The following is a 55328-nucleotide window of genomic DNA, read 5'->3' as shown; positions in this document are numbered from 1 at the left end:
GCTTCACCGAGGAGGAGCTCAGCGTCCTGCTCAAGCCGATGGCGGTGACCGGGGCCGAGCCGATCGGCTCGATGGGCAACGACGCGCCGATCGCCGCGGTCGCCGAGCGGCCCCGCCAGCTGTTCGACTACTTCATCCAGCTGTTCGCCCAGGTCACCAACCCGCCGCTGGACGCGATCCGGGAGGAGCTGGTCACCTCCCTGCAGAGCAGGCTCGGTCCGGAGCAGAACCTGCTCGGGGCCGGGGCGGCGAGCTGCCGCACGATCGTGGTGCCGTTCCCGGTGCTCGGCAACGACGACCTGTCCAAGATCGTGCACATCAACGACGACGGCGACTACCCGGGCTTCGCCTCGTTCACCGTGCGCGGCGTGTTCCCGGCCGCCGAGGGCGGCGCGGGCCTGCGCAAGCGGCTCGACGAGATCCGCGCCGAGGTGTCCGCGGCCATCGCCGACGGTGCCCGCCTGATCGTGCTCTCGACGCGCGGCGTCGACGCCCAGCACGCGCCGATCCCGTCGCTGCTGCTCACCGGGGCCGTGCACCACCACCTGGTGCGGGAGAAGACGCGCACCCGGGTCGGGCTGGTCGTCGAGGCGGGCGACGCCCGCGAGGTGCACCACATCGCCCTGCTGATCGGCTACGGCGCCAGCGCGGTCAACCCGTACCTGGCCATGGCCACCGTCGAGGACCTCGCCGAGCGCGGCGACATCGACGTCGACCCGGCCACCGCGGCGACCAACCTGGTCAAGGCGCTGGGCAAGGGCGTGCGCAAGACCATGTCGAAGATCGGCGTGTCGACGGTGGCGTCCTACACCGGGGCGCAGATCTTCGAGGCCATCGGGCTGGGTCGCGAGGTCGTCGACGAGTGCTTCGCCGGCACCGGGTCGCGGCTCGGCGGCGTCGGCTACGACGTGCTGGCCGAGGAGGCGCTGACCCACCACCGCCGCGCGTACCCGGCCGACGAGGTCCGCGCGAACCACCGGTCGCTCGAGGTCGGCGGCGAGTACCAGTGGCGCCGCGAGGGCGAGCTGCACCTGTTCAACCCGCAGACGGTGTTCAAGCTGCAGCACTCCACCCGCCAGGGCCGCTACGACATCTTCAAGCAGTACACGCGGGCCGTCGACGAGCAGGCCAACCGGCTGATGACGCTGCGCGGGCTGTTCAGGTTCAAGACGGGCACCCGCCCGCCGGTGCCGATCGAGGAGGTCGAGCCGGTCGAGGAGATCGTCAAGCGGTTCGGCACCGGGGCCATCTCCTACGGCTCCATCTCCCAGGAGATGCACGAGACGCTGGCCATCGCCATGAACCGGCTCGGCGGCCGGTCCAACACCGGCGAGGGCGGCGAGGACCCCGAGCGCTGGACGCCCGACGCGAACGGCGACTCCCGGCGCAGCGCGGTCAAGCAGGTGGCGTCCGGGCGCTTCGGCGTGACCAGCGAGTACCTGGTCAACGCGGACGACATCCAGATCAAGATCGCGCAGGGCGCCAAGCCCGGCGAGGGCGGCCAGCTGCCGGGCAGCAAGGTCTACCCGTGGATCGCCAAGACCCGGCACTCCACCCCGGGCGTCGGGCTGATCTCCCCGCCGCCGCACCACGACATCTACTCCATCGAGGACATCAAGCAGCTCATCCACGACCTGAAGAACGCCAACCCGCTGGCCCGCGTGCACGTCAAGCTGGTCAGCCAGGTCGGCGTGGGCACGGTCGCGGCGGGCGTGGCCAAGGCGCACTCCGACGTCGTGCTCATCTCCGGGCACGACGGCGGCACCGGCGCCTCGCCGCTCAGTTCGATCAAGCACGCCGGCGGCCCGTGGGAGCTGGGGCTGGCCGAGACCCAGCAGACGCTGCTGGAGAACGGCCTGCGCGACCGGATCGTCGTGCAGACCGACGGCCAGCTCAAGACCGGCCGCGACGTGGTCATCGCGGCGCTGCTGGGGGCCGAGGAGTTCGGCTTCGCCACGGCGCCGCTGGTGGTCTCGGGCTGCATCATGATGCGGGTCTGCCACCTCGACACGTGCCCGGTGGGCGTGGCCACGCAGAACCCGGAGCTGCGCAAGCGGTTCGACGGCCGGCCCGAGTACGTCGTGAACTTCATGCGGTTCATCGCCGAGGAGGTCCGCGAGTACCTGGCCGAGCTGGGCTTCCGGTCGATCGAGGAGGCGGTGGGCCACCCGGAGGTGCTCGACGTCGACGACGCCGTGCGGCACTGGAAGACCCAGGGCCTCGACCTGTCCCCGGTCTTCCACACCCCGCCGCTCAAGCCCGGCGCCGCCCGGCACAACACCAAGGGCCAGGACCACGGCCTGGAGAAGGCGCTGGACAACACGCTGATCCAGCTGTGCGAGGGCGCGCTGCGCTCGGGCGACCGGGTCCGCCTCGACCTGCCGGTGCGCAACGTCAACCGCACGGTCGGCACGATGCTCGGCTACGAGCTGACCAAGGCCTGGGGCGGCGAGGGCCTGCCCGACGACACGATCGACGTCACGCTCACCGGCTCGGCCGGGCAGAGCTTCGGCGCGTTCGTGCCGAAGGGGATCACGCTGCGCCTGGTCGGCGACAGCAACGACTACTTCGGCAAGGGCCTGAGCGGCGGTCGGCTGACGCTGCGGCCCGACCCGACGGCGTCGTTCGCCGCCGAGGACAACGTGATCGCCGGCAACGTGATCCTGTACGGGGCCACGTCCGGCGAGGTGTTCATCCGCGGTGTGGTCGGCGAGCGGTTCTGCGTGCGCAACTCCGGCGCGCTGGCCGTCGTCGAGGGCGTGGGCGACCACGGGCTGGAGTACATGACCGGCGGCCGGGCCGTCGTGCTGGGCCGGATCGGGCGCAACTTCGCGGCCGGCATGTCCGGCGGGCTGGCCTACGTGCTCGACCTGGCCGACCCCGGCAGCGTCACCGCCGCGCGGATCAACCGGGAGATGGTCGACGTCGAGCACCTCGACGACGACGACCGCACCTTCCTGCGCGAGGTGGTCGAGTGCCACTACCGGGAGACCGACTCCGCCGTGGCCCGCGCCCTGCTGACCGACTGGGACGACCAGGTCGCCCGGTTCGGCAAGGTCATCCCCAAGGACTACAAGCGGGTGCTGCAGGCCCGCGAGGCCGCCGAGCGCGACGGCCGCAACGTCGACGAGGCGATCATGGAGGCGGCACATGGCTGACCCCAAGGGCTTCCTCAAGGCCCCCCGGGAGCTGCCGAAGCGGCGCCCGGTCGACCTGCGGCTGCGGGACTGGAAGGAGGTCTACGAGGACTTCCCGGTCCCGGCGCTGGAGCGCCAGGCCAGCCGCTGCATGAGCTGCGGCATCCCGTTCTGCCACCAGGGCTGCCCGCTGGGCAACCTGATCCCGGAGTGGAACGACCTGGTCCACCGCCACGACTGGCGCGAGGCCATCGAGCGGCTGCACGCCACGAACAACTTCCCGGAGTTCACCGGGACGCTGTGCCCCGCCCCGTGCGAGGCGGCGTGCGTGCTGGGCATCAACTCCGACGCGGTGACGATCAAGCAGATCGAGATCGAGATCATCGACCGGGCGTGGGCGGAGGGCTGGGTCCCGCCGCAGCTCCCCGCCACCAGGACCGGCAAGAAGGTCGCCGTCGTCGGGTCCGGCCCGGCCGGGCTGGCCGCCGCCCAGCAGCTCACCCGGGTCGGGCACGACGTCGTCGTGTTCGAGCGGGCCGACCGCATCGGCGGGCTGCTGCGCTACGGCATCCCCGAGTTCAAGATGGAGAAGGCCCGCCTCGACCGCAGGCTGGAGCAGATGCGGGCGGAGGGCACCGAGTTCCGGCCCGGGGTCGACGTCGGCAACGACGTCACCGCCGAGCAGCTGCGCGCCGAGTTCGACGCGGTCGTGCTGGCCGGCGGGGCGACGGCCTGGCGCGACCTGCCCGTCCCCGGCCGCGAGACCGAGGGCGTGTACCAGGCGATGGAGTTCCTGCCGTGGGCCAACCACGTGCAGGAGGGCGACCTGGACGCACCCCCGGTCAGCGCCGAGGGCAAGCACGTGGTGATCATCGGCGGCGGCGACACCGGCGCCGACTGCCTGGGTACCTCCCACCGCCAGGGTGCGGCCTCGGTGACCCAGCTGGAGATCATGCCCACGCCCCCGGAGAAGCGCACCGAGGGCATGCCCTGGCCGACGTACCCGATGGTCTACCGGGTGTCCTCGGCGCACGAGGAGGGCGGCGAGCGGCTCTACTCGGTCAACACCACCGAGTTCGTCTCCGACTCCGAGGGCAAGCTCAGCGCGCTGCGCATCGTCGAGGTGCAGCGCGACGAGAACGGCCGGTTCGTCGCGATCGAGGGCACCGAGAAGGAGCTGCCCGCCCAGCTGGTGCTGCTGGCCATGGGCTTCGTCGGCCCGGAGAAGGGCGCGCTGCTCTCGGACCTCGGCGTCGACCTCGACGAGCGCGGCAACGTCGCCCGCGACCGCGCCTACATGACCAACGTGGACGGCGTGTTCTCGGCGGGCGACATGGGCCGCGGGCAGTCGCTGATCGTCTGGGCGATCGCCGAGGGCCGGGCCGCCGCGGCCGGCGTCGACGAGTTCCTGACCGGCCGCAAGGTCCTCCCGCGCCCCATCGAGCCCACCGACCGCCCCCTGACCTGACCCCGTCAGATGTGCACCAGGCACCTTGCCGTCGCTGCTGAGGTGCCTGGTGCACATCTCGCGCGAGTTGTGCCCGCGCGTTCGGCACGCTGACCCGCGTGCAGGAGGTACCGGGCTGGCCGGAGGCGTTCCGCGGGTCGGCGGCGGTCGCGGCGGGGCTGGTGACCGCCGCGTCCTGCAGGGCCCGCGGTTCCGCCGGCTGTACCCCGACACGTACGTGCCGCGGCAGGCGCGTCCCGACCTCGCCCTGAGGTCGCGGGCCGCCTTCTGCTACGTCGAGGGGCGCGGGGCGCTGTCGGGCTACTCCGCGGCGGAGTTGCTCGGCGCGTCGTGCGGTCCACCGCAGGCGCCGGCCGCGGTCGTCGTCCGGGGTGGACGGCAACGCGCCCACCCGGGGCCGGCCGTGCCGCACCGGGCCGTCGAGCCGGGCGAACTCGTCCGGGTGGACGGCGTCCTGGTGACCTCGCCGCTGCGCACGGCCTTCGGCCTTCGACCTCGCTCGGCGGCGATCCGGTCGAGCGGGTCGTCGCGCTCGACGCGCTGGCCAACGCCCACGACTTCGCCCCCGACCTGCTCCTCAACTTCGGCGCCCGGTGCCGCGGCACCCGCGGCGACCAGGGCCTGGCCGAGGTGCTGACGCTCGCCGACCGCCGTGCGGCCTCCCGATGGAGACCCGCCTGCGACTGGTGCTGGTGCTCGGCGACCCGCCCCGCCCGCAGGCGCAGTGGCCGGTGTGGCTCGACCTGGCGTACCCGGACGAGCGGATCGGCGTGGAGCACGACGGCGCCGCGCACCTCCGGCCGGACGCGGTGCTGCGTGACATCGGCCGGCACACCGCCCCGCTCGACCAGGGCTGGCACGTCTTCCGCTACACCAGGGACGACGTCCGCCACCGGCCCGACCTGGTCGTGGCCCAGGTAGGCCGGGCCCTCGCCCGCGCGAGATGCACCTGACGCACCTCTTCGTACGGCCCCCGGTGCCTGACGCACATCTCGCGCGTCGCGCCCCACCTGAGCACCCGCTCGGGTGCGACGGACCTCACTCGTCGGGCGGCGAACCGTGCAGCCTCCAGTGCAGGTCGCCCCCGCCGTCGGCCTCGATGTCGTAGGTGATGAAGCCGTCGGCGGTGATGGGGCCGCCGCCGACGGGCACGCCCTCCACCGAGCACTGCAGCGAGCCGTTCGGGGTGGCGTTGACCTCGCGGGTCTTCTCGCAGGTGTTGGCCGCGACCTGGATATCGCTGCCCTGCTCGATCCGCACCGTCACCGCGAGGCGGTCGAACTTGCGGCTGCCGTCGCCGCCGTCGGTGTAGAAGCCGGTGACCGTGGCGCGGTACTCGCCGGTCGGTGCCTGCTCGATGCACACCGCCACGTTGTTCAGATCGGTGTTGAAGAACGGCGTGTCGATCTCCCGGCCCCCGTTGTCGCGGCAGCCCGCCGGCGCCGCGGCGGCCGCCACCGCGGGAGCCGGCGCGGCGGCGGTCGGCGCCGCGGTGACCATCGTCGCGAGCACGGCGCCCGTCCCCAGCAGCAGCTCCGTCGTTCGTCCCACATTCCCTCCTCCGGTCTGCGTTGCGCGCGGCGGACGCCGGCGCTCAGTACCGGACGGAGCCGGGCCGGTCATCGGTTGGGCGGCTGTCGAGTCGGATCGCCCCGCCCGGTCTACGTCCGCGTCAGATCGAGGCGGTACGCCAGCGCGCGCAACGGCGGATGGACCGCCAGCCCGTAGTGCGCGGCGGAGTCGGTGTCGCGCTCGGGGGTCCGCCGGTACCCCAGCCCCTCGTAGAGCCGGATCGCCCGGGTCATGAACGGTGCGGTGTGCAGGTGCAGGCCGGTGGCCCCGGCGGCACGGGCGCGGTGGGCGCAGTCCGCCATGAGCGCCCTGGCGATGCCGCCGCCCGCCCGACCGGGGTGCACGGCCACTCCGCGGACGTACGCCGCACCGGCCGGCAGGTCGACGTCCGCGCCGCGCAGGTGCAGGCGGGCCGTGCCGACGACCTCGCCGTCCTCGACCGCGACCAGCACCGTGGCGCCCTCGGCGGCGAAGTCGAGTACGTCGGCGAGGTAGGTGGGGAACACCTCGGCCGCGACCACGGGCGCGTAGCCGGCGTAGGCCGCCCGCAGCAACCGCTCGATCTCGGGGTGCTGCGCGGCGTCGGCTTCGCGGACCGTCGGCGCCGACGCCGGCGACCTGCCATAATCGACAGGCTTCCTGTCCATGTCGCCGACGGTAGACAAGGTGCCTGTCCATGTCAACGCGGATCCCGACCAGCCGCGGTCAGCAGCGCCCGGTCACGCTCGCGGTGCTGATGCGCGAGGCCTTCGTGGCGCTGAACGGCATCGTCATGGCCCGGTTGGCCGAGCGCGGGCACTCCGCGGTGCGCTCGGCGCACAGCGCTGTCTTCCAGTACCTGGACGACACCGGGACCACGGTCAGCTTGCTCGCCGAACGCGCGCAGATGACCAAGCAGGCGATGGCCGAGCTCGTGCGCCACCTCGAAGGGCACGGCTACCTCGTCCGGGTGCCCGACCCCGCGGACCGCAGGGCCAAGCTCGTGGTGCCCACCGACCGCGGGCACGAGGTGCTCGCGATCGCCGGGGAACTGGTGCCCGAGATCGACGAGTGGGCCGGGCGCGTCCTGGGCCCCGACCGGGTGCGCGACCTCAAGGCCGACCTCGACGCGATCCGGCACGCCGCCACCGGAGGTCGTGAGCGGGTGTCACGGCCGGAGCCGTGACACCCCTACCCGGTGTCGTCCTCCCCGTTCACAGCTCGCCTCCCGAAATGTGTGTCCGCGACACACAGTCGGGACGGCCCCGCTCGCCTACCGTCACCGCATGAGCACCCTGGACGGCAGGACGGCCCTGGTCACCGGGGCGGCCTCGGGGATCGGCGCGGCGATCACCCGCCGCCTCGTCGCCGACGGCGCGAAGGTGCACGCCGTCGACCGCGACGAGGCCGGGCTGCGCGAGCTGGCCGACGCCCTGCCCGGGGTCGACCCGGTGGTCTGCGACCTGTCCGACCTCGCCGCCGTCGACCGGCTGCCCGCCGAGGTCGACGTGCTGGTGAACAACGCCGGCACCCAGCACGTCGCGGCGGTCCACGAGTTCGACCCCGAGCGCTTCTCGCTGATCCTGCGGGTGATGCTGGAGGCCCCGTTCCGGCTGGCCAGACGGGCGCTGCCGCACATGTACGCCCGCGGCTGGGGCCGGGTCGTCAACGTCTCCAGCGCGCACGGCCTGCGCGCCAGCCCGTTCAAGGCCGCCTACGTCAGCGCCAAGCACGGCCTGGAGGGGCTGTCCAAGGTGATCGCACTGGAGGGCGCCGAGCACGGCGTCACCTGCAACTGCCTCAACCCCGGCTACGTGCGCACGCCGCTGGTGGAGGGCCAGATCGCCGACCAGGCCCGCACCCGCGGCATCGACCCCGACCAGGTCGTCGCGCAGGTGATGCTGGCCCCGGCCGCGGTGAAGCGCCTGGTCGAGCCGGACGAGGTCGCCGAGCTCGCCGCGCTGCTCTACGGCCCGGCCTCGGCCTCGATCACCGGCGCGTCGCTGCCCGTCGACGGCGGCTGGACCGCCCGCTGAACTCCGCACCGTCCCCGATCCCTACCCGCATCTCGACGAGGAGAGCACCACGATGACGTCCGAACGACCGACCGAGCACCCGCCCCGATCGAGCATCGTGAAGGTGGTGGCGTCGAGCATGGTCGGCACCACCGTCGAGTGGTACGACTTCTTCCTCTACGGCGTGGCCGCGGCCGCGGTGTTCCCCGCCGTGTTCTTCCCGAGCGACGACCCGACCGTCGGCACCCTGCTCGCGCTGGGCACGTTCGCGATCGGGTTCGTCGCCCGGCCGATCGGCGGGCTGGTGTTCGGCCACTTCGGCGACCGGATCGGCCGCAAGAAGCTGCTGGTCCTGAGCCTGCTGATGATGGGGGTGGCGACCTTCGCGATCGGGCTGCTGCCCGGCTACGCCAGCATCGGCGTCGCCGCGCCCGCGCTGCTGGTCCTGCTGCGGCTGGTCCAGGGCTTCGCGCTGGGCGGTGAGTGGGGCGGCGCGGTGCTGCTGGTCTCCGAGCACGGCGACCCGGCCCGGCGCGGCTACTGGGCGAGCTGGCCGCAGGCCGGCGTCCCGGTCGGGCAGTTGCTGGCCAACGGCCTGCTCGCGCTGCTGGCGGTGTTCCAGCCCGAGGAGGACTTCCTGTCCTGGGGCTGGCGGGTGCCGTTCCTGCTCTCGGCGGTCCTGGTGCTGGTCGGGCTCTACATCCGGCTCGCGGTCGAGGAGTCGCCGGTGTTCAAGGCCGCCCAGCAGAAGGCCGAGGCGGCGGCCGCGGCGGGTGAGAAGGAGAGCATGCCGATCGTGCAGGTGCTGCGGCAGTACCCGCGGGAGGTGCTGACCGCCATGGGCGCCCGCTTCGCCGAGAACGTCTCGTACTACATCTTCACCATCGTCGTGGTCACCTACGTGAACACCCGCTTCGACGTGCCCAGCTCGTTCGTGCTGAACGCGGTGCTGATCGGCGCAGCGGTGCACTTCGTGTCCATCCCGCTGTGGGGTGCGCTGTCCGACCGGATGGGGCGAAGGCCGGTCTACCTGATCGGCGCGGTCGGGGTCGGGGTGTGGGCGTTCGTGTTCTTCGCCCTGATCGACACGCAGAGCTTCGCGCTCACCGCGCTGGCCGTGTCGGTCGGCCTGGTGCTGCACGGGGCCATGTACGGCCCGCAGGCGGCGTTCCTGTCCGAGCTGTTCGGCACGAAGGTGCGCTACTCCGGGGTCTCGATCGGCTACCAGCTCGCGTCGATCGTGGCCGGCGGGCTGGCCCCGCTGATCGCCGTCGCGCTGCTGGCCCGCTTCGACAGCGGCTACGCGATCGCCGTCTACGTCGCCGCCTGCTCGGTGATCTCGATCGTCGCCGTGGCCACCTACGCCGAGACCCGCCACCGCGACCTCGCCGAGGACCCCGCCGTCTCCCAGCCCACCCGCCCCTGACCCGTCGAGAACGAAGCTGTTGTCGGGTGGACCGGTCCAAGACGACGACAGGTTCGTTCTGGACGGGGACGGGGCAGGATCAGGGGGTGCCGCAGATCGCGCTCGAGCTGCTCCGCCTGCTGGCCCAGGACGCCCCGGCGGAGCAGCTCGACGCGTCCGCCCGCGAGCTCGCCGCCGACGACCCGGCGACGGCGGCGGCGGCGCGCGAGCTGGCCATGCGCGTGCGGGCGGGCGTCGACGCGTCGCGGCGGCGGGAGGCCGAGCTGTCGGCGCTGGTGGAGACGGCCAGGGAGCTGGCGTCGCGGTCGGACCCCGGCGCCGTGCTGGAGGCCATCGTGCAGCGCGCCCGGGCGCTCGTCGGCGCCGACGTCTCCTACCTGGCCCTGCACGACCCCGACCGCGGCGACACCTACATGCGCGCCACCGCGGGCTCGGTCTCGGCCCGGTTCCAGGCGCTGCGGCTGCCGCTGGGCGCCGGCCTCGGTGGGCTGGTCGCGCAGACCGAGCGGCCGTACTGGACGCCCGACTACCCCACCGACGACCGCTACCGGCACACCACCGAGATCGACGCGGCGGTCGCCGAGGAGGGCCTGATCGCCATCTGCGGCGTGCCGCTGCTGGTCGACGGCGCGTTCGTCGGGGTGCTGTTCGCGGCCAACCGCTCCTACCGCCCGTTCCGCCGCGACGAGGTGGCGCTGCTCGGCTCGCTCGGCGCGCTGGCCGCCGTCTCGCTGGTGCAGTCACGGCGCGCGGCGGAGGCCGCGGCCGCGCTCGACGCACTGTCCGCGGCGCACGGGGGCATCGAGCAGGCCGCCGCCGCGCACGACCGGTTCACCGCGCTGGTGCTGGCCGGCGGCGACGTGGCCGACATCGCGGCGGCGCTGGGCGAGGTGCTGGGCTGCTGGGTGGTGGTGCTCGACGACGAGGGGGTCCGGCTGGCCGGGCACGGCGCCGCGCCCGCCCCCGGCGAGGGGGTCGACCCGCTGGCGGAGGCCCCCGCCGTGCGGGAGTCGGAGGGCACCGGCCGCCTGGCCGCGGCGGACGGGCTGTGGGCGGTGTCGGTGACCGCGGCCGGGCAGCGGCTGGGCACCGTCGCGCTCGGCGGGCGGGACGCGCTGGACGCCGGGCAGGGCCGCACGGTCGAGCGGGCGGCGATGGTGACCGCGCTGCTGCTGAACCTGCGGATGCGCGCCGCAGAGGCCGAACGGCGCACCCGCACGGAACTGCTGGGCGACCTGGTGGCCAGGCCCGCGGGCGCGACGGCCGACCGCGACCTCGTCCAGCGCGGCAAGCTGGTCGGGGCGCGGCTCACCGCGCCGCACGTGGTCGCCGTCGTGCACTGCGCCCCCGAGCGCAGGCGCGCCGTGGCGTTCGCGGCCGCGAGCGGCGCGGCGCTGGCCGCCGAGCAGGGTGACGCGGTGGTCGTGCTGGTCCCCGGCGAGGACGCCTCGGCGGTCGCGGACGACCTGGCGCGCAGGCTCGGTGGCGTCGAGCCGGCGACGGTGGGCGCGGCGGGCCCGGTCGTGCCGGCCCGCGGGCTCGCCGGGGCGCACGCCGAGGCGCGCCGCACCGCGGACGCGCTGCTCGCGCTCGGCCTGCCCGGCCGCGGTGCCGCCGCGGCCGACCTCGGGTTCGCCGGGCTGGTCATCGGCGGCGAGCGCGCCGACGTGGACGGCTACCTGGACCGGGTGCTCGGCCCGCTGGCCGACTACGACGACCGGCGCGGCAGCGACCTCGTCGGCACCCTCGCGGCCTGGTTCGCCACCGGGGGCGGCCACCGGGCGGCGGCCGCGGAACTGCACGTGCACCCGAACACGGTGGCGCAGCGGCTGGGGCGCATCGGGGCGCTGTTGGGGCCGGATTGGCAGGAACCCGAGCGCGCGTTGGAGCTGCAACTCGCGCTGCGGTTGCGTCGATTGCGCGTGAACGGCTGACCGTCCGGCCCGAATCTGATACGAAGAAAGGCTCCGACATTCACAAGAATGCCGGAGCCTTTCGCGCAGTATCGATTCTACCGGAGGAATCGCGAATTGTCCACTCCGCTTCTCGACCTGGAGAGCGACCGCCGCGACGTCGCCCGCTTCTACCGCGAACTGGACTCCCAGCGCGCGGCCGTGCAGGCGGAGCTGACCGACCGCCTGCGCGGCGGCACCGGCAGCTCCCCCGGTGAGCGCGCCACCCACGAGACCGCCGTGCGCAGCCTGCGCACCCGGATCACCCGGCTCGGCGCCGGGCGCGACGGGCTGTGCCTGGGCTGGATCGAGGACACCGCGGGCGAGCGCACCCACATCGGTCGGATCGGGCTGCTGGACGCGGAGTTCGAACCGCTGGTGGTCGACTGGCGGGCGCCGGCGGCCCGGCCGTTCTACACCGCGACCCCGGCCCACCCGGAGGGCCTGGCCCACCGCAGGCACCTGCGCACCCGCGGCCGGGAGGTGCTCGACGCCTACGACGACCTCGCCGGCGGCCGGGGCGCCGACCTGGCGCTGCTCGACGCCGTCGACGCGCCGCGCACCGGCGCCATGCGCGACATCGTGGCCACCATCCAGCGCGAGCAGGACGAGATCATCCGGCTCGAGGTCCCGGGCACCCTGGTCGTGGAGGGCGGCCCGGGCACCGGGAAGACGGCGGTCGCGCTGCACCGCGTCGCCTACCTGCTCTACACGCGGCCGGTGCTGGCCCGCCGCGGTGTGTTGGTGGTCGGCCCGCACCCGCGCCTGCTCGACCACATCGACCAGGTGCTGCCCGCGCTCGGCGAGTCCGACGTCGTGTTCGCCACCGTCGGCACGCTGCTGCCGGGGCTGTCCACCACCGCGCAGGACCCGCCGCGGACGGCCCGGGTGAAGGGCTCCGCGGCGATGGTCGACGTGCTCGCGGCCGCCGTCGCCGACCGCCAGGAGCTGCCGGACGAGCCCATGCCGGTCGAGCTGGAGGACGTGACCGTCGAGCTCGACCGCGGCATCGCCGAGCGGGCCCGCGCGCGGGCCCGGGCCACCGGCGCACTGCACAACGAGGCCCGGCCGGTGTTCCGGGCCGCGGTCCTCGACGCGCTCGCCGAGCAGGCCGTCGACCGGATCGGCACCGGCTGGCTGGCCCCGCGGGAGTCCCCCGAGCTGGCCGCCGACCTGCGGGCCGACGCGCGCGCCGAGCTGCGGGCCACCCCGGCCCTGCACGCCGCCGTCGACGCGCTGTGGCCTGCCCTCACCCCGGCCCGGCTGCTGGCCGAGCTGTGGGCGTCGCCGGAGCGCATCGCGGTCGCGGCGGCCGCGCTGCCCGAGGCCGACCGGGCGGCGCTGCACCGGCCCGACGGCGCCGCCTGGACCGCCTCGGACGTGCCGCTGCTGGACGAGGCGTTCGAGCTGCTCGGCCGCGAACCGGACCGGCGCCCGGCCGACCGCGAGCGGGCCCGCGCCGCCGAGGTCCAGGCGTTCGCCGAGGGCGTCCGGACCATGCTGGACGACGACGGCTGGGCCGACGAGGACGAGATCCTGGCCGCCGACCTCGTCGCGGCCGACGTGCTGGCCGACCGGCAGCGCGAGCTGGACGTCCGCAGCACCGCCGAGCGCGCCGCGGCCGACCGGGAGTGGGTCTACGGGCACGTGGTGGTCGACGAGGCGCAGGAGCTGTCCGAGATGGACTGGCGGACGCTGGCCCGTCGCTGCCCGACCCGGTCGTTCACGATCGTCGGCGACCTGGCCCAGCGCCGGGCCGCGGGCGGGGTCCGGGCGTGGGAGCAGGTGGCCGCGGGCGCCGTGCCCGGCCGGTGGGCGCTGCGCCGGCTCACCGTGGACTACCGGACGCCGGCCGAGATCGCCGCCGTGGCCGCCGACGTGCTGGCCGAGCACCTGCCCGGGCACAGCGCGCCGCGCCCGGTCCGCGCGACCGGCACGGTGCCGTGGGCCCGTCGGGTGGACCCGGACGAGCTGGAGGGCGCGGTCCGGGCGGCCGTGGCCGACGTCGAGGGGCCCGGCACGACGACCGTCATCACCCCGGTCCCGCTGCCCGAACTCCCGGGGGCGACGGTGCTGGCCCCGCACGAGGCGAAGGGTCTGGAGTTCGACGTGGTCCTGCTCGTCGAGCCCGACGAGATCCTGGCCGCCTCCCCCGCCGACCTCTACGTGGCGCTCACCCGCGCCACCCAGCACCTCGGCGTCCTGCACACCCGCGACCTCCCCACCGCCCTCCGCCGCCTGGCCCCCCGCTGACCCGCTCCCCCTCCGGAGTTCAGGAAAGCCACGATGCCGCCCTCTGCGGGCAGCATCGTGGCTTCCTGAACCAGGGTCAGGAGTCGCGGCGGGTGTCCCGGCCGAGGCCGGGGCGCTCAGGAGCTCTCCAGCTCGTAGGCGTCATCGCCGATCCAGACGCGCAGGCCCTCGGCGTCGTCGGTGAGGTAGCCGTCCTCCTCCTCGCCGAGCTCGCGGGCGGCGTCGAGGGCCCGGTAGCCGTACTCGACGCGGCCGTCGCCGAGGTCGCGCGGGCGGTACTCGGAGGCGAGCCGGGCCGTGCGGCTCTCGGTGGCCAGCCAGCGGGCGTTGTCCTCGCCGACCTCGCCCACCCATCGCTCGTCGCGCACGAGCCGAGTGTGCGGTGGCGGGGCGCCGGGCACCAGTCCTGATCTTTTCCGATCGAACCCGTAACCCGCGCTGCGGTGCGCCGTTGAAGACCGTGACCGGGGCCGGCGGGACTGGGGAGCCCCCGCCGGCGCCGGTTGATCCTCGTGCCGGTCACCGCTCGACCAGGCGGAACACCGGGAAGCCGGGCGCGATCCCGAGCAGCGCCGCGTCCGACGAGTTCTTGTCGACGCCCTCGAAGAAGCGCCCGACCTCCCAGGCCCACTTGCGCAGGTACTCCCGCAGGATCGCCGGCTTGGCCGCGTCGGGCAGCTCCTCGACGGCGATGGCCTCGACCGTGCGGCCCAGCCGCAGCTCGCCGCCCCCGGCGGCGCGCATGTTGCGCACCCACTGGGTGTGGCCGCGCGGGGCGACCAGGTAGCGCTCGCCGTCGATGACGAGCAGGTTGACCGGGACGGTCCGCCACTGCCCGCTGGAGCGGCCGCGGACGGCGAGCACGCGCGAGCCCATCACGCTGACGCCGCGGCGGGTCAGCCACTGGACGACCGAGTTGAAGACACGGTCGGCGCGGCCGGGGCGGAGGTTGCGCTGGGTGTCGGTCATGGTGTTCCTCCTCGGTTCGAGAGCGGTGCTCTCTGTTAGGAACAGTGAACCGCACGTCGTGCTCCACGTCAAGAGCACTGCTCTCGTAACCGTCGCTACGGATCCCCCAGCCCCGCCCGGTAGCCCGCGATGACCAGCTGCGCCCGGTCGCGGGCGCCGAGCTTGCTCATCAGCCGGCCGATGTGGGTCTTCACCGTGCCCCGGCTCAGCCGCAGGCGCTGCTGGATCTCGGCGTTGGACAGCCCTTCGGTGATCAGCACGAGCACGTCCCGCTCGCGCGGGGTCACGCCGGCCAGCGCGGCCCGGTCCGCACCGCGGGTGAACCGGGCGATCAGCCGCCGGGTCACGGTGGGCGCCAGCAGCGCCTCGCCCGCCGCCACCACGCGGACGGCATCGAGCAGCCGGGCCGGGGGCGCGTCCTTGAGCAGGAAGCCGGCCGCCCCGGCGCGCAGCGCGGCGTGCACGTGCTCGTCCAGGTCGAACGTGGTCAGCACGAGCACCCGCGCGGCCGCGCCGGAGCCCACGATCCGCCGCGTCGCCTCGACGCCGTCCAGCCGCGGCATCCGCACGTCCATCAGCACGACGTCCGGCGCGAGCGCCGCGACCAGCTCGACGGCCTCCCGCCCGTCGCCCGCCTCCCCCACCACCGCCATGCCGGGGGTGGCCTCCAGCAGCAGCCGCAGCGTCGCGCGCAGGGCGGGGTCGTCGTCGGCCAGCAGCACCCGCACCCGCTCAGCCACGGCCCGCTCCGGTGAACGGCAACCGGGCCCGGACACCGAACCCGCCGCCCGGCTCCGGGCCCGCGGTGAGCGTGCCGCCGTGCCGGGCCGCGCGCTCGCGCATGCCGAGCAGGCCGTGCCCCTCGGCCGGCCGTTCGCCGGGCCGCGGGCCGTCGTCGACGATCGTGAGGGTGAGCCCGTCCGGGTCGGCGTCGAGCTCGAGCCGGCAGCGGGTCGGCCCGGCGTGGCGGCGCACGTTGGTCAACGCCTCCCGCACGATCCGCAGCGCCGACGTCCGCACGTCGGCGGGCACACCGTCCAGCTCGGTCGACCCGACCTCCACGACGACCCCGGCGGCGCGGGCCTGCTCGACGAGGTGGGCGAGCGGATCGGGCGCGGACGGGCCGTCGCGCAGGGCGCCGAGCACCGCGCGGACCTCCGCCAGCGACTCCCGCCCGGTCCGCTCGATCTCCTCCAGCGCGACCCGGCCCTGCTCGGGGTGGCTGTCGGCGAGGTGGCGGGCCACCGCGGCGCGCATGGTGATCAGGCCGAGGCTGTGCCCGACGGCGTCGTGCACGTCGCGAGCGATGCGCAGCCGCTCCTCGGCCACCGCCTGGCGGGCCCGCAGCGCGGCCAGCTCCGCGCGGGCCGCCCGGCGGGCCCGCAGCGCCCGACCCAGCGCCCATGCCCCGGTGATCACCACGACGGCGTAGGCCGCCGCCGAGCCGGGCGTGGTCGCGAAGGACTCCCACCCGGCCGGGACGGCGACCCGGCGCAGCCCGGGCACCGCGGCGCCGACCAGGCCCGCACCGGGCACCGCCACCAGCGCCGCCACCACGGCGACCGACGCGGCGCGGCGCCCGGCGCTCAGCGCGATCGGGTACAGGGCGAACCCGACCGCCGGCACCGCGGCGTCCTCCGCGGCGCCGGTGCCGACGGCGACCGCGGCCACCACCGCGACGACCGCGAAGACGGCGGCCGGCCGGAGCCTGCGCACGGTCAGCGGTGCGGCCAGCGCGGCGGCGACCAGCCAGTTCCACGGCTCGGGCACGGGGGTGCGGAACGCGGCGAACAGCCCGAGCGCGAGCGCGGCCGCCGCGTCCGCCGCCAGCAGCGGGCCCGACCGCCCGTCCCAGGTGGAGCGCACCGCCCGACGGTAACGGGGAACCGCGCGTCCGGGATCGGACCGCGGTCCGATGCGCCGGCGCCCTCCGCGCCCGGACACTGCGCCACGTGCTCGTCCACCTGCTTCTCGCCGCCGCCCTGGCCACCGTCCCCACCGCCGCACCGACGGCCCCGGTCGACGGGGTCGCCGTGGCGGCGCTGGTCGAGCGCTACCTGGACGAGACCGGGCTACCGGGTGTCGCCGTCGCCGTCACCCGCGGCCGCCACGTCGTGCACGCGGGCGGGCACGGCCGCACCGCTACCGGCGAGCCGGTCACCGAGCGCACCGCCATGCCGATCGCCTCGCTGAGCAAGTCGGTCACCGCGCTGGCCGTGCTGCAGCTCGTGGAGGACGGCGCCGTCGCGCTCGACGACCCGGTGCGCGAGCACCTGCCGGAGTTCGCCCCGGACGACCCGCGGGCCGACGCCGTCACCGTGCGGCAGCTGCTCGACCAGACCTCCGGACTGTCCGACCGCGCGTTCCCGTCGGCGAGCCGGGAGCAACCCGGCACCCTGCGCGAGTCGGTGGCGCAGCTGCGCACCGCCGGACTGGTGGCCGAGCCCGGCACGCACTGGGAGTACCACAACCCGAACTACCAGGTCGCCGCCCGGCTGGTGGAGGTGGTCAGCGGCCGACCGTTCGCCACCCACCTGCGTGAGCAGATCTTCGCGCCGCTCGGCATGCGCGACAGTCGCGGCATCGACACCGACCGCGACCTGCCGCCCGGCCCCACCGGGCACGTCCGGGTGCTCGGTGCGGCGGTCCCGGTCCGCGAGCCGGCCGCGTTCGGCGCGGGCTCGGGGGGCGTGCTCAGCTCCGCGCGCGACATGGCCGCCTGGCTCATCGCGCAGACCGACGGCACCGGCCCCGACGGGCGGTCGGTCGCGACCCCCGCGACGGTCGCGACGCTGCACACCCCGTCCTCGCCCGCGTCCAGGTCGTACGCGCTGGGCTGGTCGGTCGGCACCACCGCCGCCGGGGCGCCGGTCGTCGAGCACGGCGGCGACCTGTTCACCTGCACCGCCCACCAGGCGCTGCTGCCCGCCTCCGGGTACGGGATCGCGGTGCTGGCCAACACCGGGCCGGTGGACGGCGACGCCGGCGCGCTCGCCGAGCAGCTCGTCGCGCTGGTGGAAGGCACCGCGCCGCCGCCGGCCGGGTCGTCGCGCGCGGTCGTCGACGCCGCGCTGCTCGCGTTGGCGGCCGGTACGGCGTGGCTGGCCGTGCGCGGGGTGCGGCGCGCGGACCGGTGGGCGGCCCGCCGGCGCTCGGTGGCGACGGCGCTGCTGCGCACGCTGCCGCTGCTCGCCCCGACCGCGCTGCTGCTGGGCGTGCACCGGGTGTTCGGAGTGCTCTACCGCGGCCGCGACCTGGCCTGGGTGCAGGTGCTGTACCTGTACCCGCTGCTGGTCCTGCTGCTCGTGGTCGCGGCGGGCGGCGGGGCCGGGGTCGCCGTGGCGCGGGTGGCTCAGGCCGCGCGGGGCAGTTCGACGTCCGGCTCCGGGGAGACGGAGATCGGGAGCGGCATCGCGACCGCGCGGCGCGCCGCCCGACGGGCCCGGATGCGCTGACCGATCGCGAACGCGCCCGCGGTGACCGCCGCCATGATCACGCCGGCGATGAGGCACGGCAACGGCCGGCCGCCGGTGACCGGGCCGAGCGCCAGCCCGACCAGCAGCATGTAGCAGCTCCACACCACCGAGCTGGCCAGCGTCCAGGGCAGGAACCGGCGCAGCGGCAGCCCGAACCGGCCGGCCGCGGCCGTGCTGACCAGGCGTCCGCCCGGCACCAGGCGGGCGCCGACCAGCGCGACCCCGGGCTGGGCCAGCAGCCGGGCGCGCACCCAGCCGGAGATGCCGGTGCGCGCGTCGGTCAGCGCGACGATCCGCTGCGACGAGCGCCCGAGGCCGAAGACCAGCAGGTCGCCGATCATCGAGCCGACCACGGCCACCAGGAACAGGGCGAGCACCGCGACCGCGTCGTGGCTGCCGAAGGCCAGCGCACTGGCCGACATCAGGATGGTCTCGCTGGGCAGCACCGGGAACGGGCCGTCCACCGCGATCATCACGGCCAGCAGGGGCAGGAGCCACACGCTGTGCAGCAAGGCACCGAAGCCCGTCAGCACATCGAGCACGCTCAGTCCTCCCGGTCGGGGATGCACCCCCGGCGCGGGAGCCCGTCCCAGCGTGACAGACGCCGCCGCGGTTGATCGGTAGGGGTGGCCCCCCGGTCCCGGTGAGGCTGCCCCACCGGCGTGGTTCGTGGCCGGTCACGGCCGGAACGTGCCCTCGACGCGCACCGCCACCTCCAGGACCAGCGGCTCCGTCCGCCCGTCCAGCGTCGGGACGACCTCGTCCAGCGCCGCGGCCAGCTCGTCGCCGGTCCGCACCCGTCGCGCCGGGCAGCCCAGGGCCAGGGCCAGGCCCGCCACGCTCACCTCGGGGAACGCCGGCCACGGCGGCTCGTCCGCGCCGTGCTGCTCGGCCAGCCGGTCCATGACGGCGTACCGGCCGTTGGCCAGCACCACGAACAGCACGCCGCAGCCGTAGTGCGCCGCGCTCCACAGCGCCTGGATCGCGTGGAGCGACGACCCGTCGCCGACCACGGCGACCACGGGCCGGCGGGGCTGCGCCATCCGCACGCCGATCGCCGCGGGCAGCGCGAACCCGAGCCCGCCATCGTCGCCGACAGGAACCCAGCGAGGCCCGGGCCGGGACCAGTCGGTGCAGGTCGCGGCGGCTCGACGGGGTCTCCTCGACGACCACGGTGTCCGGGGTGATCCGCGCCGCGAGCGCGGAGAGCACCTGCGCGGCGCGCAGCGGCTCCGGCCCCGACGGCAGCGCCACCGGCTCCGCGGCAGCCCGCCGGAAGCCGCCCGACCGGGCCGGGACGGCCTCGGCCGGCGCCCGGCACACCGGTCCCGGCGGCGCGAGCATGGCCAGGTCGACGGGGCTGTGGTGGGCGTCGTCGGGGTCGTCGGTGACCAGCGCGATCGTCGTCCCCCTGGCGACCAGCGGCCCCGCCTCGAACGGGTACTGGCGGAACACCGGCGCCCCGACGACCAGCAGCACGTCGTGCCCGGCGACGGCGTCGCGCAGCCGGGCGCGCCCGGCCGGCAGGTGCCCGGCGAACTGCGGGTGGTCCTGCGGGAAGCCGGCCCGGGCGGAGAAGACCTCCTGCCACACCGGGCAGCCCAGCCTTTCGGCCAGGGCGACCAGCGCGGCCCAGGTGTCGTCGCGGTCGGCGTCGGCGCCCACGACGATCGCCGGGTAGAGGTGGCTGACGAACGCGTAGACGAGGACCTGCGAGCTGAACACGAACACGCCGGCCAGCAGCACCAGGACGTACACGCCGATCCCCGGCAGCCGCACGCTGACCAGCGCCGGCGGCGCGTGCGCCAGCAGGACCTTGCCCGGTCCGCTGGCGTGCAGCGGCAACAGCCGCCCCACCCGCGAGCGCACCCGCACCTCCGCCCGCCCCGCACCGCCCCGTCGAGAACGAACTTGTCGCCGTTTTGACCGGTCCAAAACGACAACAGGTTCGTTCTCGACGGGGTGGAGGGCGGGTCAGGGGGCGCGGAAGGCGTCGACGTTGTCCCGCGCCCACTGGGCGAACGTCGTGGCGGGACGGCCGAGGATCCGCTCGACGGAGGGGTCCGCCTGCTGCGGGTGCTCGACGAGCAGGGCCATCCCCTCCACGTACCACCGCGCCACCTCCTCGCCCATACCGCGCGCGGCCTTGCGGGCGATGGCCTCCTCGTGGGTGAGCTCGACGTAGGGCACCTCGCGCCCGAGCGCGGCGCCGATGGTCGCCACCATCTCCGCGCGGGTCAGCGACTGCGGGCCGGTCAGCGGGTAGCGCCTGCCCGCGTGGTCGTCCCGCAGCAGGGTGGCGGCCGCGACCGCGGCGATGTCGCGCATGTCGATCGGGGCGTTGGCCGAGGTCGGGTGCGCGTCGCGGACGGCGCCCTCGGTGCGGATCTCGTCGGCCCAGTCCAGGGCGTTGGACATGAACTCGCCGGGTTCGAGGTGGGTCCAGGCCACCCCGGAGGCCTCTACGTCGCCCTCGATGGCGTGCCAGGAGCCGCCCTCCCCGCCGGCCAGGTCGACGATCCGGCGCACGCCGGCCGCGGCGGCCAGCGCGGCGACCTCCCGCGCGGTCGACGGGCTCGGCGCCAGGTACATCCGGTCGACGCCCTCCAGGGCGGGGCGCACCGTCTCCGGCCGCCCGACCTGGCCGACGACGACGTCCACACCGGACGGCAGGGCGGCCCGTCGCGGCGAGACCGTCAGCGCCCGGACGTCGGTCTCCCCGGCCGCGAGCAGTGCGTCGACCAGCATCCGGCCGACGTTGGCGGTCGCGCCCGTCACCAGGATCGTCATGGCTCCCCCTTTTGTCGTGCGTGGTACGGAAAACTATAGGCGTATGGTCTACGGGATTTGCGAGGAGGACCGTGCCCACGGACAAGCCTGGCGACCCCGACCGCGTGCTCGCCCTGCTGTGGCGCCGCCACCGCCCGCTCCCCGACCGCCCCACCGGCCCCGGCCGCCCACCCCGGCTCTCGGTCGACGAGCTGGTGCGGGCCGCGGTCGAGCTGGCCGACGCCGACGGGCTGGCGAAGCTGACGATGGGCCGGGTCGCGACCGCGCTCGGCGTCGGCACCATGACGCTCTACAGCTATGTGCGCGCGAAGGCCGAGCTCGTCGAGCTGATGGTCGACGAGGTCCTCACCGACCGCGCCCTCCCCGGCCCCGGCGAGCCGCGCCCCGGCCCGTGGCGCGAGCAGGTCGACCTCTACGCCGAGCGCACCCTGGCCATGTACCGGCGGCACCCGTGGATGCGCCACGTCTCGGCGGCCCGACCGCCCGCCGGGCCCGGGACGATGGCCGAGCGGGAGTACGTCCTGTCCACCCTGACCGGCCTCGACCTCCCCCCGACGCAGCGCAACCTGGCCGCGCTGGCGATCGCCACGTTCGTCCGGTCGGCGGCGATGGTCGAGGTCGAGGACGAGGAGCTGGAGCGCGCGTCCGGGCAGTCCGGCGACGCGTGGTGGGCCGCGCGCGGCTCGCTCTGGGAGGACTACTTCGACGTCGAGCGCCACCCGTCGATGACCGCGGTGTGGAACGCGGGCGGCTTCGAGCAGAGCACCTGCGAGCAGGCCGCCGGGTCGCGCGCCTACGGCCTCGACCGCCTCCTCGACGGCATCGAGTCGCCGTCGCGGTAGGCGTCGGCGGCGCGTATCCGGGTGGCGTGCGCGCGCTGCAGCGCGACGCCCTCGGTCAGGAAGCGCTCGACGACGGCCAGCTCCGCGGGGGTGTAGTCGTCCAGCGCCCGCCGCCCCTCGGCCGCCACCGGCCCGTACGCGCGCTCGATCTGCGCGGCCGCCCCGGGCGTGAGGGCCAGGACCGTGCGGCGGCGGTCGGCCGGGTCGACCTCGCGGGTCAGGTGGCCTGCGGCGATCAGGCGCTGGACCGCCGTCGTCGTCGCGGCCGGGCTCAGCGCCACGGCCCGGGCCAGCGCCCCGGCCGACAGCTCCCCGGCCAACGCCACCGCCCCGACGATCCGCAGGTCGGTGCGGTTGACCCCGAGCACGTCGGCGACCGCCCCGTCGACCTCGTCGGCGGCGGCCCCGAAGTCGGCCGCGGCCCGGGCGACGCGGTCGTGCAGGTCCGATTGCTTCGACACTCGAAGTAATCTACCGTGGCCACGATCGTTCGACTATCGAAGGGATTTTGATGCCTCCGCCGATCGCCGCCCTGCCCGGCTGGTTGAAGCCGGCCAACCGCGTCGTCCGCGCCCTGCACCGGATCGGCCTCCCGGTCGGCACCATCCGCGTCCTGACCGTCCCCGGCCGCACCACCGGTGCCCCCCGCTCGACGCCCGTCTCCCCGCTGCGCGTCGACGGCCGGGAGTTCGTGATCGCCGCCCTCCCGAACTGCGACTGGGCCCGCAACGCCCGGGCCGCGGGGCGGGGGCAGCTGCGCCGGGGACGGCGGGTGCGGTCCATCGCCCTGACCGAGGTGCGCGACGCCGACCTGCGGCGCGAGGTGATGCGGGCGTTCCCGCGGGAGGTGCCGCACGGGGTGGCGTTCTTCGTGCGGATCGGGCTGGTGGAGGGGGCCGACCCCGACCGGTTCGGGGCGGTCGCGGACCGGGTCGCGGTCTTCGAGATCACCGACGCCCGCTGAGGCTCACCCGGCGTCCTCCTGGTGACCTCGCCGCCGGACCCGGCGGCCCACGAGGGCACCGCGACCTAACCCCTGTCGCTGCGCGCCGCCGACTCCCGCTGCTCCTCCACCTCGTCCAACCGCCCGCGCAGCGCCTCGCGCACCAACCGGTAGGCGTCGGACCCCAGCAGCAGCCGCCGCGGCGGGTCCGCCGCCTCCCCGGCCGCGATCATCGCCACGACCACCTTCGCCTGGTCGCCGGGCATGTCCTCGACCGGCAGCGTTCCCCGGTGCACGGCGGGGCTGTCGACGTAGGGGGCGAGCACGGGCGCCCGGACGCTCGACGCGTAGAACGTCGTCCCGACCATGCCGGGCTCGATCAGCGTGGTGCGGATGCCGAAGGGCTCGACCTCGGGGGCGAATGCCTCGAAGAAGCCCTCGATCCCCCACTTGCCCGCGTGGTAGAGCGCCATGCCGGGGAACGCGATGTGCCCGCCCATGCTGGAGACCTGCAGGATCCGCCCGCCGCCCTGGGCCCGCAGGTGCGGGGTGACGGCGCGGGCCAGCTGCACGGAGGCGGTCAGGTTGGTGGCCAGCACGTCCTCGACCTGGGCGTCGGTGAGCTCCTCGGCGGCGCCGAAGACGCCGTAGCCGGCGTTGGAGACGACGACGTCGATGCGGCCGACCTCGGCGAAGGCGGTGTCGACGACCGCGCGCAGGCGGGCGGTGTCGGTGACGTCGAGGGTGTGGCGGTGGAGGCGGTCGCCGTGGGCGGTGGCCAGGTCGTCGAGCCGGTCGGGCTCGCGCAGGGTCGCGACGACGCGGTCGCCGCGGGCCAGCAGCTGCTCGGTGAGTTCGCGGCCGAGGCCGCGGGACGCGCCGGTGAGGAACCAGGTGCTCATGAACCCATCGGACGACGGGACGGCGCGTTCATCAACGACCAGGATGGGTAGGTGCAACAGGCACTGCCTGTCGATGGGGGGCCACGTGGAGCTTCGCCAGCTGGAGTACGCGCTCGCGGTGGCCGACGAGCTGCACTTCGGGCGCGCCGCCGAGCGCATGCACGTGACCCAGCAGTCGGTCAGCGAGCAGATCCGCCGCCTCGAGCGGGAGCTGGGTGCGCCGCTGTTCACCCGGACCAGCCGCCGGGTGGCGGTGACGACGGTCGGCGAGGCGTTCCTCCCCGCGGCGCGGCGGGTGGTGGCGGCCAGCGCGCACGCGCGCGACGTCGGGCGCCGGGCGGCCAGGGGGTTGGCCGGCGAGGTCCGGGTCGGCTACGCCGAGGACGTCGACCCGCGGCTGATCCGGCTGGTCGCCCCGCACCTGGTGGCCCGCACGCCGCCGGTCCAGGTGGTCCCCCGCCCGATGACCACGCCCGACCAGATCACCGCGCTGCTCGAGCGCCGGATCGACGCGGGCTTCGGCTGGAACCCCGACCTGCCCGCCCCGCTCACCGGGCTGCTGGTCGAGCGGGCCGCGCTGGTCGTCGCGGTGGCCGCCGACCACCCGCTGGCCGCGGAGCCGGCCGTCGATCCCGCGCGGCTCTCCCAGCAGCCGCTGGTCCTGGTGCCGCGGTCGGTCAACGCGCTGCTGCACGACCGGATCGTCGGCCAGCTGGCCGCCCGCGGCGCCGCCGTGCGCATCCACCAGGAGGTCTCCAGCCTCGACCGGATGCTGCCGCTTGTGCTGGCCGGCTCCGCCGTCGGCATCTCCTCGCCGGCCGCGGCGGCGCTGCACGCGGTGCCCGGCGTCACCTACCTGCCGTTCACCGACCCGAGCCCGGTCATCGACTGCCACCTGCTCTGGCGCCGCGACTCCACCGACTCGGCCGTCGCCCAGCTCGTCGAGGTGGTCCGGGCGCTGCGCGACTCCGGCACGTTCCGGTAGCGCCTCACGCCAGCGCCGACACGGCCAGCAGCCAGGCCGGGCCGGTGGCCGCGAACGCCAGGGTCGAGGCCATCAGCGCGGCCGTCGTCTCGACCTCGCGCGCTTCGTAGCGCTGGGCGAACAGCTGCGCGTTCGACCCGGTCGGCAGGGCCGCGCACAGCACGACGACGGTCAGCGCGAGCCCGCGCAGCCCGGCCGCGTACCCGACGCCCAGCACGAGCGCCGGGTGGACCACCAGCTTCCCCACCGACAGCCACACCACTGGACCCGCCACCCCGCGCACGCCGTAGTGGGCCAGCGACAGCCCGATCAGCACCAGGCACAGCGGCACGACGGCCTGCCCCAGCAGCCCGAGCACCTCGTCGACGGGGCCGGGGATGGGCAGCCCGACCACGTTCACGACCAGCCCGAGCAGCACCGGCAGCACCACCGGGTGCACGACGGTCCGCCGGGCGGTCAGCAGCGCGGTCCCGACCACGCCCGGGCGGTCGGCGCCGCCCCGCTGCGAGAGGTCCGTCTCGACCAGCACCGTCAGCACGGTCAGCAGGATGACGGCGTGCAGGCTGGTGATCGGGACGTGCACGGCCAACCCGGGGTCGCCGAAGAGCCCGAGCACGATCGGGATGCCCAGCTGCACGGTGTTGCCGAACGTCGCCGTGATGGCCCGCACGGACGGGCCCGCGGCCTCGGCGCGCACCCGGACCCGCTGCACGGCGTAGACGGCCAGCAGCAGCGCCACCGTCGGTCCGAAGTAGACGCCGATCACGACCCAGGGCAGCGCGGTCAGGTCGATCGAGGCGGTCAGCCGGAACAGCAGCGCCGGGGTGAACACGAAGAACGCCAGGTCGGTGAGCAGCCGCAGCGACCGCTCCCCGGCGAACATCCGGGTGCGCCCGCAGCCGTAGCCGACCGCCACCACCGCGAAGATCGCCGCCAGCCGCGCGATGATCACCGTCGACACGGGGCGAGTATGCGCTACCGCACCCCGGCCCCGGCGCCGTCGGCCGGAACCGCGGGCGCGTGGCGGCGATCCGGAGGACAGCAACCACCACCGGCCCACCACGGCGTCGGTGCGCTCGGTCGCGGCCTTCAGGCCCGCCCGGCGGTGATGATCCACATGGCCGACGGGAAGGTGACGCCGTCCGGTCCGGAGTGCTCGCGCAGCGTCCGCCGCAGTGCGGCCACGGCACCGGCCCTGGCCGGCTCGTCGAGCTCGTCGAGCAGGTCCCGCATCAGCTCGGGGACCACCGCCTCCGCGACGGCGAGCTCGCCGTAGCGCCGCGGTGCGCGCGCGTCGGCGAAGCGCGGCTCGGCGAACCCGGCGGCCGTCAGGATCCGCCGCACGCGTTCGGGGTCGCCGAAGGAGAACGGGCCCGGTCCGTCGGTGGCCGGTGGCGGGAGCTCCCGGCCCCCGGCGGCGGCCCGGCGGATGTCGAGGAACCACGCGTTCTCCGCCACCGGCTGCCAGACCGCCAGCGCCATCAGGCCGTCGGGGCGCAGCGCGCGGGCCAGGTTGGTGAAGGCGGCGACCGGGTCGTCGAAGAACATCACCCCGTTCCGGCTGACGATCCGGTCGTAGCGGTCGGTGCCCAGGTCGGTGACCTGGACGTCGGCCCGCTCGAACCGGACGTGCCCCACGCCGGCGGCCGCGGCCCGCGCGCGGGCGACGTCGAGCAGCCGGGCCGACAGGTCGACGCCGGTGACGCTGCCGCCCGCAGCCAGCCCGGCCAGCTCGAAGGTCGCGCGGCCGGCGCCGCACCCCACGTCGAGCACCGCCGCGCCGGGCTCGACGGCCGCGGCCGCGAGCAGCGCCGGGAGGTGGTCGGCGGTCTGGAGGTCGAAGTGGTCGGCGTGCTCGGCCCACAGGTCGCCGGTGGGGCCATCCCAACCGCCGATGGTGCCACCGGGCGCCGTCATGCCGTGCGGGCCTGCGCGAGCGTGTGGGCGACCACCGCGTTGGCGTGGCCGTGGCCCATGCCGTGCTCGGTCTTGAGCAGTGCCACCAGCTCCATGTGCTTGGCGGCCGGGTCGGCCGCGACGGCGGCGCGCACGACGTCCATCCACTCCTCGACGGGGCGGCCGTACTTCTTCTCGATCATCGGGAAGTAGGTGGTGGGGCCGGGGGCCTTCTGGTCTGCCATGTGCCTGCACCTCTCGTTCGGGGGGGAGCCGTCACAGCCACGACCGGCACCCGCCGCGGAACTCATCGCCCGCACCGCGATCAGACCACGCAGAACCCCGCGGGCAGCGGCCGCCGCCCGGTCAGCGCCAGCAGCACCGCCTCGCCCTCGCCCAGCCGCACGGCCACCTCGGCGCTCATCCCGAGGGCCTCCGACAGCACCCCGGGCGCGAACACGACCTCGCCGCCGGTGGCCGCGGCGATGTCCAGACCGTGCACGACCAGCTCGAACGTCCTGGTCGTGAGGTAGCGGTCCACCCGCATGCCCCCGGCGATTGTCTCCACCACGGTGTCCGGGCCGACCTCGGCTACCTTCGCCGTCGCTGGCCCGATCAGCGCCCGGAACGCCGCCGCCGGGTCGTCGCCGAGCTGCGCCCCTGCCCGCCTGCCGCGCTCGACGATCGCCTCCGGGTCGGCGGTGCCGGGGATCGTCCCGGTCTTGATCAGCGCGTAGTACTCGGCGGCGCTGCCCACGCGTTCCTCCACGGCGGGGCCGTCGAGGTAGGTGATGACGGTGACCAGCGACCGGCTGGTGTGCCCGACGAGCGCCCGCAGGTCCCACGCGCCGAGCCCGGGCCCGTCCCAGGCGTCGGGGGCGACCCGGTCGAGGAGGTCGGCGACGGTGGCGGCGGCATCGGCGAACAGAGCGGCGGGATCCGGCACGCGCCGCACTATATTTCCGGCGGTGCCGGGGCCTTCGTGCGCTACCGGAGCCCCACCGCACCGGCGGGCGGGGTGCCATACTTCCGCCGGGGGGGTCGGATGACTGTCGCGTTCGGACGCCTCGGCCGGGCGTTCCTGCTGGCTGCGGCGGTGGCCGCGGTGCTGGCCCTGGCCGCGTACCTCGTGCTGGACGGCACGCCGCGCTGGGTGACGGCGATGGTGCTGGGCATCCTCGCCGTCGTCGCGCTGGTGCAGGGCGTCGTCTGGACGGCGCTGCAGCACCGCATGTTCGGCAGCCCGGCGGCGCTGCGCCGGGTCGCCGAGAGCGGTCACCGGCGCACGGCGGTCGTGGAGTCGGTGGCCGGCACGTCCGGCCGGATCGGCGGCGAGCCCATCGCCCGGGTCGGGCTGCGCATCGACGGCGCGGTCGTCGAACGGCGGGTGCGCGTGCCGTTCGACTACGCCTCGGTGCTGCGCCCGGGCGCGACGCTGCCGGTGCGGGTCGATCCGGCAGGCTCGCGGGCGATGGTCGTCGAGTGGTCGCGGGTCCGGTGAGCGCGGCGGGTCAGCGCGCCGCCCACGGCCCGACGCCGCCGACGCGCTCGACGGCGTACCGGATGACGTAGCCGGATCCCTTCGGCGCCGGGAACCCGGCGTCGGGGGCCATGTAGACGCGGGCGAGCCGGTCGAGCAGGTCCCAGGCGGCCTCGGTCGGCTCGATCGTGGCCCGCGCCCGCAGCACGGCGTGCTCGGCGAGGAAGACCCCGGGCCGGCGCGGAGCGTCGAACGAGAGCACGACGCGCGGGTCGCGCTCGATGTTGCGCAGCTTCGCGTACCAGCCCATGTGGCCGCTGACCAGGTCGTCGCCGTCGAGTCCGACCCAGATCGCGGAGACCTGCGGGCTCCCGTCGGCGTTGGTCGTGCTCAGGTGCACGAGCGGGCCGGACTCGACCAGTTCCCGCAGTCGCGGGTGCAGTGCGCTCACGGGCGGATGGAAGCCGTCACGCTCCGCGGGTGTCAACGGAGATCCACTCCGGCGGCACCCGAGCGGTCAGCCACACGCCGTTGCTCGCCCGGTGGAACACCGACCCGGCGGCGTGCATGCCGGCGGCGTCGACCCGCAGCACGACCGGTCGACCGCGCCGGGCCCCGACCACCCGGGCCGTCGCCACGTCGGCGGAGAGGTGCACGTGCGTGCGCCTGCCCGGTCGCAGCCCCTCGGCGGTGATCGATTCCAGGAACCGCTCCACGGTCCCGTGGAACAGCACGTCGGGCGGCGTCGCGGGCTCCAACTGCAGGTCGACGGGCTGCGAGTGGCCCTGGGCGGCCCGGATGCTGTCGCCGTCGAGCTCGTAGCGGCGCTTGTCGCTGCCGGCCACGACGGCCTCCAGTCGGGCCCGGTCGACCGCCCGGCCGGCGCGGGCCAGCCCGGCCAGCAGGTCGTCGACCGCGACCCACCCGCCCGGCCCCAGCTCGACCCCGGCCGCGGCCGGGTCGTGGCGCAGCACGTAGGCCAGGAACTTGCTCAGCGCGACGTCGTCGGTCATGCCGCCAGCCGTTCCACGAGGTCGGCCACCCGGTCGCGGCGCGCGGGCCGCCACGCCGCCCAGTACCGGACGGTCGGCAGGTCCTCGACCGGCACGGCGACCAACCCCGCGGGCAGCTCGACGCACCCGTTGACGACCGTGGCGCCCAGGCCGAGCCCGGCGAAGTGCACCAGCAGGTCCCACCCGTCGGCCTCGGCGCGGACGCGGACCGCGGCGCCCGCGGCGAGCAGGGCGCGGTCGAGCGCGCGGCGGTGGGGCCGGTCGGCGGGCGGCAGCACCAGGTCGAGACCGTCCACGTCGGACACCGCGACGGCGTCGCGCCCGGCCAGCGGGTGCCCCTCCGCCACCACCAGCACCTGCGGGTAGGCCGCGACCGGGCACACCTCGACCCCGGCGCCGGGCGCGTCGAACCCGACCACGGCCACGTCCGCCGCCCCGGACAGCACCGCGGCCATGGCCGCGTCCCGGTCGGCCGTCACGACGTGCAGCCGGCGCCCGTCGCGCAGCACCTCCCGCAGCGCATCGGCCACGACCCAGCGGAGGGCCCCCCGGCCCGCGGCGACGGTCAGCGCGGGGCGGGTGTCGTGCAGGTCGGCCAGGAAGTCGTCGACGCGGCGGCGGGAGTCGGCGGCGAAGGCGGCCACCCGCCTGCCCTCGACCGTCAGCCGCAGCACCCGCCCGTCGCGCTCGTAGAGCGCCACCCCGAGCGCGGCGGCCAGCTTGGCGATCTTCACGTGCAGCGAGGGCTGGCTGATGCGCAGCTCGGTGGCGGCCCGGGTGAAGTTGAGGTGCTCGGCGAAGACGGCGAACGACCGGACCGCGTCGGCCTCGACCAGGTCCCGCTCGCCCATAGGCCAGAACTATAGAGCACCGGACCATCCATAGTTCCGGATCGGACTCGCGGCCCCCACGCTGACGGCATGGACGACATCCGGTTCGGCGTCGACATCGGCCGCGTGATCATCGCCGGCCCCGACCACCCCGGCGGCGGCGACACCGCCTTCTTCACCGGCGACGAGGCGACCATGCTCGCCACCCCCGAGGTCCCCGGCGCCGTCGACGCGCTCGCGCGGCTCGTCGAGCGGTCGGACGGACGGGTGTGGCTGGTCTCGAAGTGCGGGCCGCGGGTGCAGGACCGCACCCGGCGCTGGCTCGCCGCGCACGACGTCTTCGGCCGCACCGGCATCGACCCCGCGGCGCTGCGGTTCTGCCTGCGCCGACCGCAGAAGCGCGACCACTGCCTGGACCTCGGCCTCACCGACTTCGTCGACGACCGCCCCGACGTGCACGACGCCATCCGCGGCGCGGTGCGGCGCCACTACCTGTTCGGGCCGCAGCGCGGGCCGGCGCCCGACTACGTGGAGGTCACGCAGACGTGGGCCGACGTGCTGGACGCGGTGGAGCGGAGCAGCACCTCCGGGTAGAGCGGGACCGGCACCGCGCACGGCTGGTCGTCATCCGCCCGCGCCGATCAACCGCAGCGCGGAGCTCAGCCGCTGCTCGCCCCGCTCGGCGGCCCGGGCAGCTCCGTCCCTGCGCACCCGGGCCAGCTCGCCCGCGTCCGCGAGCAGCGCGACCGTCCGCTCGCGGACCGGGCGCAGCGTCTCGATCACCGCCTCCGCCACGGCCTCCTTCACCGCGCCGTAGGAGGCGAACTCCGCGGCCAGATCGGCCGGGCGGCCACCGCGGCAGCCGGCCAGGATCTCCAGCAGGTTCGCCACCCCGGGTCGCTCGCCCGGCGCGTAGACGACGTCGGTGGACGCGTCGGTCACGGCGCGCCGCACCTTGCGCCGGATCAGGTCGGGCTCGTCGAGCACGAACACCACCCCGGCCGCGTCCCGCGCCGACTTCGACATCTTCCGCGCGGGATCGGCCAGGTCGCGCACCCGCGCGCCGGTCGGCGGCAGCACCGCCCGGGGCACCGCGAACACCTCGCCGTAGCTGCCGTTGAACCGCCGGGCCAGCGCTCGCGCCAGCTCGACGTGCTGGTTCTGGTCCTCGCCCACCGGGACCTCCGCCGCGCCCTGCAGCAGGATGTCCGCGGCCATCAGCACCGGGTAGGTCAGCAGGCTCAGCCGCACGCCGGCCCGCCCGCTGCCCTTCTCCTTGAACTGGATCATCCGGGCGGCCTCGCCGAAGCTGCAGGTGCACTCCAGGACCCAGGTCAGCGCACCCAGCTGGCGCGCCAGGTCCGACTGCACGAACACCCGCTCGGCCGGGATCCCGGAGGCCACCAGCACGGCCAGCGCCTCGCTGGTGCGCGCCCGCAGCCGGGCCGGGTCGTGGCTCGTCGTCATCGCGTGCAGGTCGGAGACGAAGTACAGGTCGTCCGGTCCGCCGTCGGACGCCCAGCGCCGGATCGCGCCGAGGTGGTTGCCGAGGTGGGGGTGGCCGGACGGGGTGATGCCGGACAGTCGCATCGATGTCCCCTCGGGTCGGTGGCCACCCCGCCACGGCCCGGGAACGCACCGAGGCCGCCCGCGCGGGCGGCCTCGATGGCTTCGCTGATCGTCAGCGCACGTCGGAGGAGCCGCCTGCCTGCGGCCACCAGCTCCTCCCGATCGTGCGCATCGCGGCAGGCTAGCAGCGGAGCTGGGGCGGTTCCGCCGGTTATCGACGCGCCTCGCGCCGGCGTGCGGCGTTGTCGTGCTTGCGCACGGCGAACGCGTGCGCGTCGGCGAGCAGCTGCTGGACCAGGGGCCAGGTGGTGTCGGGGTTGAGCACGGACACCCAGTTCATCGAGCCGTAGACGGGGTGCGGGAACAGCACGTCCAGGGCCGTCGTGTCGTACTCGGCGTCCGGGTCGACCAGCTCGCGGAAGCGGTCGCGCGGGAGCCCGATGTTGAGCCGGAACACCCCGGGCCGGTCGAGGTCGGACGCCGAGTCGTAGGCGTCGGAGGTCATGACGGTGGCCCAGCCCTGGCGGGGGCGCTGCTCGTAGTCGCCGTCCGGGTCGTGGATGGCGTAGATGTCCGCGCCGCCTTCGACGATCAGGGTGTCGGGGAACGCGGCGATGAAGGCACGGAGTGCGTCGAGATCCACGTCAGCAGACGAGCACGTTACGGACGACGGCCGCCCGAGACAAGTGATGAACATCACATCCATTTCTCGGATCAGTAGTCCTGCTGAGGTCCCGACCACGGTGCACAGCCATGATCGACCCGTGCCGACGACGCGGACGGGCCCGCAGAGCCTGCGGCAGCGCTCGGCCGCCAACCCGTGGGTGCGCCACCTCCTGCTCCTGCTCGCCGGGGCCGCACTCGTGCTGCCGGTCGAGTGGGTGGTCCACGCGGCGTCCCCGACCGCGGACACCCGCGCGGTGGTCGTCGAGTCCAGCGTGGAGCGCCGCGGGTCGACCGGTCGCGTCAGCTACATCCACAACGCCGTCGCCGTCACCGCCGACGGCGCCGCGATCGACCTCGACGCCGCCGGCAGCGGGGCCGGCGCCCTCGCCGAACTCGACCTCGGCGCGCCCGTCGTGATCACCCGGTCGGCGGCCGACGGCCGGGTCCTGCTGGTGCGCGCGCCGCAGACCGTGATCGACGTCGAGAACCACTGGGGGGCCGTCGTCCTGCGCGTCGGGTGCCTGCTGGTGGCCGGAGCCGCACTGTGGCTGGGCTGGGTCGCACCGCGCGCGGTGGTCGTCGCGTTCGCGCTGATGCCGCTCGGAGCGGCCCTGGTCCTGGTCGTCCTGCCGCGCCAGCACGACATCGGCGCCTACCCCTACCCGGTCCGCGACGCCATGCAGCACTACCTCGACCCGCCCACCGCCACGCCGTCCGACCCCAACCGCAGCACGTTCCGCGTCGACGCGGTCGTGCCCATCGGGACCGCGGTGCCGACGGACCTCGACACGACCGTCACCGTCACCGGACCACCGCGGACCGGGCTGCCCGCCGGAGCGGACCCCGGGATCGACGAGGTCTTCTCGACGGTCCGGATCCCCGTGCGCGTCGAGCCCGCCCCACCCGCCCGGCGCGCCCGCCTGCCCACCGTCCTGCTCCTGCTCGGGGAGGGCCGCGGGAGCACGGTGCGGCTCGACCAGGAGCCGGCCTGCGCAGGCGCCCCGGACGCCGTCCCGGACCGGCACGACGGACCGCGGGAGGGGTACGTCTGCTACGCCGTGCCCGACGACTTCGAGGCCCGCTACCTGGTCCTGCGCAACGACGACGTGGCCGTCGACCTGCGCTCCGCACCCCCGCCGTGAGCCCCCGCCACCGCCCGACGAGCGTCGGTGCCCGTTCCCGCTCCGGGAGCGTCAGGCGTCGCCGCGCCGCAGCATCACCAACGGCGTGACGTAGTGCTCGGTCACCGTCCCGCCCAGGTCGCGAGCCGCCCGGCCGGCCGCGGCCGCCTCGTCGGCGGTCCAGTCGCTGAAGGTGCGGAACAGCCCGTGGACCTGGTCCGCGCCGAGGTCGATGCGCCACCGGAACTCCTCGACGTGGACGACCGCGAACGCGCCGCTCGCCGACAGGCGTTCGGCCCACCGCGCCGTGTCGAGCTCACCGGGACCCGGCCGGACCGGCTCGTCGCCCCGCCGGGCGACGATCGCGTCCACGCGGTCCCGGAACCGCGTCCGCACCCGGGGATCGCCGAACGCCGTGCGCCACACCGCGAAGTGCCCACCCGGTACGACGGCCCGGTGCAGCGCGGGGAGCACGACGTCCAGGTCGAGCCAGTGCACCGACGTCGCCGCCACGGCCAGGTCGAACCGGGCCCCACCCAGCTCGGCGTCCTCGGCGCGGGCGACCACGACCCGCGCCCCCGGGCACCGCTGCCGGAGGCGGGCGGCGAGGGCGCCACCCGGTTCGACCGCCACGACCTCGGCGCCCGCTCCGAGCAACCGCGCCGTGGCCTGGCCGGAACCGGCGCCCAGTTCGAGCACGCGCACGCCGGGTCGCAGCACCCCGAGCTCCCCGAGGCGGCTCCACAGCGCCTCCGGGTAGGGCGGGCGCGCCTTCTCGTAGGTCTCGGCGAGGGCGTCGAAGTGCAGGGGACCGGCCACACCGCCGACGCTACGAGCTCCCGTCGCCGCGCGGGGGACGGCGCCCGGCGAGGAGCACGACCGCCACCGCCATCAGCACGAACGTGCACTCGCGCACCGCGTCGAAGAACGCGAAGCCGGGCGGGACGAAGCTGAACACCTCCCGGAAGGGCAGTCCCGTCCAGGTGTTCTCCGCGGCGTGCATGAGCGCGACCAGCAGGACGCTGCCCCCGGTGGCGTCGAACAGCCACGCGTAGACCACCGACGCCGCCACGACGCCGACGGTGAACCAGGCGAGCGTCGCCGTCGGTCCTCCGTACTCGACGAGGATCTTCGGGTAGTGCCAGACGGCCCACAGCAGACCGACCACGACGCTCGCCCGCACCGACCCGTGCCGCTCCTGCAGGCGAGGCAGGGCGAACCCGCGCCACCCGAACTCCTCGCCCAACCCGGCCAGCACGAAGATCAGCACGAAGTTGATCGGCGTCGACAGCAGCACCGGCACCGAGGGCGGCGCCAGGTCGGCGGGGAAGAACACGGCGGTGACGGCGTAGGCCACCGCGAGCACGGTGGCGCCGAGCCCGACGAGCGCCACGACGTAGAACCGCACCGGCACCCGCCAGCGCAGCACGCGCCGCCACAGCGCCCGAACCCCCTCCCGCCCCTGCGCGAGGTAGGTGACGACGAACGCGCAGACGCTCGGCCCGACGAGCGTCAGCACCGCAGACCCCGGCATGAACACCTGCACCGGCCAACTGACCACGGCCAGCAGCACGCAGAACACCACGACGGGGTGCCGCCGCACGATCGTGGAGCTCACCGCTCCCGCACCCCGTCCATCCGGATGATCACTCATCTACGACGAGGGCGTAGCGGTACCCCTCGGCCCCCTTCCCGGTGGAACCGGTACGCACGCCCGTCGCCGTGCCGGACGAACGCGAAGCCGTGCACGTCATCCACCGCGCACCCCCTTCACCCCGGCCGCAGGATCGCACGGACCCGCACCTGGACCAGCGTTCCCACTATTGGTAATAATACGGGAAGTGGAAGCGGTCGAGTCGGGAGGCACCATGTCGGCGATCGAGGTGCGACGCCGGGTCCGCCGACGCGTGGGAGTCGCGGTGCTCCTGGTCGTCGCGCTGCTGCTGGGGTACCTGGTCGTGGTCGGGTTCCTGCGCTCCCGACCCCTGGCGCTGCCCACACCCAGCGGCCCGCACCCGGTGGGACGGGTCATCACCACCGTCGACGCGGCCGGCACGACCACAGCCGAGGCGCGCCGCGCCGCCTGGATCTGGTACCCCGCCGACCCCCGAACCGCGGGCACCGCCGCACCCGCCGAGTACGTCCCCGAGGGCTGGTCCGGCCCGGGTTCGCTGCCACCCACGATCGGCCTCGGCTGGTTGCTGCAGGACGTCGACGCCGTGCGGCCGTCCGCGCGCCGCGACGCCGTTCCCGCACCCGGCCCGCACCCGGTCGTCGTGCTCGCCCCCGGCTACGAGAACGCGCCGTGGATGTACAGCGCGCTGGGCGAGGAGCTCGCGAGCCGCGGCCACGTCGTCGCGGTCCTCGTCCCGCCGAGCACCCCGGCCCGGGTCGTCGACGGGCAGCCCCGCACGACCCCGACCGCCTCCGCCCCGCCGGCCCCGGACGAGATCGACGCGCTGCTCCAGCAGGAGGCCACCGACATCGTCGCCCTCCACGCTGCCCTCACCACCGCCCCACTCGTCGCCGGCCTCGACGTGCAGGAGGACCGCACGGTGTTCATCGGGCACTCCCTCGGCGGCGGCGCGGCCGTTCTGGCCTGCGAGCTCACCCCGCGATGCGTCGGGTCGACCAACCTGGACGGCCCGCAACCCGCCCTCCCCACCGGCGCGCCGACCAAGCCCGAACTGCTCCTCGCCGCGGACGCCGGCTGCGCCGCCGTCACCCCATGCGCCGGGGAGGGGCAGCCGGCCGAGTACCTCGACTGGTTGAGCCGGCGACGAGCCGCGACCCCGCCGAGCACGATCGCGACGATCACCGGAGCCGGGCACAACGCCTTCGGCGACCCGGCCCACTACTTCGTCGCCTGGCCCGTTCAGGGCCTCTCCGGCACCGGCCCGATCCCCCCGATGCGGATGCACACCGTCCTGACCACCGTCCTGGGCACCACCATCGACCGGTTGCTCCGCGACGGGCAGCTCGACGGGGTGCTCGTCGAGGACGCCCGTGAGCTCCCCGAGCTCGACGTCATCCCCGCAGGCTGATCGCCGCGGAGCCGGGGCACGGGCCCGACTCGTGCCGGATCGACCCGACCCTGCTCCAGCGCAGCGATCAGAGGCGCTCGGCTCCGGCGAGATGGCGGTTGCGGGCGCGCGGGTCAGCCGGGGCACCCACCCCACGAACACGCACTCACCTCGTCGAAGGAACCGGCCGCCGAGGTGGAGAACAACCGCGCCGCCGTGCTCCCGGCGTTCCGGACACCGTGCGTCACGCCGCCGGGGATGAACACCGCCGACCCGGCGCGCAGCGGGTGCTCCACTCCGTCCAGCGCGAGCACCAGCTCGCCCCGGACCACGTAGTAGATCTCCGCCTGCTCGCCGGCTCCAGGTCCGCGACGCCGGAGGTGAACCGCTCGGTCCGGGAGGCGGGTCCGCCGAGCAGGGTGCGGAGTGCCCCGCCAACCTCCGATCATCGAAGGACTCGTGGCAGGTGACGGCACCGCCACAGGCCGACGACAGCGCACCGGTTGAAGATCGAGCTAAGACAGCGTCGCCAAGACTTCGCGGGCCGCGCGCAGCCCGGACTCGACTGCACCCTCCAGGTACCCGGTCCAGGTCCGGGCCGTCTCCGCGCCCGCCCAGTGGACCCGGCCCGCAGGTGTCGGCGGCGCGGTGAGTGTGGCGAGAGCGCCTACGCGGGGAAGCGCCGAGTAGCCGCCGCGGACGTGCGGGTCCTCCTGCCACGCCTTCTCGTGCCAATCCACCGGGTGGTTGGCGGGGGCGCCCAGCGCGTGGGCGGCGGTGCCCAGCACGGTGTTCCGTCGTTCCTCCGGGATCATCGCGGCGAGGGCGCGGGCGCGGTGGCCGGGGACGAGCGCGGCGAGGTGGCCGGGGCCGTCCGGAGGTGAGACGTCGAAGATCATCGGGACCAGTGCGTTGATGGCGATGACCTCGCCGCTGCGCCCGGTCGCGCGCCAGTACGGGGTGTCGTAGACGGCGACTGCCTTGTAGACGGTGCCCATGATGGTGTTGCGCGCGGCGCGGTCCGCGGGGAGCGGCGGGGCGTGTCGGATGTCTGCGGCGACCGGGGGCGGCACGGCCACGATGGCGTTGTCCGCGCGGATCCGGCCGCTCGGGGTGTCGACCACGACGTGGCCCGGGGTGCGGGTGATCGCGGTCGCCGGCCGGGCCAGGTGGATGTCGAGGTCGGCGGCCATCCGTTCGGCGAGCGCCCCGGCGCCTCCCGTGAGCAGCGACTCCTGCGCGCCGCCTTCGACGCCGAACATCGATCTGAGCCCACCCGAAACCCGGACCGCCGTGGTGAACGCGTGCAGGGACACCTGGTCGGCATCGGCCGCGAGGGCTTCCGCGACGACCACTTCCAATCGGGCACGTGCCGCTCGGTGCGGGACCCTGGCCAGCCAGTCGGCGATCGTCGTGTGGTCGTCCTCGGGCGCCCCTCATGGAGAGGCGCAGCAGGGCAGCGCCGGTGACGAGAGTGGTCAGGAACGACCTGGTGACCCTGCCGCCGTCCAGGAACACGCGCTTGCCCCGTGTGGGCGTGGCGAAGGTGCGCACGTCGTGTTCGAGGGCGAGTTCCGCCATCCGAGCGTGGTCCCGGCCGATCCACACACCGCCCAGGTCCACCGCCGAGCCCATGGCCGATCGGACGGTCTGTGCGCGCCCGCCCACCCGCTGCGCCGCTTCCAACACCGTCACGTCGACGCCCTTGCGGCGCAACTCCCGGGCCGCCGCGAGCCCGGCAAAGCCCGCACCGATGACCACCACGATCATGCAACAACAGTTGCACAACGTCCGTTGCATTACAAGGTACGCTGAGCGCATGCCCCGCCAGGTCGACCACGCAGCCCGACGTGACGCCGTGAGCGACGCGGTGCTCGCCATCGCCGCCGACCGCGGCTTCACCGCCGTGACCATCCGTGCCGTCGCCGAACGGGTCGGCGGGTCCACCTCTGCGGTCACCCACTACATCGCCGGTAGAGACGAGTTGCTCCGCCATGCCGTGCAGCGGGAGATCGCCACGCGCAAGACCGAGGCCGAGGCAGCCGTCACGGGCCTGTCCGGCGCGGCCGGTCTGCAGGCCCTGGTGCGCTGGGCGGCCGCGGACCTGAACGACCAGGTACGCCGCTTCTGGCTGGCCCTGCTGATCGCCGCCCCCGCCGAGCCGGTGCTGCGAGCGGAACTGGATGGGTTCAACAGATGGTGGGACACGCTCATGCGCGGCTTCGTCGCGGAGTCCGGCGTCCCGGATCCCGACGTCGTCACCGACACGTTGGACGTCGTCGTCAACGGCATGATCATCGCGAGGCTCGAGGAATCGGGACCGGTCGACCCGGCCCGACGCGACCGAGTGCTGGATCGCGTCTGGGCGGCACTCGGTCTGCCAGCGTGGCGTCGGGGACGTCGGTGAACAGGGCGGGCCTTGCCCACGAAACCGGGCCGTGGTCCGGATTGGCCGGCCGGTTGCGGTTGCCTGGGTCGCGCAGCTCCCGGTCTCGCGCTGCCCTGGGCCCGGGCGGGATCAGGCCTCGGTGACGACCCGCCACGGCGCGGTCGGCACCGCCGCTGACGATCTTGCCGCGGCATCACCGCTGGTCAGAGTTGGAGCGGGCGACGGGAATCGAACCCGCGTAGCCAGTTTGGAAGCGAGGGGCGGCGGTAGACGAGCCGACCTGCACAGACACAGTGGCGAGTGAGGACGTCTCGCGTCCCTGCGGCTCCCCCCGTACCCCGCCAGCACCCGACCCATCTGGCACACATCTGGCACGTACCCAGGCACCGCCGATGGCGTCGATCGGGCCGTTCGAGTGCCCCGCCTCACGCGAAGCCCGCAGCACACAGGACGTCCCCCGGCGTGAAAAGGTAGCGATCGTGGAGTCGGGATCCGCGAGCGACGAGGCGCGGCTGGCGCAGGCCGAGTCGTTGCTGGGGGGACGACCGGACGCGCAGGCCCGGAAGCGGTTCCGGCGGCGCCTCCTGCTCGCCGTGGGCGCCGTGCTGGTGGCCGGCGCGGCGGGCATCGTGACGGCGCTGGTGTTCCCCGACAGCTCCTCGCCGCGGAGGTCGGGGTCGTCCGCCGCGCAGGAGACCATCGCGATGGTCCTCTCCTTCGCCGGTCTGGCGGTGGTCGTCGTCGCCATGGTGTTCTTGTGGCGCGCCATGCGCCGCGCGGGCGGATGGCGGGCTCCGCACCTGGCGCTGAGCCGCGCGCAGCGCAAGGACCTGCTGGCCCAGGTCCGCGGGCTGCGCCCGGCCGACCCGGCCCGGCTGCCCCTGACCCGCAATCTCGCCCTGCGGGTGGTGGGCCAGCGCTGGCTCGTGCTCATGTCCGTCGGCCTGTGCCTCAACACGGCGGCCCAGTGGATCTCGTCCCCGTCGGCGTGGCGCGGCGCGTTCACGATCGTCTGGGTCGTCTTCCTGGTCGGGGCCGCGCCGTTCATCGAACGCGAAGCGCGGCGCGCGCAGCGCTTCCTGGCCGCGCATCCCCCTACCGACTGACCGCTCCGGAGCGAATCCCGCCCTGCACCTGCACGATCTGCGGCACACGGGCGGCACCCTGGCCGCGCAGACCGGAGCGACGTTGAAGGAGGTCATGTCGCGGATCGGCCACGGCTCAGCCCGCGCAGCGATGATCTACCAGCACGCCACGAGCGAGCGGGACCAGCGGATCGCCGAGGCGCTGAACCTGATGATCGAGGAGGCGCGGGCGGTCGGCGAGGAGGCCGCCGCCGACTGATCTGGCACGAATCTGGCACGAACGACGATGGCCGCCGTCCCGGTGACTGGGTCGGCAGCCGTTGTTGCTGGTCAGAGCTGGAGCGGGCGACGGGAATCGAACCCGCGTAGCCAGTTTGGAAGACTGGGGCTCTACCATTGAGCTACGCCCGCGACGCCCCACGCGTGGAGCCTGGCCGAGTCTACCCGGCGTCCGGCCCACCCCGGCTACCGCCCACCGCCGTCCCGGGCCCGGCGCGAACCGGTCGCGCCGTTCGTCCGTGGACCGTGTCGAGGGACGGGGTGTCGCATGAGTGCCGATGAGCGCAGTGAGCTGGTGGGCGAGTGGGCCCACTCGTTCGAGGAGGACGGCGACCGCACGCTGGTCTACCGCCGCGACGACTACCCGTTCCCCCCGGCGCGGCGGCCCCGGGAGGCGCTGCGCCTGGAGCCGGACGGCGGGGCGCGGGTGGGGCGGGTGGGGCCTGCCGACCGGCGCGAGTGGACGTCGGGGCGGTGGGGGGTCGACGGCGGGCGCCTCGTGCTCGACCACGGCGACGTGTTCGACATCGTCGCGCTGGCCCCGGACCGCCTGGAGCTCGGGCGGCCCGACCAGCCCGGCCAGGGGGACGACCGATGACCCAGGCCGGACCGCCCACCGTGCGCACCTGCGGCACCGCACCCGTGCACGAGCGCCTGCTGCGCAGCGTCCCCGGGTACGTCGCCGCCCGGGCCCGCAGCGAGAACGGGGCGTGGACGGCGCGGCGGCGCGGGCTCGCGCGGCGGGCGGGGGTCGTGCGCATCCCGGTGGTGGTGCACGTGGTGCACCGCACGGCGGAGGAGGACGTCTCCGACGAGCAGGTGCGCTCCCAGATCGAGGTGCTCAACCGCGACTTCCGCCGCCGCAACCCCGACGTCGACCAGGTCCCGGAGGTCTTCGCCGACCTCGTCGCCGACGCGGGCATCGAGTTCGAGCCGGCCACGACCGATCCCGACGGCGGTCCGACCGACGGCATCACCCGCACCCGGACCACGGCGTCCTCCTTCGCCGACGACGACCGCATCAAGTCGGCGGGCACCGGGGGCGCCGACGCGTGGCCGAGCGAGCGCTACCTCAACCTGTGGGTCGGGCGGCTGTCCGGCGGGCTGCTGGGTTACGCGCAGTTCCCCGGGGGTCCGCCGGAGACCGACGGCGTCGTCATCGCCCACACCGCGTTCGGCACGCTCGGGACGGCCGCCGAGCCGTTCGACCTGGGCCGCACGGCCACCCACGAGGTCGGGCACTGGCTCAACCTGCGCCACATCTGGGGCGACGACGGCACCGGCTGCAGCGGGTCCGACTTCGTCGACGACACCCCCAACCAGGCCGGCGAGAACACCGGGCGGCCCCGGTTCCCCAGCGTGAGCTGCGACAACGCCCCCAACGGCGACCTGTTCATGAACTACATGGACTACGTCGACGACGTCGCGATGTTCATGTTCACCAACGGCCAGGCCCAGCGGATGCAGGCCTGCCTGGACAACGATCGCAGGAGCTTCGTCGAGCAGGGCTGAATCCCACCCACGACCACCCCTCCGTGCCGCGCTCGTACCGCACCACCCGCGTCCTCCTCCCCACAATCGCGGCGTGCGGAGCATGTGGGACGAGTTCAAGGTGTTCACGCTGGGCGGCAACGTGCTGGACCTGGCGCTCGGGTTCATCGTCGGGACGGCGTTCGCCGGGTTGGTCGACAGCCCCGCCGGCGACGTGATCATGCGGTTCGTGGCGGCGATCTTCGGCTGGCCCGACTTCTCCGGCCTGGTGTTCACCGTCAACGACGCCGAGATCCGCTACGGCGCGTTCCTCACCGTGCTGGTCAACTTCCTGCTGCCGGCGCTGGTGCTGTTCGGGCTGGTCAAGCTGCTCAAGCGGATCGGGCTGGGCAACTTCACGGCGCAGGGCAGCCAGGAGTGCCCCTTCTGCGAGGAGTTCGTGGCGATCACGCCACCCGCTGCAAGCTCTGCACCGCCGAGATCGAGCCCGGCGTGCTCGGCGACGAGGACGCCCCGCAGATCACGACGCGGACCCGGGTGGCCGGCTGATCCGCGGGACGCTCACCGGGCCGCGGGCAGCGTCGACCAGAAGTCGGTGAGCGTGCGCGCGCCGGCCGCCGGGTCCTGCACCATCCACCAGTGGCCGAGCCCGGGCAGCTCCGCCACGCGCGCGCCGGCGCGGGCGGCCGTCCGCCTGCGCTGCTCGTCGGATCCGCCGACGACGTCCTGCCCGGCCAGCACGGCCAGGCCCGGGCGGCGGGCGGCGCCGCCGAGGTCGCGACCCAGCTCCGCCATCACCGGCTGGACGGCCGACCGGTAGAGCGTCAGGATCGCCCGCCCCAGCTCCGGGCCCTGGCCTGCGGCGATCTCCGCGGCCAGGTCCGCAGGGAAGCCGCGCTCGACGAGCCGTCCGGACCGCGCCGCGCGGGTCCCGAGGTCGGCCTCGACCGCCGCCTCCCCCTCCCCCGGCCGTTGCCAGACCTGCGCCAGCGCGTGCCACTCGTAGTCCGGGTCGAACAACCCGACGGCATCGCTGACCCAGCTGCGGACCAGCTCCGGGCGGGCGGCGACGGCGGCCACCACGTGCCCGCCGCCCCAGTCGTGCCCGACCAGGTCGACCGGCTCCCCGATCGCCGCGAGCTCGTCGACCAGCCAGTCGCGGTAGTCGGTCACCGTCGCGCCGAAGCCCGCCGGGAGCGGCGCGCCGAACCCGGGCGGGGACAGCCGGACCACGTCCTCGCGGCCCAGCTCGGCGAGCAGCGGCCCCCAGACGGCCGCGGTCTCGGGGTTGCCGTGCACGAACACCGCGGGCACGCTCGCACCCCTCTCTCTGTCGTGGGCTCCAGCACCGATCATCGTGTTCCTCCTCGTGGCGATGGTTCGACCGTACATATTTGCTATACAACACGCAAGTTGCTGATACGGTCTCTCCCATGGTCGCCCGCACCTCCCGACGCACCCAGGCCGAACGCCGCGAGCAGACCGGCTCCGCGCTCCTGCGCGCCGCCGCGGAGCTGGTCGTCGAGGGCGGTGTGCAGGCCCTGACCCTGGCCCGGGTCGGGGAACGGGCCGGCTACAGCCGCGGGATCGTCACCCACCACTTCGGGTCGAAGAAGGCGCTGGTCGACGCGCTCGCCAAGGCCAGCCAGTCCGGGTTCGTGCCCGAGGCGCCGCACGAACCCGGTCTCGACCGGCTGCTGCACCTGATCGACGGCTACATCGCCGCGCTGGGCGGCCTCCGGACGATGAGCCGGGCGTTCCTGCTGCTCTGGGCCGAGGCGACGACCTCGCCCGACCTCGCCGAGACCTTCCGCGAGCGCGACGAGCACTTCCGCACCGACCTGCGGGCCGACGTGGCCGCGGGCGTCGCGGCCGGCACGATCCGCGCCGACCTCGACCCGCACGACGTCGCCGTCGCGGTGCTGGGCCAGCTCCGCGGCATCGGCCTGCAGCACCAGCTCGACCCCGCCGCCGTCCCCACCGAACGGCTCCGCCGGGTCGTCGCGGACCAGTGGCGCCGGGCGCTGGTCCCGACGCCCTAACCGGCCGGTTGCGGCAGCGCCGGACGCCCGCGGGCGCTCGTGACGACCGAGCGCGGCAGCTCCACCCGCACGGCCAGCCCGCCGCCCGGGCGGGCGCGGGCGGTCACGGTGCCGCCGTGCGCGCGCACCACCGCCGCGACGATCGAGAGCCCGAGCCCGGAGCCGGACGCTGCGGTGCGGTCGCGCGTGCGGCGGAACGGCTCGAACAGGGCCGGGACCACGTAGTCGGGCACGACCGGGCCGGTGTTCGACACGCTGACCCAGCTGCGGCTGCCCGCCGAGCCCGCGGACACCTCGACGCGCCCGCCCTCGCGGTTGTAGCGCACGGCGTTGTCCACGAGGTTCTCCACGACCCGCTCCAGCAGCACCGGGTCGCCGGTGGTGGGGGCGGGCGTCGCGGAGCGGACCAGGTCGACCCCGGCGGCCGCGGCCGCGGCGGCCGACCGGGCCTCGACGTGCTCGGTGATCTCGTCGAGGTCGACGGGGAGCCGGTCGGGTGGCGCGGCCTCGCTGCGGGCCAGCAGCAGCAGGCCGTCGATCAGCCGCTCGTGGCGGGCGTTGACGGCCAGCAGCGTCTCGCCGAGGTCGCGCAGCTCGCGGGGCGCGCCCGGGCGGGTGCTGGCCACCTCGATCAGGGTGCGGTTGATCGCCAGCGGGGTGCGCAGCTCGTGCGAGGCGTTGGCGACGAACGTGCGCTGGCCGTCGAAGGCCCGGCCCAGCCGTTCCAGCATCGCGTCGAAGGTGTCGGCGAGCTCGCGCAGCTCGTCGGCCGGGCCGCCGAGGGCGATCCGCTCGTGCAGGCCGCGGTCGTCGGCGATCCGCCGGGCGGTCGCGGTGATCTGGTGCAGCGGGCTCAGCGCCCGCCCGGCCATCCACCAGCCCGAGCCGATGGCCAGCGCGCCGACCAGTGCCAGCGCCACCAGCGACTGGGTGAGCAGCGAGCTGAGCGTGTCGTCGCGGAGGATGAGCTGGTCGGCGGTGATGCCGGCCTCCAGCTCGTGGAAGGCCATCCCCGGCGGGATCCCGCTGACCAGCACCTGCGCCGGCCGCTCACCCACCGGGGCGCTGCTCAGCACGCGGGCGGTGCCCGACGGGCCCAGGCGGTCGTTGAGGATGTTGCTGACCAGCAGGTAGCCGGCCAGGATCACGACCGCCCCGGCGGCGAAGAACATGACGCCGTAGAGGGCGGTCAGCCGCACCCGGATCGACAGCCTGCCCATCACGGCACCTGGTAGCCGACGCCGGGCACGGTCCGCACGAGCGGCGGGTCGCCCAGCTTGCGGCGCAGCGTCATCACCGTCACCCGCACGACGTTGGTGAACGGGTCGGTGTGCTCGTCCCACACCTTCTCCAGCAGCCGCTCGGTGCTCACCGCTCCCCCGCTCGCCCGCAGCAGCTCCTCCAGCACGCCGAACTCCTTGCGGGTCAGCCGCACGTAGTGGCCGGCGCGGAAGACCTCCCGGCGGTGCGGGTCGAGCCGGACGTCGCCGCGGGTGAGCACCGGCGGGATGACCTCCCGCGGTCGCCGCGCCAGCGCCCGGATCCGGGCCACCAGCTCGGCGAACGCGAACGGCTTGGTCAGGTAGTCGTCGGCGCCGATGGCCAGCCCGCAGACGCGGTCGGGGACGGCGGCGGCCGCGGTCAGCATGAGGACCCGGGCGGTGCCCGCGTCGACGAGCGTGCGGCACAGCTCGTCGCCGTGGATGCCCGGGAGGTCGCGGTCGAGCACGACGACGTCGTAGTCGTTGGTCGCGATCGACCGGCTCGCCGCGTGGCCGTCGAGCGCGATGTCGACCGCCATCGCCTCCCGTCGCAGCCCCTCGGCGACGGCGTCGGCCAGCAGTTCCTCGTCCTCGACCACCAGCACGCGCACGACGTCGATCCTGCCCGGGTCGCCGATAAGGCCGCCATAAGCGGTTCCGCTGATCGCCGTCTTATCGCCGCCGCGGTGTCGTGGCCCCCATGAGACGCACCCTGTTCATCACCGCGGCCGTCCCGCTCCTGCTGCTCGTGGGCGGAGGGGGCGCCGTCGCGGCCGCGGCCCCCGCCGCGCCGACGCTGGCCCCGATGACCGACCCCGACCCCTCCGACGACCAGGAGGAACGGATCCGGCAGTTCGCCCAGTGCCTGCGCGACAACGGCGTCGACCTGCCCGACCCGGCCGAGGCCGACGGCTCGGTGCACATCGAGATCGGGCCGGACGAGAAGGCGGCGTTCGACGACGCGCTGGAGGCCTGCGCCGCCTTCGCCCCCGCGCGCGGCAGGGCCGTCGAGCTGGACCCGGCGCTGCGGGAGCGGTTCGAGGAGTTCCACGAGTGCCTCTCCGACCACGGCGTCGACCTCCCCGGACCCGGCCCGGGGGCCGGTGGGATCGTCCTGGGCCACGTCGAGGAGGCGGGCGCGGTCGGGGGTCGCGTGCTGCACCAGCGAGGGGAAGCCGGCCCCGGGACGCCTCCGCCGCCGGGCGCCCCGCGTCCCGCGGCCGGTGAGGCGCACGTCGCGACCCCGCTGCCGGGGTCGGAGGAGGCCGTCGAGGCATGCAAGGACCTGCTGCCCGTGCCGCCCGGTGACGGACCGGTGATCGTCGGCAGCGGCGGCGACGTGATCGTGGGCGAGGTCGCCGAGGCCCGCGCCGGTGGCGTCGGCATCACCATCGCCGTCGCCGGGGGCGGGACATGACCCGGATCCCCCGGGTGGGGGACCGCCGCGCCGGTACCGCCGCCGCGCTGCTCACCCTGCTGCTGTCGCTGCTGGTACTGGCCGGCTGCGCCGCCACCGGCGGCGACGGCGTCGCTTCGGCCGGCGCCCCGGCGACGGGGGCCGCGGACGCGGACGCGGGCCCGGAGCCTTCCGCGGACAACGACGAGCGAGGGCGCCAGTTCGCCCAGTGCATGCGCGACAACGGCGTCGACATGGCCGACCCGGTGGACGGCCGGATCGAGGTCCGCGGCAGGCGCGGCGACGAGGCGACGCTCGAGGCGGCCCAGGAGGCCTGCGAGCAGTACGCGCCCGGTGGTGGCGAGAAGCCCGACGCGGCGGCGAGCGAGCAGCTGCGCGCGTTCGCCCAGTGCATGCGCGACAACGGGCTGCCCGGCTTCCCGGACCCGCAGCCCGACGGCGGCCTGATGATCACCCGGGACTCGGGGATCGACATGGACAGCGAGGAGTTCAAGGCGGCCGAGGCCGCCTGCGACGACCTGCGGCCCGAGCCGCCGGGCGGCAGGTCGGCCGGGGGTGGGTCGTGACCACCCGCGGCCGGATCGGGGTCGGCGCGCTCGCCGCGGTGACCGTCGGCCTGGTCGCGCTGCTGGTCGTCGGCGCGGGACGGGGCGGAGCCGCCCCGCCCGCCGCGGCCGCCCCGCCGGACACGGCGACCGTCGTGCGCACCACGCTCACCGAGACCGAGGAGATCGAGGGGACCCTGGGCTTCGGCGAGGCGCGGCAGGTGAGCGCGCGCGGGCCGGGCACGCTCACCTCGGTCGCCGCCGCGGGCACGGTGGTGCACCGCGGCGAGGCGCTGTTCGCCGTCGACACCGAGCCGGTGGTGCTGATGCTCGGCGCGGTGCCCGCCTACCGCGACCTGCGCAGCGGCGACGAGGGCGCGGACGTGGCCCAGCTGGAGGAGAACCTGGCCGCGCTGGGCCACACCGGCTTCACCGTCGACGACGAGTTCACCTCGGCCACCGCGACGGCCGTGCGCGAGTGGCAGGAGGACCTCGGCGTCGACGAGACCGGGCGGGTCGAGCTCGGGCGGGTGGTGTTCGCGCCCGCCGACGTGCGGGTGTCGGAGGTGTCCGCGCAGGTCGGCGACCAGGTCGGCGGCGGCCCGGTGCTCGGCGTCACCGGCACCGCCCGCCAGGTCGACATGGACGTCGAGGTCCCCGACCGCGAGATCGTCGCTCCCGGGACCGCGGTCGAGGTGGAGCTCCCGGGCGGCACCGTGGTGCCCGGCACCATCCGCGAGGTCGGCGCCGCGGCCGAGCAGCCGCCCGACGACGGCCAGCCCGGGCCGAGCGACCCGGCAACCGTCCCGGTCGTGGTCGACGTGGCCGACCCGGCCGCGGCGGCCGCGTTCGACCAGGCCCCGGTCACCGTCACGGTGACCGCAGGCAGCGCGCCCGACGTGCTCGCCGTGCCGGTCGCGGCGCTGCTCGCGCTGGCCGAGGGCGGCTACGGGCTGGAGGTCGTCGAGGGCGGTGCCGCCCGGGTCGTCGCCGTGCAGACCGGGGTGTTCTCCGACGGGAAGGTCGAGGTCAGCGGGGCCGGGATCGCCGAGGGCGCGGAGGTCGGGGTGCCGGCGCGATGATCGACAGCGCGAGCGGGTCACCGCGGGCCGTCGTCGAGCTGACCGACGTGCACCGCGGCTACCCGGGAGGAGTCGCGGCGCTGCGAGGGGTGTCGCTGCGGATCCGGGCCGGCGAGCTGGTGGCGGTGGTCGGGCCGTCCGGGTCGGGCAAGTCGACGCTGCTGCACCTGGCCGGCACGCTGGACCGACCCACGTCCGGCACCGTCCGGGTGGACGGCCGCGACGTGTCGGCGCTGCCCGACCGCGAGCTGGCCGAGCTGCGCGCCGACCGGATCGGCTTCGTGTTCCAGCAGTTCCACCTGACCCGCGGCGTCGCGGCGCTGTCCCTGGTGGCCGACGGCCTGCTCTACACCGGGATGGCGGCGCGGCGGCGGCGCGGACGGGCGGCCCGCGTGCTGGAGCGGGTGGGGCTCGGGCACCGGCTCGGGCACCGCCCGCACGAGCTGTCCGGCGGGGAGCGCCAGCGGGTGGCCATCGCCAGGGCGGTCGTCGGCGACCCGGCGCTCGTGCTGGCCGACGAGCCGACCGGCAACCTCGACTCGGCCTCCGGCGCCGAGGTGATGGCGCTGCTGCGGGAGCTCAACGCCGAGGGCACCACCGTCGTCGTCATCACCCACGACCGGGAGCTGGCCGACGGGCTGCCGCGGCGGGTGCGGATGCGCGACGGACTGGTGGTCGCCGACGAGGGCGGCCCACCCCGGCTGCTCGCCGCGGTATCGGAAGGAGGCGGGCCGTGAGCGCCCGGTTGGGACCGGCCGACACCGCCCGGATCGCGGTCGACGGGCTGCGGGCGCGGCCGGTGCGCGCGGTGCTGTCGGCGGTGGGCATCGCCATCGGCATCGCCGCGATGGTCGCGGTGCTGGGCATCTCGGCGTCGAGCCGGGCGCAGCTCGACGCCACCCTCGACCGGCTGGGCACCGACCTGCTGACCGCCGGGCCGGGGCGCACGCTGCTCGGCGAGGACGCGCAGCTGCCGCGGGACGCGGTGGCGATGGTGGGGCGCATCGGTCCGGTGACCGCGGCCTCGGCCACCGGCGTCGTCGACGCCCGCGTCTACCGCACCGACCACGTCCCGCCCGCCCAGACCGGTGGGCTCGCGGTGCTGGCGGCCCGGCTCGACCTGCTCGACACGGTCGGCGCCGAGGTCGCCACCGGGACCTGGCTGAACGCGGCCACCGCCGAGTACCCGGCGGTCGTGCTCGGCGCCGACGCGGCCGCCCGGACCACCGCCGCCCCCGGCGCGCAGGTCTGGCTGGGCGAGCGGTGGTTCACCGTCGTCGGGGTGCTGGCCCCGGCCCCGCTGGCCCCCGAGCTGGACACCGCGGCCCTGGTCGGCTGGCCGGTGGCCGAGCAGCTGCTGGGCTTCGACGGGCACCCGACCACCGTGTACGAGCGGTCCGCCGAGGACGCCGTGGAGGCCGTCGCCGCGGTGCTGGCGGCCACGGCCAACCCGGAGGACCCGCAGGAGGTCGAGGTCAGCAGGCCGTCGGACGCCCTCGCCGCCCAGGCCGCCGCCGACTCCGCGTTCACCGGCCTGCTGCTCGGCGTCGGCGCCGTCGCCCTGCTGGTGGGCGGGGTCGGCGTGGCCAACACGATGGTGATCGCGGTGCTGGAGCGCCGCGCCGAGATCGGTCTGCGCCGCGCCCTCGGCGCCACCCGCAAGCACGTCCGCGACCAGTTCGTCGCCGAAGCGGTCGTCCTCTCCGGCCTCGGCGGTCTGTTCGGGGTGCTGCTCGGCGCCGCCGTCACCACGGCGTACGCGATGGGCCAGGGCTGGCCGGCGACGGTGCCGGCGTACGCCTGGGCGGGCGGCCTGCTGACCACCGTCGCCGTCGGCGCGCTGGCCGGCCTCTACCCGGCCGTGCGCGCCTCCCACCTCCCCCCGGTGGAGGCACTCGCCTCCGCCTGACCACGGACCAGGCCGGGCGGGGACCCGGCCCGCGAGGCAGCACGCCCCAGCCGAGGGGAGGCGGGGCGTGCTGCCGATCCGACTATCCGGGCGGTGCCGCGGGTGGGCACACGCTAGGCTCACGCGCGCAGGGCACGGGGTGTGGCGCAGCTTGGTAGCGCACTCGCTTTGGGAGCGAGGGGCCGTGGGTTCAAATCCCGCCACCCCGACCACGCGCCACCTGGGAACGCCGAGCCGGCAGCGCACCGCCGGCTCGGCGCGCCGGTCGGCGCAGCTCCCCGGCCAGCACCGACATCACGATCTCGTCGTGCCACCGCCCGTCCCAGTGCAGCACGTCGCGGCAACGACCCTCCACGACGAACCCGCACTTCTCGTAGACGCGTTGAGCGCGCGCGTTGAACTCGAACACCCCGAGCGACACCCGGTGCAACCCGCGCGCGAACGCCTCCCCGACGGCCAGCCGGACCGCTTCGGTGCCGTAGCCCCGGCCCTGGTGCGGCCCGCCGAGCAGGATCCGGAAGTTGCACGAGCCGTTGTCCGGGTCGAGGTCGTTGAGCACCGCTTCGCCGAGGAACGCCCCGTCCGCCGCCCGCACCACGGCCCAGTCGGCGCGGTCGTGGTGCTCGTGGCGGGACGCGAGCCAGCGTTCGACGGTGGTCCGGTCGGCCACGGTGTGCGAGCCGGTCGAGCGCCGCACCTCCGGATCGTCGAGTGCGCGCAGGTAGTCCTCCAGCACCGCCGGGCCCAGGGGTTCCAGCCGCACGTGCTCACCGTGCAGCACGGAACGGTCGCGGAAGACGTCGGCGGGAACGATCACGGCGCCGACGGTAACGCCCGCCGGTGGCTCACATCCCCCAGCCGAGTGCGCTTCACAAGACCAGCAGTCCCACGCCACCCGCACCCGCGGCCACCCGGAACGCCGCCGGCGGCGAGTGCCGCCCGGGCGACGAGTTCCGGGGAAGGCACGAGCGGGGCTCGTGACCACCGGCCCCGTTCCGTGGAGAACGACGATGTTGCGGTGTGGACCGGTCCAGAACAACGACGGGGTGATCTCCGCGCGCACCCACGCCTCGATGTCCGGCCCGAACGGGTCGGGATGGGCGCTCGACCAGGTGTGCCGGTGCACGTCGAGAACGAACTTGTCGTCGTTTTGGACCGGTCCAAACGACGACAGGTTCGTTCTCGACCGGAAAGGGGATCAGTGGCCGCGGAAGGCTTCGGCGAGCCACCACGAGGGCTCGTCGGAGCGGACCTTCGCGTCGACCACCATCGGGCGGTCGCGCGGGCCGGCCAGCCACGTCGCCACCGCGTCGAGGTCCTCGGGTCGGCGGACGGTGGCGGTGTCGCAGCCGAACCCGGCGGCCAGTGCGGCGAGGTCGGTGTCGGGGAAGCGGACCGTGGTGTGGTCGTCGTCGGCGAAGTGGTGGAACTCGGCGCCGTAGCCGGCGTCGTCGTAGACCACGACCAGCATCCCGATGCCCAGTCGGACGAGCGTCTCCAGCTCGGAGACGCCCATGGTGAAGCCGCCGTCGCCGAGGGCGGCGACGGGGAGGCGGTCGGGGCGGGCCAGCGCGGCGCCGATCGCGGTGGCCAGACCCAGGCCGATGGACTGGAAGGCCTGGGTGAAGCAGAAGCCCGCCTCGTCGGGGACGGCGAGGTAGCCGCTGGGGTAGCCCATGAAGTTGCCGGAGTCGACGGCGAGGGTGCGCTCGGCGGGCAGCAGGGCGTCCAGTTCGGCGGAGAGCAGCCGAGGGTCGATGCGGTCGTCGGCCGGGTCGGGTTCGGCGGGCAGCGGGAGCGCGGCCCAGCGGCCCTCGGCGGCTATCCGGTCGTGCAGGGTGCGGGAGCGGTAGCCGGTGCCGCCGCGCACGACGGCGGCGACGTCGCGGGCGGTCTCGGCGACGTCGCCGAGGACGGCCAGGTCGACCGGCCGGTTGGCGCCCAGGGCCTCGGCGGTGTCGTCGACCTGCACGACCGTCGCGTCCGGCCCGATGAGGGCGCCGTGCCGGGTGGTCCACATCGTCATCGACGCGCCCCAGGCCACCACCAGGTCGGCGGCGGTGATCACCTCGGCGGCCAGCGGGGTGGCGAAGCCGCCGGAGATGCCCAGCGACCAGGGCGAGCCCGCGAACAGGCCGTTCGCGACCGCGGACGTCGCCACCAGCGCCCCGCACCGCTCGGCGAGTGCCTCCAGTTCGGCGCGGGCGGCGCGGGCACCGCGCCCGGCCAGGAACACCGGCCGGGCGGCCCCGTCGATCAGCCGGGCGAGGGCCTCGACCGCGGACGCGGCCGGCCGCACCGGCAGCCACGACGGCGGCTCCGGCACGGCGTCGGGCAGCGGGCACGGCTGGGCCTGGACGTCGAGCGGGAGGTTCAGCACGACGGTGCGCCGCTGCCGGACCGTGCCGACGGCGCGCAGGACGTCGGCCACCGCCGACTCCGCCGAGTGCACCCGCTCGGACACCGCGCCGACCGAGCGGACCAACGCGTCCTGGTCGATGCGGAAGTTGGAGCGCACGGCCGAGCCCGCGCCGTCGGCGGCCAGCACGAGCAGCGGGGTGCGGCTCTTGGCGGCCTCGGTGATGCCGGTGACGGCGTTGGTCAGGCCGGGGCCCTGGTGCACCGACAGCACCGCCACCCGACCCGACGTGCGGGCGAACGCGTCGGCCATGGTCGCGGCGCCGCCCTCGTGCCGGGCCGCGGTGAACGGCACGCCCGCCGCGCGCAGGGCGTTGGTGGCGTGGAAGTTGCCGCTGCCCACGACGCCGAACGCGTGGCCGACGCCGAGCCGGCCCAGCAGCGTCCCGACGGCGTCGGCGACCGTCGTGGTCACCGCTCGACCAGCGCCAGCACCCGCGCCGGGCTCCCCGAGCCGCCCACGATCGGCAGCGGCGAGACCACCAGCAGCGCCCCCGTCGCCGGCAGCCGCCCGAGGTTGCGCAGGCTGGTGAGGCCCCACTTGCCCGCGCCGAGCAGGAAGTGGTGGCAGGCGAACGGCGGGTCGAAACCGCCCGCGGCGCCCGCGTCGGTGCCCACGGTCTCCACGCCGAAGCCGGTCAGCGGGGACTCCTCGGCCAGCCAGCGCGCGCACTCGGCGGACACGCCCGGCGTGTGCGGGCCGTCCTCGTCGGCGTTGAGGAAGGCGGCCGCGTCCTCGCCGCGGGCCTCCCAGCCGGTCCGGTAGAGCAGCCAGCCGCCGTCGGGCAGCGGGCCGTGCTCACCCTCCCAGGCCCGGACGTGCTCGACCTCCAGCAGGAAGTCGGGGTCGGCCGCGGCCTGGGCGCTCTTGTCGATCACCGCGGCCGGCGCGACCAGGGTGCGCATCGGGGCCTGCGAGACGTCGGGGCCGTCCTTGCCGGTGACCCAGTGCACCGGGGCGTCGACGTGGGTGCCCGTGTGCTCGCCGGTGTGGATGTCGTTCCAGTACCAGGCCGGGCCGCGGTCGTCGTAGCGGCTGATCTCCTCGAGCTGGAACTGCCGGGTGTTCCCGAACGGCTCGGGCAACCGCAGGATCGGCGTCGACTCCTGCAGCGGGGTGGTGAGGTCGACGACTTCGACGGCGCCGGAGCGGACCGCGTCGAGCACGGCGGACAGGACGGACATGGGGGCTCCCCGGGGTCGGACGCCGCGAACAGCTGCCCGGCGATCGTGCCCGCCAACCGGTCGGCGCAGCAAGGCACAAGATCGCCCAGGCGACTACGTGTATCGGCCGATTGACTGTCGTCATGAAGGCGCAATATCGTGATCACCTCCGGAGGAGGGAGCGCGATGACCTCGACAGCTCACGTCGACCCGTTCTGCCGCGAGCACCTCCCGCCCCGGGACCAGTGGCCCGAGCTGCTGCTCGACGAGCCGTGGCTGCGCTACCCCGAGCGCCTCAACTGCGCCACCGCCCTGCTCGACGACACCATCGCCGAGCACGGCGGCGACCGGCCGTGCCTGCTCGCGCCCGGCGCCCCGACCTGGACCTACGACCAGCTGCGCGCCACCGCCGACCGCATCGCCCACGTGCTCACCGCCGACCTCGGCGTCGTCCCGGGCACCCGCGTGCTGCTGCGCGGGCCGAACACCCCGTGGCTGGTGGCCTGCTGGTTCGGCGTGCTCAAGGCCGGCGCGGTCGCCGTGGCCACGATGCCGATGCTGCGCGGGCGGGAGTTGCGCGAGATCCACGACATCGCCCGGATCGGCGTGGCCCTGTGCGACCACCGGTTCCTCGCCGACCTCGACGACGCCGCCCTCGGCGTGCCGACGGTGCCCTTCGGCGGTGCGTCCGACGACGACCTCGCCGCCCGCACCGCGGGCCACCCCGTCGAGTTCGACGACGTCGCCACCGCGGCCGACGACGTCGCGCTGCTGGCCTTCACCTCCGGCACGACCGGCCGCCCGAAGGCGACCATGCACCTCCACCGCGACGTGCTCGCCATCGCCGACACGTTCTCCGCCCACGTCCTCAAGCCCCGGCCCGACGACGTCTTCACCGGTACCCCGCCGGTCGCGTTCACCTTCGGCCTCGGCGGGCTCGTGGTGTTCCCGCTGCGCGCCGGGGCCAGCACGCTGCTGATCGAGAAGGCGACCCCGGCCGAGCTGGCCCGCCACATCGAGGAGCACCGCGTGACGGTGTGCTCGACCGCCCCGACGGCCTACCGCGCCATGATCGCCTCCGGCGAGGTGGCCCGGCTGGCCACGCTGCGCCGGGCGGTGTCGGCAGGCGAGCACCTGGGCGAGTCGACCTGGCGGCAGTTCCACGAGGCCACCGGTGTCGCGCTGATCGACGGCATCGGCTCGACCGAGATGCTGCACGTGTTCATCTCCGCCGCCGACGACGACATCCGCCCCGGCGCCACCGGCCGGGCCGTGCCCGGCTACGTCGCGCGGATCCTCGACGAGCAGGGCCGCGAGGTCCCCGACGGCACGCCGGGGCGGCTGGCCGTCAAGGGCCCGACGGGCTGCCGCTACCTCGACGACCGCCGCCAGCGCGTCTACGTCCAGGACGGCTGGAACATCACCGGCGATACCTTCTCCCGCGACGCCGACGGCTACTTCTGGTACCACGCCCGCAGCGACGACATGATCGTCTCCTCCGGGTACAACATCGCCGGCCCCGAGGTCGAGCAGGCGGTGGTGCTGCACCCCGACGTCGTCGACTGCGCCGTCGTCGGCACCCCGGACGCGGCACGCGGCCAGCTCGTGACGGCGTTCGTGGTGCTGCGCGAGGGCGCGACCGCCGACGCCGCCACCGCCGCGGCGATCCAGGACCACGTCAAGGCCACCATCGCCCCCTACAAGTACCCGCGGCGGGTGGAGTTCGTGGCCGAACTGCCGCGCACGGCCACGGGCAAGTTGCAACGCTTCCGGCTGCGGGAGGACGCGACCGAACCCGCCAAGGAGCCGATCTAGTGCGGTGGCCATGAACGTTCACCGGTTCACGACACGCCGACCGATGTCCCGGGACTGAACCGGTGCTGCTCCACCCTCGATCCCGCATCAACCCGGGATCGAGGAGGTGGGCAACGGGTGGCC

59 protein-coding genes, 2 tRNA genes and 3 pseudogenes (1 of these 64 running past the window's edge) are annotated in these 55328 nt (G+C 75.1%); 31 read left to right on the top strand and 33 right to left on the bottom strand.

Features of this window, described 5'->3' with window-relative positions; genetic code table 11:
- The 3 genes from gltB to KDL28_RS16040 all read left to right on the top strand — a co-directional run.
- Window positions 1–3158, top strand: partial view of a glutamate synthase large subunit gene (gene gltB / locus KDL28_RS16050; protein ID WP_252439355.1) — the 3' portion only. Its footprint begins 1393 nt before the window's first position; the window shows 3158 of its 4551 coding nt (coding positions 1394–4551); its start codon lies beyond the left edge, outside the window; the stop codon is at window positions 3156–3158.
- Window positions 3151–4605, top strand: coding sequence for a glutamate synthase subunit beta (locus tag KDL28_RS16045; RefSeq protein WP_252439353.1), 1455 nt, complete (start codon window positions 3151–3153; stop codon window positions 4603–4605). Before gltB ends, KDL28_RS16045 begins: the two co-directional genes overlap by 8 nt.
- A 665-nt stretch (window positions 4606–5270) precedes the next feature.
- Window positions 5271–5558, top strand: a complete 288-nt coding sequence (locus KDL28_RS16040; RefSeq protein WP_252439351.1) for a DUF559 domain-containing protein — start codon at window positions 5271–5273, stop codon at window positions 5556–5558.
- An 85-nt stretch (window positions 5559–5643) separates the two neighbouring features.
- Here the strand turns inward: KDL28_RS16040 and KDL28_RS16035 are convergent, their stop codons facing one another.
- Window positions 5644–6156 (bottom strand): hypothetical protein, encoded by a 513-nt coding sequence (locus tag KDL28_RS16035; protein WP_252439349.1) that lies wholly within the window; start codon window positions 6154–6156, stop codon window positions 5644–5646.
- A 110-nt stretch (window positions 6157–6266) separates the two neighbouring features.
- Window positions 6267–6824 carry a GNAT family N-acetyltransferase gene (locus KDL28_RS16030; protein ID WP_252439347.1) on the bottom strand — a complete coding sequence of 186 codons (558 nt, stop codon included), beginning with the start codon at window positions 6822–6824 and terminating at the stop codon, window positions 6267–6269.
- A gap of 29 nt (window positions 6825–6853) precedes the next feature.
- Between KDL28_RS16030 and KDL28_RS16025 the strand changes: the two genes are divergently transcribed.
- The 5 genes from KDL28_RS16025 to KDL28_RS16005 all read left to right on the top strand — a co-directional run bounded on the left by KDL28_RS16025 (window position 6854) and on the right by KDL28_RS16005 (window position 13802).
- Window positions 6854–7342 (top strand): MarR family winged helix-turn-helix transcriptional regulator, encoded by a 489-nt coding sequence (locus tag KDL28_RS16025; protein ID WP_252439345.1) that lies wholly within the window; start codon window positions 6854–6856, stop codon window positions 7340–7342.
- 100 nt (window positions 7343–7442) lie between these two features.
- Entirely contained in the window at window positions 7443–8192 is a 750-nt protein-coding gene (locus KDL28_RS16020) for a 3-hydroxybutyrate dehydrogenase (protein WP_252439343.1), read from the top strand.
- A 52-nt stretch (window positions 8193–8244) separates the two neighbouring features.
- Window positions 8245–9597, top strand: coding sequence for an MFS transporter (locus KDL28_RS16015; protein WP_252439341.1), 1353 nt, complete (start codon window positions 8245–8247; stop codon window positions 9595–9597).
- 86 nt (window positions 9598–9683) lie between these two features.
- Complete coding sequence (locus tag KDL28_RS16010) at window positions 9684–11531, top strand: helix-turn-helix domain-containing protein (RefSeq protein WP_252439339.1); 1848 nt, start codon at window positions 9684–9686, stop codon at window positions 11529–11531.
- A 96-nt stretch (window positions 11532–11627) separates the two neighbouring features.
- Window positions 11628–13802, top strand: a complete 2175-nt coding sequence (locus tag KDL28_RS16005; protein ID WP_252439337.1) for a UvrD-helicase domain-containing protein — start codon at window positions 11628–11630, stop codon at window positions 13800–13802.
- Between the two features lie 116 nt (window positions 13803–13918).
- Here KDL28_RS16005 and KDL28_RS16000 read toward each other — a convergent pair whose 3' ends face one another.
- The 4 genes from KDL28_RS16000 to KDL28_RS41510 all read right to left on the bottom strand — a co-directional run bounded on the left by KDL28_RS16000 (window position 13919) and on the right by KDL28_RS41510 (window position 16637).
- Window positions 13919–14170, bottom strand: a complete 252-nt coding sequence (locus KDL28_RS16000) for a hypothetical protein (protein WP_252439335.1) — start codon at window positions 14168–14170, stop codon at window positions 13919–13921.
- A gap of 151 nt (window positions 14171–14321) precedes the next feature.
- Window positions 14322–14771: a nitroreductase/quinone reductase family protein gene (locus KDL28_RS15995; RefSeq protein WP_252439333.1), complete on the bottom strand. Its 450-nt coding sequence runs from the start codon at window positions 14769–14771 to the stop codon at window positions 14322–14324.
- 95 nt (window positions 14772–14866) lie between these two features.
- Complete coding sequence (locus KDL28_RS15990) at window positions 14867–15511, bottom strand: response regulator (RefSeq protein ID WP_252439331.1); 645 nt, start codon at window positions 15509–15511, stop codon at window positions 14867–14869.
- On the bottom strand, window positions 15504–16637 hold the full coding sequence (locus KDL28_RS41510) for a sensor histidine kinase (protein WP_252439329.1): 1134 nt from the start codon (window positions 16635–16637) through the stop codon (window positions 15504–15506). The genes KDL28_RS15990 and KDL28_RS41510 overlap by 8 nt, the downstream gene beginning before the upstream one ends.
- A gap of 86 nt (window positions 16638–16723) precedes the next feature.
- Between KDL28_RS41510 and KDL28_RS15980 the strand changes: the two genes are divergently transcribed.
- Window positions 16724–18226 (top strand): serine hydrolase domain-containing protein, encoded by a 1503-nt coding sequence (locus KDL28_RS15980; protein ID WP_252439327.1) that lies wholly within the window; start codon window positions 16724–16726, stop codon window positions 18224–18226.
- Here the strand turns inward: KDL28_RS15980 and KDL28_RS15975 are convergent.
- The 4 genes and pseudogenes from KDL28_RS15975 to KDL28_RS15960 all read right to left on the bottom strand — a co-directional run bounded on the left by KDL28_RS15975 (window position 18124) and on the right by KDL28_RS15960 (window position 21037).
- Entirely contained in the window at window positions 18124–18789 is a 666-nt protein-coding gene (locus KDL28_RS15975) for a DedA family protein (RefSeq protein WP_252439325.1), read from the bottom strand. The genes KDL28_RS15980 and KDL28_RS15975 overlap by 103 nt on opposite strands.
- A 135-nt stretch (window positions 18790–18924) precedes the next feature.
- Window positions 18925–19314 (bottom strand): thiamine pyrophosphate-dependent enzyme, encoded by a 390-nt coding sequence (locus KDL28_RS15970; protein ID WP_372496988.1) that lies wholly within the window; start codon window positions 19312–19314, stop codon window positions 18925–18927.
- A gap of 307 nt (window positions 19315–19621) precedes the next feature.
- Window positions 19622–19972 (bottom strand): annotated as a pseudogene (locus KDL28_RS15965) (benzoylformate decarboxylase); the annotation flags it as partial.
- Window positions 19973–20221: 249 nt separating this feature from the next.
- Window positions 20222–21037, bottom strand: a complete 816-nt coding sequence (locus tag KDL28_RS15960) for an NAD(P)H-binding protein (protein WP_252439323.1) — start codon at window positions 21035–21037, stop codon at window positions 20222–20224.
- A 71-nt stretch (window positions 21038–21108) separates the two neighbouring features.
- Between KDL28_RS15960 and KDL28_RS15955 the strand changes: the two genes are divergently transcribed.
- The gene (locus KDL28_RS15955; protein ID WP_252439321.1) at window positions 21109–21879 is read left to right on the top strand and encodes a TetR/AcrR family transcriptional regulator; all 771 of its coding nucleotides are present in this window, start codon (window positions 21109–21111) and stop codon (window positions 21877–21879) included.
- Here KDL28_RS15955 and KDL28_RS15950 read toward each other — a convergent pair.
- Complete coding sequence (locus KDL28_RS15950) at window positions 21831–22340, bottom strand: MarR family winged helix-turn-helix transcriptional regulator (RefSeq protein ID WP_252439319.1); 510 nt, start codon at window positions 22338–22340, stop codon at window positions 21831–21833. The genes KDL28_RS15955 and KDL28_RS15950 overlap by 49 nt on opposite strands.
- A 50-nt stretch (window positions 22341–22390) precedes the next feature.
- On the opposite strand from KDL28_RS15950, the gene KDL28_RS15945 reads away from it, so the two are divergent.
- Complete coding sequence (locus tag KDL28_RS15945; protein ID WP_252439317.1) at window positions 22391–22843, top strand: nitroreductase/quinone reductase family protein; 453 nt, start codon at window positions 22391–22393, stop codon at window positions 22841–22843.
- 65 nt (window positions 22844–22908) lie between these two features.
- Here KDL28_RS15945 and KDL28_RS15940 read toward each other — a convergent pair whose 3' ends face one another.
- Window positions 22909–23724: an SDR family oxidoreductase gene (locus KDL28_RS15940; RefSeq protein ID WP_252439315.1), complete on the bottom strand. Its 816-nt coding sequence runs from the start codon at window positions 23722–23724 to the stop codon at window positions 22909–22911.
- A gap of 85 nt (window positions 23725–23809) precedes the next feature.
- Between KDL28_RS15940 and KDL28_RS15935 the strand changes: the two genes are divergently transcribed.
- Window positions 23810–24709, top strand: a complete 900-nt coding sequence (locus tag KDL28_RS15935; RefSeq protein WP_252439313.1) for a LysR family transcriptional regulator — start codon at window positions 23810–23812, stop codon at window positions 24707–24709.
- 4 nt (window positions 24710–24713) lie between these two features.
- On the opposite strand, the gene KDL28_RS15930 is transcribed toward KDL28_RS15935, so the two are convergent.
- The 4 genes from KDL28_RS15930 to KDL28_RS15915 form a co-directional block, all read right to left on the bottom strand.
- On the bottom strand, window positions 24714–25670 hold the full coding sequence (locus KDL28_RS15930) for an AEC family transporter (protein WP_252439311.1): 957 nt from the start codon (window positions 25668–25670) through the stop codon (window positions 24714–24716).
- A 128-nt stretch (window positions 25671–25798) separates the two neighbouring features.
- The gene (locus KDL28_RS15925) at window positions 25799–26626 is read right to left on the bottom strand and encodes a class I SAM-dependent methyltransferase (protein WP_252439309.1); all 828 of its coding nucleotides are present in this window, start codon (window positions 26624–26626) and stop codon (window positions 25799–25801) included.
- Window positions 26623–26850: a DUF4287 domain-containing protein gene (locus KDL28_RS15920; RefSeq protein ID WP_252439307.1), complete on the bottom strand. Its 228-nt coding sequence runs from the start codon at window positions 26848–26850 to the stop codon at window positions 26623–26625. Before KDL28_RS15920 ends, KDL28_RS15925 begins: the two co-directional genes overlap by 4 nt.
- 80 nt (window positions 26851–26930) lie before the next feature.
- Window positions 26931–27551 (bottom strand): maleylpyruvate isomerase N-terminal domain-containing protein, encoded by a 621-nt coding sequence (locus KDL28_RS15915; protein ID WP_252439306.1) that lies wholly within the window; start codon window positions 27549–27551, stop codon window positions 26931–26933.
- Between the two features lie 99 nt (window positions 27552–27650).
- On the opposite strand from KDL28_RS15915, the gene KDL28_RS15910 reads away from it, so the two are divergent.
- Complete coding sequence (locus KDL28_RS15910; protein WP_252439305.1) at window positions 27651–28106, top strand: hypothetical protein; 456 nt, start codon at window positions 27651–27653, stop codon at window positions 28104–28106.
- A gap of 10 nt (window positions 28107–28116) precedes the next feature.
- On the opposite strand, the gene KDL28_RS15905 is transcribed toward KDL28_RS15910, so the two are convergent.
- The 3 genes from KDL28_RS15905 to KDL28_RS15895 are packed head-to-tail and all read right to left on the bottom strand — an operon-like array spanning window position 28117 to window position 29949.
- A complete protein-coding gene (locus KDL28_RS15905) occupies window positions 28117–28536 on the bottom strand; it encodes a PPOX class F420-dependent oxidoreductase (protein ID WP_252439304.1) in 420 nt (139 codons plus the stop codon).
- A 16-nt stretch (window positions 28537–28552) separates the two neighbouring features.
- Window positions 28553–29098, bottom strand: coding sequence for an RNA 2'-phosphotransferase (locus tag KDL28_RS15900; RefSeq protein WP_252439303.1), 546 nt, complete (start codon window positions 29096–29098; stop codon window positions 28553–28555).
- Window positions 29095–29949, bottom strand: coding sequence for a LysR family transcriptional regulator (locus tag KDL28_RS15895; protein ID WP_252439302.1), 855 nt, complete (start codon window positions 29947–29949; stop codon window positions 29095–29097). Before KDL28_RS15895 ends, KDL28_RS15900 begins: the two co-directional genes overlap by 4 nt.
- Before the next feature lie 69 nt (window positions 29950–30018).
- Here KDL28_RS15895 and KDL28_RS15890 point away from each other — a divergent pair, with 69 nt between their 5' ends.
- Window positions 30019–30522, top strand: a complete 504-nt coding sequence (locus KDL28_RS15890) for a hypothetical protein (RefSeq protein ID WP_252439301.1) — start codon at window positions 30019–30021, stop codon at window positions 30520–30522.
- A gap of 30 nt (window positions 30523–30552) precedes the next feature.
- Here KDL28_RS15890 and trpS read toward each other — a convergent pair whose 3' ends face one another.
- Both trpS and KDL28_RS15880 read right to left on the bottom strand, forming a co-directional pair.
- Window positions 30553–31518, bottom strand: a complete 966-nt coding sequence (trpS, locus tag KDL28_RS15885; protein WP_252439300.1) for a tryptophan--tRNA ligase — start codon at window positions 31516–31518, stop codon at window positions 30553–30555.
- A 190-nt stretch (window positions 31519–31708) separates the two neighbouring features.
- Complete coding sequence (locus KDL28_RS15880) at window positions 31709–32140, bottom strand: DUF6194 family protein (RefSeq protein WP_252439299.1); 432 nt, start codon at window positions 32138–32140, stop codon at window positions 31709–31711.
- A 121-nt stretch (window positions 32141–32261) separates the two neighbouring features.
- On the opposite strand from KDL28_RS15880, the gene KDL28_RS15875 reads away from it, so the two are divergent.
- The gene (locus KDL28_RS15875; RefSeq protein ID WP_252439298.1) at window positions 32262–33305 is read left to right on the top strand and encodes a hypothetical protein; all 1044 of its coding nucleotides are present in this window, start codon (window positions 32262–32264) and stop codon (window positions 33303–33305) included.
- A gap of 51 nt (window positions 33306–33356) precedes the next feature.
- Here the strand turns inward: KDL28_RS15875 and KDL28_RS15870 are convergent, their stop codons facing one another.
- Complete coding sequence (locus KDL28_RS15870) at window positions 33357–34103, bottom strand: class I SAM-dependent methyltransferase (RefSeq protein WP_252439297.1); 747 nt, start codon at window positions 34101–34103, stop codon at window positions 33357–33359.
- A 10-nt stretch (window positions 34104–34113) separates the two neighbouring features.
- Window positions 34114–34902 carry a CPBP family intramembrane glutamic endopeptidase gene (locus KDL28_RS15865; protein WP_252439296.1) on the bottom strand — a complete coding sequence of 263 codons (789 nt, stop codon included), beginning with the start codon at window positions 34900–34902 and terminating at the stop codon, window positions 34114–34116.
- Window positions 34903–35152: 250 nt separating this feature from the next.
- Here KDL28_RS15865 and KDL28_RS15860 point away from each other — a divergent pair, with 250 nt between their 5' ends.
- A complete protein-coding gene (locus KDL28_RS15860; protein ID WP_252439294.1) occupies window positions 35153–36328 on the top strand; it encodes an alpha/beta hydrolase in 1176 nt (391 codons plus the stop codon).
- A gap of 113 nt (window positions 36329–36441) precedes the next feature.
- Here the strand turns inward: KDL28_RS15860 and KDL28_RS42130 are convergent, their stop codons facing one another.
- From KDL28_RS42130 to KDL28_RS15850, 3 genes and pseudogenes are all read right to left on the bottom strand, one after another.
- Window positions 36442–36756, bottom strand: a complete 315-nt coding sequence (locus KDL28_RS42130; protein ID WP_372496981.1) for a cupin domain-containing protein — start codon at window positions 36754–36756, stop codon at window positions 36442–36444.
- A gap of 66 nt (window positions 36757–36822) precedes the next feature.
- Window positions 36823–37623 carry a flavin monoamine oxidase family protein gene (locus KDL28_RS15855; RefSeq protein ID WP_372496987.1) on the bottom strand — a complete coding sequence of 267 codons (801 nt, stop codon included), beginning with the start codon at window positions 37621–37623 and terminating at the stop codon, window positions 36823–36825.
- Between the two features lie 235 nt (window positions 37624–37858).
- Window positions 37859–38077, bottom strand: a pseudogene (locus tag KDL28_RS15850) (FAD-dependent oxidoreductase); the annotation flags it as partial.
- A gap of 88 nt (window positions 38078–38165) precedes the next feature.
- Between KDL28_RS15850 and KDL28_RS15845 the strand changes: the two are divergent.
- The 3 genes from KDL28_RS15845 to KDL28_RS40455 all read left to right on the top strand — a co-directional run bounded on the left by KDL28_RS15845 (window position 38166) and on the right by KDL28_RS40455 (window position 40040).
- Window positions 38166–38714 carry a TetR/AcrR family transcriptional regulator gene (locus tag KDL28_RS15845; protein WP_252439290.1) on the top strand — a complete coding sequence of 183 codons (549 nt, stop codon included), beginning with the start codon at window positions 38166–38168 and terminating at the stop codon, window positions 38712–38714.
- Window positions 38715–39175: 461 nt separating this feature from the next.
- Window positions 39176–39802, top strand: a complete 627-nt coding sequence (locus tag KDL28_RS15840) for a hypothetical protein (RefSeq protein WP_252439288.1) — start codon at window positions 39176–39178, stop codon at window positions 39800–39802.
- Entirely contained in the window at window positions 39786–40040 is a 255-nt protein-coding gene (locus KDL28_RS40455) for a tyrosine-type recombinase/integrase (protein ID WP_308216014.1), read from the top strand. Before KDL28_RS15840 ends, KDL28_RS40455 begins: the two co-directional genes overlap by 17 nt.
- 78 nt (window positions 40041–40118) lie before the next feature.
- On the opposite strand, the gene KDL28_RS15830 is transcribed toward KDL28_RS40455, so the two are convergent.
- Window positions 40119–40192, bottom strand: a tRNA-Gly gene (locus tag KDL28_RS15830).
- 136 nt (window positions 40193–40328) lie between these two features.
- Between KDL28_RS15830 and KDL28_RS15825 the strand changes: the two genes are divergently transcribed.
- From KDL28_RS15825 to KDL28_RS40450, 4 genes and pseudogenes are all read left to right on the top strand, one after another.
- Complete coding sequence (locus KDL28_RS15825; protein WP_252439284.1) at window positions 40329–40658, top strand: hypothetical protein; 330 nt, start codon at window positions 40329–40331, stop codon at window positions 40656–40658.
- Window positions 40655–41572, top strand: coding sequence for a zinc metalloprotease (locus KDL28_RS15820; RefSeq protein ID WP_252439283.1), 918 nt, complete (start codon window positions 40655–40657; stop codon window positions 41570–41572). Before KDL28_RS15825 ends, KDL28_RS15820 begins: the two co-directional genes overlap by 4 nt.
- Before the next feature lie 82 nt (window positions 41573–41654).
- A pseudogene (locus KDL28_RS42125) lies at window positions 41655–41915 on the top strand (MscL family protein); the annotation flags it as partial.
- 53 nt (window positions 41916–41968) lie between these two features.
- Entirely contained in the window at window positions 41969–42100 is a 132-nt protein-coding gene (locus KDL28_RS40450) for a hypothetical protein (protein ID WP_256501761.1), read from the top strand.
- Between the two features lie 12 nt (window positions 42101–42112).
- Here the strand turns inward: KDL28_RS40450 and KDL28_RS15815 are convergent, their stop codons facing one another.
- Window positions 42113–42865, bottom strand: a complete 753-nt coding sequence (locus KDL28_RS15815; protein ID WP_252439281.1) for an alpha/beta fold hydrolase — start codon at window positions 42863–42865, stop codon at window positions 42113–42115.
- Window positions 42866–42984: 119 nt separating this feature from the next.
- On the opposite strand from KDL28_RS15815, the gene KDL28_RS15810 reads away from it, so the two are divergent.
- Entirely contained in the window at window positions 42985–43593 is a 609-nt protein-coding gene (locus KDL28_RS15810; protein ID WP_252439279.1) for a TetR/AcrR family transcriptional regulator, read from the top strand.
- On the opposite strand, the gene KDL28_RS15805 is transcribed toward KDL28_RS15810, so the two are convergent.
- Complete coding sequence (locus tag KDL28_RS15805) at window positions 43590–44813, bottom strand: sensor histidine kinase (protein ID WP_252439277.1); 1224 nt, start codon at window positions 44811–44813, stop codon at window positions 43590–43592. The genes KDL28_RS15810 and KDL28_RS15805 overlap by 4 nt on opposite strands.
- Entirely contained in the window at window positions 44813–45466 is a 654-nt protein-coding gene (locus tag KDL28_RS15800) for a response regulator transcription factor (RefSeq protein ID WP_252439275.1), read from the bottom strand. Before KDL28_RS15800 ends, KDL28_RS15805 begins: the two co-directional genes overlap by 1 nt.
- Window positions 45467–45555: 89 nt before the next feature.
- Between KDL28_RS15800 and KDL28_RS15795 the strand changes: the two genes are divergently transcribed.
- From KDL28_RS15795 to KDL28_RS15770, 6 genes are all read left to right on the top strand, one after another.
- Window positions 45556–46272, top strand: a complete 717-nt coding sequence (locus tag KDL28_RS15795; protein WP_252439273.1) for a hypothetical protein — start codon at window positions 45556–45558, stop codon at window positions 46270–46272.
- Window positions 46269–46838 carry a hypothetical protein gene (locus KDL28_RS15790; protein ID WP_252439271.1) on the top strand — a complete coding sequence of 190 codons (570 nt, stop codon included), beginning with the start codon at window positions 46269–46271 and terminating at the stop codon, window positions 46836–46838. The genes KDL28_RS15795 and KDL28_RS15790 overlap by 4 nt, the downstream gene beginning before the upstream one ends.
- On the top strand, window positions 46835–47899 hold the full coding sequence (locus tag KDL28_RS15785) for a peptidoglycan-binding protein (protein WP_252439269.1): 1065 nt from the start codon (window positions 46835–46837) through the stop codon (window positions 47897–47899). The genes KDL28_RS15790 and KDL28_RS15785 overlap by 4 nt, the downstream gene beginning before the upstream one ends.
- Window positions 47896–48636, top strand: a complete 741-nt coding sequence (locus tag KDL28_RS15780; RefSeq protein WP_252439267.1) for an ABC transporter ATP-binding protein — start codon at window positions 47896–47898, stop codon at window positions 48634–48636. Before KDL28_RS15785 ends, KDL28_RS15780 begins: the two co-directional genes overlap by 4 nt.
- Window positions 48633–49808 carry an ABC transporter permease gene (locus KDL28_RS15775; protein ID WP_252439265.1) on the top strand — a complete coding sequence of 392 codons (1176 nt, stop codon included), beginning with the start codon at window positions 48633–48635 and terminating at the stop codon, window positions 49806–49808. The genes KDL28_RS15780 and KDL28_RS15775 overlap by 4 nt, the downstream gene beginning before the upstream one ends.
- A 135-nt stretch (window positions 49809–49943) precedes the next feature.
- Window positions 49944–50020, top strand: a tRNA-Pro gene (locus KDL28_RS15770).
- Here the strand turns inward: KDL28_RS15770 and KDL28_RS15765 are convergent.
- The 3 genes from KDL28_RS15765 to KDL28_RS15755 all read right to left on the bottom strand — a co-directional run bounded on the left by KDL28_RS15765 (window position 49999) and on the right by KDL28_RS15755 (window position 53411).
- Window positions 49999–50625, bottom strand: a complete 627-nt coding sequence (locus tag KDL28_RS15765) for a GNAT family N-acetyltransferase (RefSeq protein WP_252439263.1) — start codon at window positions 50623–50625, stop codon at window positions 49999–50001. The two genes, KDL28_RS15770 and KDL28_RS15765, sit on opposite strands and share 22 nt — an antisense overlap.
- A 381-nt stretch (window positions 50626–51006) precedes the next feature.
- Window positions 51007–52641: a thiamine pyrophosphate-binding protein gene (locus tag KDL28_RS15760; RefSeq protein WP_252439261.1), complete on the bottom strand. Its 1635-nt coding sequence runs from the start codon at window positions 52639–52641 to the stop codon at window positions 51007–51009.
- Window positions 52638–53411, bottom strand: coding sequence for a cyclase family protein (locus tag KDL28_RS15755; RefSeq protein WP_252439259.1), 774 nt, complete (start codon window positions 53409–53411; stop codon window positions 52638–52640). Before KDL28_RS15755 ends, KDL28_RS15760 begins: the two co-directional genes overlap by 4 nt.
- A 165-nt stretch (window positions 53412–53576) precedes the next feature.
- On the opposite strand from KDL28_RS15755, the gene KDL28_RS15750 reads away from it, so the two are divergent.
- Entirely contained in the window at window positions 53577–55205 is a 1629-nt protein-coding gene (locus tag KDL28_RS15750; protein ID WP_252439257.1) for an AMP-binding protein, read from the top strand.
- The last annotated feature ends 123 nt before the right edge of the window (window positions 55206–55328 follow it).

Source organism: Pseudonocardia humida, assembly GCF_023898865.1.
Taxonomy (GTDB): Bacteria; Actinomycetota; Actinomycetes; order Mycobacteriales; family Pseudonocardiaceae; genus Pseudonocardia; species Pseudonocardia humida.
Note: the sequence above shows the minus strand (reverse complement) of the source record. Positions and strands in the feature narration are given on the sequence as shown.

Bases quoted from the DNA above. Each gene is read 5' to 3' on its own strand.
- KDL28_RS15910 (WP_252439305.1), top strand. From the start codon at position 27,651: ATGACTGTCGCGTTCGGACGCCTCGGCCGGGCGTTCCTGCTGGCTGCG.
- KDL28_RS16040 (WP_252439351.1), top strand. From the start codon at position 5,271: ATGGAGACCCGCCTGCGACTGGTGCTGGTGCTCGGCGACCCGCCCCGC.
- KDL28_RS15920 (WP_252439307.1), bottom strand. From the start codon at position 26,850: ATGGCAGACCAGAAGGCCCCCGGCCCCACCACCTACTTCCCGATGATC.
- KDL28_RS15900 (WP_252439303.1), bottom strand. From the start codon at position 29,098: ATGACCGACGACGTCGCGCTGAGCAAGTTCCTGGCCTACGTGCTGCGC.
- trpS (WP_252439300.1), bottom strand. From the start codon at position 31,518: ATGCGACTGTCCGGCATCACCCCGTCCGGCCACCCCCACCTCGGCAAC.
- KDL28_RS16025 (WP_252439345.1), top strand. From the start codon at position 6,854: ATGTCAACGCGGATCCCGACCAGCCGCGGTCAGCAGCGCCCGGTCACG.
- KDL28_RS15890 (WP_252439301.1), top strand. From the start codon at position 30,019: ATGGACGACATCCGGTTCGGCGTCGACATCGGCCGCGTGATCATCGCC.
- KDL28_RS15945 (WP_252439317.1), top strand. From the start codon at position 22,391: ATGCCTCCGCCGATCGCCGCCCTGCCCGGCTGGTTGAAGCCGGCCAAC.
- KDL28_RS15810 (WP_252439279.1), top strand. From the start codon at position 42,985: ATGGTCGCCCGCACCTCCCGACGCACCCAGGCCGAACGCCGCGAGCAG.
- KDL28_RS15860 (WP_252439294.1), top strand. From the start codon at position 35,153: ATGTCGGCGATCGAGGTGCGACGCCGGGTCCGCCGACGCGTGGGAGTC.
- KDL28_RS16020 (WP_252439343.1), top strand. From the start codon at position 7,443: ATGAGCACCCTGGACGGCAGGACGGCCCTGGTCACCGGGGCGGCCTCG.
- KDL28_RS15790 (WP_252439271.1), top strand. From the start codon at position 46,269: ATGACCCGGATCCCCCGGGTGGGGGACCGCCGCGCCGGTACCGCCGCC.
- KDL28_RS42130 (WP_372496981.1), bottom strand. From the start codon at position 36,756: ATGATCGGAGGTTGGCGGGGCACTCCGCACCCTGCTCGGCGGACCCGC.
- KDL28_RS15820 (WP_252439283.1), top strand. From the start codon at position 40,655: ATGACCCAGGCCGGACCGCCCACCGTGCGCACCTGCGGCACCGCACCC.
- KDL28_RS15780 (WP_252439267.1), top strand. From the start codon at position 47,896: ATGATCGACAGCGCGAGCGGGTCACCGCGGGCCGTCGTCGAGCTGACC.
- KDL28_RS15895 (WP_252439302.1), bottom strand. From the start codon at position 29,949: ATGGGCGAGCGGGACCTGGTCGAGGCCGACGCGGTCCGGTCGTTCGCC.
- KDL28_RS15825 (WP_252439284.1), top strand. From the start codon at position 40,329: ATGAGTGCCGATGAGCGCAGTGAGCTGGTGGGCGAGTGGGCCCACTCG.
- KDL28_RS15750 (WP_252439257.1), top strand. From the start codon at position 53,577: ATGACCTCGACAGCTCACGTCGACCCGTTCTGCCGCGAGCACCTCCCG.
- KDL28_RS15795 (WP_252439273.1), top strand. From the start codon at position 45,556: ATGAGACGCACCCTGTTCATCACCGCGGCCGTCCCGCTCCTGCTGCTC.
- KDL28_RS15755 (WP_252439259.1), bottom strand. From the start codon at position 53,411: ATGTCCGTCCTGTCCGCCGTGCTCGACGCGGTCCGCTCCGGCGCCGTC.
- KDL28_RS15960 (WP_252439323.1), bottom strand. From the start codon at position 21,037: ATGACGATCCTGGTGACGGGCGCGACCGCCAACGTCGGCCGGATGCTG.
- KDL28_RS15940 (WP_252439315.1), bottom strand. From the start codon at position 23,724: ATGAGCACCTGGTTCCTCACCGGCGCGTCCCGCGGCCTCGGCCGCGAA.
- KDL28_RS16015 (WP_252439341.1), top strand. From the start codon at position 8,245: ATGACGTCCGAACGACCGACCGAGCACCCGCCCCGATCGAGCATCGTG.
- KDL28_RS15805 (WP_252439277.1), bottom strand. From the start codon at position 44,813: ATGGGCAGGCTGTCGATCCGGGTGCGGCTGACCGCCCTCTACGGCGTC.
- KDL28_RS15995 (WP_252439333.1), bottom strand. From the start codon at position 14,771: ATGACCGACACCCAGCGCAACCTCCGCCCCGGCCGCGCCGACCGTGTC.
- KDL28_RS15925 (WP_252439309.1), bottom strand. From the start codon at position 26,626: ATGACGGCGCCCGGTGGCACCATCGGCGGTTGGGATGGCCCCACCGGC.
- KDL28_RS16030 (WP_252439347.1), bottom strand. From the start codon at position 6,824: ATGGACAGGAAGCCTGTCGATTATGGCAGGTCGCCGGCGTCGGCGCCG.
- KDL28_RS16045 (WP_252439353.1), top strand. From the start codon at position 3,151: ATGGCTGACCCCAAGGGCTTCCTCAAGGCCCCCCGGGAGCTGCCGAAG.